Below are 57,671 nucleotides of genomic sequence, written 5' to 3'. Positions count from 1 at the left end.
GGGTGAACGCGAAGCTCACCACCTGGCGCAACCGGCCGTGGTCGGGCGGGTTGCTGTAGAGCATGGAGCTCGTGAACCCCCGGACCGAGGAGTGCGACCGCCACGACGGGAAGACGACGTCGTAGCTCCTGCCGTCCTGGACGCGCAGGGCCGGCTCCCGCAGCGCCCGGTCGCACGCGTCGTGGCCGACCACCACGAAGCGGCCGGGTTTCGTGGGGACCGCCTGCCCGTGCGCGCGGATCGCCTCGTAGAGGGGGTAGGGGTCCTGGCGGCCCCGCACCGTGCCCAGCGCGTCGAGCGCCTCGACCGGCGACATGACCGTGCCGGCCATACGCTCTCTCCTTGTCTGCCGTACCCCGCGCCGCGTTCGGCCGGGGCGGCGTGCGTCAGACCACGGACATCTGGATGATCGCGGAGGAACCCGCGGGGTGGACGGCGACGACCCGGAGCCCGGCCCGGCCCGCCAGCTCCGTGAACGCCTCGACGCCGCGTTCCTTGGCTCCGTAGACGCACAGCATGCGCAGGTCCATGCCGGTGTGCGGGGCGTCGCCCGCCGAACCGGTCGACTCGATCACGAACACCGATCCCGTCCGGCCCGCCGCCTCGGCGCAGCGCCGCAGGATCGCGACGGACGCCTCGTCGTCCCAGTCGTGCAGGACCAGGGAGAGCACGTAGGCGCCCGCGCCGGCGGGGAGAGGGTCGAAGAAGCTGCCCGTGACCGCGTTCGCCCGGTCGTCCAGTCCGGACGCCGCGAAGGACTCCTTGGCGCGCTGCACCGCGTCGGGCAGGTCCAGGACCGTGCCGCGCAGCGACGGGTAGGCGGTCAGCAGCGCGGTCAGCAGGGAGCCGTCGCCGCCTCCGAGGTCGATCACATGGCCGGTGGACGCCCAGTCGAAACCGGCCACGACGGCCGGAGCGCGGGTGGCGACGTCCTGGCCGAGCAGCCGGTTGAACGATTCCGCGCGCCGGGGGTCGTCCGCCAGATCTTCCCAGAAGGAACGGCCGTAGCGCAGCGGGAAGGCGGCCTTCCCGGTCCGTACGCTGTGCAGCAGGTCGACGAACGACAGCTCTCCGCGTCCCGCCCCCTCCATGTCGAACCAGGCCCGGACGCCCGCCGGGTGGTCCTCGCACAGCGGCCGGCCCAGGGGGGTCAGGGTGTACCGGCCGAGCTCGTCGCGATCCAGCAGGCCCCGGACGGCGAGGTAGCGCAGCAGCCGGTCGAGGGAGTCCTCGTGCACGGCGGCCGCCTCGGCGAGTTCGCGGGCGGTGTGCGCTCCGGCCGTGATGTGGTCGGCGATGCGCAGTGTCGCGGCGACGCGCACGGCCATCGGGGTACCCAGGTTCGCCATCGACCACAGTTCGGCGGCCTTGCCGTCCTCATCGCCCAACACGGCGTGTCCTTCCGGGGAATCGGCCTTCGGCCGGTGGGCCACCATCGTGACGCCAAGTCGCGGGCGTCCCATCTTCTGGATTGCGCAGTCGTACGGCGGGCGGCCCGGGGGAACCGGCCGCCCGCCGTACGGGTCTTCCCGGGCCGGTCTCAGCCCACGGGCTGGGACGTGCGGTCCTCACGGACGGGAGTCGGGCCCCCGGCCGCCTTCGACAGCGCGCCCGGCCACCAGAACCGGGGCCCCAGGTCGAGCGCCAGGGCCGGCAGGAGGATCGTCCGGACGAGGAAGGTGTCCAGCAGGATGCCCAGGCCGACCACGACGCCCATCTGCGCCATCGGGACCAGCGGCAGCGAGGCGATGACGGCGAACGTCGCGGCCAGGACCACACCGGCGCTGGTGATGACGCCGCCGGTGGTGGTCAGGCCGGTGAGCACGCCCTTGGCGTGGCCGTGCAGGGCGACTTCCTCCTTCACGCGGTGCATGAGGAAGATGTTGTAGTCGATTCCGAGGGCGACCAGGTACACGAACCCGAGGAGCGGCACCGACCAGTCGACGCCGGCGTGCCCCATCACGTGCTCGAAGAGCAGGTTGGACGCGCCCAGGGCCGCGAAGAACGACACGACCACGGTGCCGAGCATGATCAGCGGCCCGGCGACCGACCGCAGGAGCCAGATCAGGACGAGCAGGACCACGAGCAGGACCGCGGGGACGGTGACCCACAGGTCGCGGACCGAGGCGCGCTGGGTGTCCAGGCTCTGGGCGGTCGTTCCGCCCACGAGGGCGTCGGTGTTGTCGCGCAGGGCGTCGACGGTGTCCTTGGCCCCGGCGCTGTCGGGCACGTCCTTGAGCACCACGGACAGCAGGGTGAGCTCTCCGTCGGGAGTGGTGGGGCCGTCCTCGACGGACACCACGCCCTCGGTCCCCTCGGCGGCCCGCCGCACCTCGGCCGCGTCCGCGGTGGGCGTGACGACGGTGGCGGGGTCGGAGGAGCCGGACGGGTAGTGCGCGGAGATCCGCTCCTGGGCGACGACGGACTCGGGCTTCGTCTGGAGCAGTTCGCTCTGGGTGAGTCCCATGTCGAGGCCGAGGGAGCTGAGGGCGAGAAGCCCCGTCGCGGCCAGCGACAGCACCCAGGCGCGGCGTGGCCGGGCGGCCGTGACGGAACCGATGCGCTCCCAGCGGCTGTGGGACGCGGGGGCCTCGGGCGCGGCGGCGGCCTCAGCCGTCCAGCGGGGCACGAAGGGCCAGAACACCCAGCGGCCCAGGATGACCAGCAGCGCGGGCAGGATCGTGACCATGGCGAGGAAGGCGCAGACCACGCCGATCGCGCCGACCAGGCCCATGGACCGGGAGGAGTTGACGTCCGCGAGGACCAGGCAGACGAGGCCGATGGCGATGGTGCCGGCCGAGGCCAGGATGGCCGGACCCGACCGTCGCAGCGCGGTCTTCATGGCGATGTGCCGGTCCTGCTCGCGGCGCAGTTCCTCGCGGTAGCGGGCGATGAGCAGCAGGGCGTAGTCGGTGCCGACGCCGAACACGAGGACCATCAGGACGCCGGAGCTCTGCGGGTCGACCGGCAGCCCGGCGTACTTGGCGAGCATGTAGGTGCCGACCTGGGTCAGCACGGAGGCGAAGCCGACGGAGAGCAGGGGCAGCAGCCACAGGATGGGGGAGCGGTAGGTGATCAGCAGCAGGACCGCGACCACGAGACCGGTGACCATCATCAGCATGGAGTCGAGGGACTCGAAGGCGCCGGCGGCGTCGGTCGTCGAACCGGCGGGCCCGCCCACCTCGACGGCGACGCCCGGCGGGGCGTTGGCGTCGGCGATGTCGCGGACCTTCTTCGTCGTGGCGACGATGTCGGCGTCGCTGATCAGCGGAACGACGACCATGAGCGCCTGGCCGTCCTTCGACTCCAGGGGCGCCTCGACCTTCTCGCCCTCGGCTGCCAGTTCCTGGAAAGCGGCTATGTCCTTCTCGGCCTTGGCCCGCCCCTCGGCGGGCAGCGAGCCGTCGGCGCTGTAGACCACCACGGCGGGCATCAGCTCGTCGGCGCGGAACTTCTCCAGTTCCTTGTTCAGCTTCGCGGATTCCGAGCTGCGCGGAAGGAAGGCGTTGGCACTGGAGTCCTGGACGTCGGCGAGCTTGCCCGCCAAGGGGCCCAGCGCCATCGCGATGATGAGCCAGGCGGCCAGGACCAGCCACTTTCCACGTCTGTCACCGGGCACACCGCTGGTGCGCTTGAACCAGGCTTGCAAGGGGGGCTCCTTCGGGCACGTTCGGATTCCGCGGTGGCCGAGAGTGCCGGGAGGGCCGCACTGCACGGCCGTTCCGACGCGGCCGGCGGGGTCCTCCATCGTTCCCAACTCCCCCTGGAAGACGTCAACTTCCAGATTGCGGAGTTGGTCGAACAAGGTTTGGCGGGGTCCTTCGGCCGGCATGCGGAGCTCCGCACACAAGGAGAAGCGTCCCGTGCGCCACCGCCTCAAGATGGGCGTCGTGGCGAATGACGTGACTGTGACCGATCCGGACCGGGGGCTTCTGCCGGCCTCCGGATCTGCGGCGTTGCACCGGTACGCGGCCTACCACGTGGCCGGCGGACTCGACCTGGACGCCCTGCGAACGGCCTGGCGGGCGGTCGCCGGGGACGGTGCTCCCGTGGAGCCGGCGGCGGTCGGGCAGACCGCCGGCGAGGGGTTCGGGGACGAGGAACTCTGCGCCCGGTGGGCGGCCCGTCCCTTCGCCGAAGGCGACGCGCCGGCCCGGCTCCACCTCGCCCGCAGAGGCCCGCGCGAGCACCTGCTGCTCCTGGCCGCCTCCCACTCCGGGGCCTGGGAAGGACCGTCCGGGGCCCTGCCGGCCGCCCTGTCCGACGCGTACCGCGCCGTCGTGACCGGCGGTCGGCCCTCCGCCCCGCCCCTTCGGCCGGCGCCCGGGACACGTGGGGGCGAGGAGCCCTCGGCGACCGCCGCCGGTCTGGTCCTGCCCGCCGACCGGAACCGCCCGCACCTGCCCCCGCACGCGGGGGGCGCCGTCGCCTTCACCTGGAGCCCGGACCTCGGCTTCCGTACGGCCCGGCTGGCCGAGGCGGCAGGGGTCACGCCCGCGGCCGTGGTGCTGGCCGGATTCCGCGCCCTCGTCCACCGCTATGCCGGACAGGACGACGGCACGCTGTCCACCGCCTTCAGGGAGCTGCTGCGCACGGTGCCGGACCCGGCCTCGAAGCCCTGCCGTATCGAGGGGGCCGACGCCGTGTTCGTCCACCGGGAGCGGGCGGCCCTGCGGATACCGGGCGCCGAGGTGCGGCAGCTGTCCGTGCACAACGGCACGGCCGCCGCCGATCTGGCCCTGGTCCTCCAGGACACCGCGCCCTGCGTCGCCGGCTTCCTGGAGTACCGCGCCGCACTGTTCGAACCCGCCTCGGCCCGACGGCTGCTGGATCAGCTGGCCACCCTCCTGGCAGCCGCGACCGCCGATCCGGACGCGCCCGTGGGCGGACTCCCGCTGGACGACGAGCGCCACCGGGAACGCGCCCTGCGCGCCTCGGACCGCCGGGCGCCCCGCGGACACGTGACACCGCCGGTGCACGTCTCGGTGCGCGGCCACGCCGGACAGGACGGCACCGCCGTCTCGTTCGGCGGCGTAAGCACGGGCTACGCCGAACTGACGGCGCACGCGGCCCGCGTCGCCTCGGCCCTCACCGCGGCCGGCGTGGGGCCCGGCTCGCCGGTGGCGGTGCGGATGCGACCGGGCGCCCACCGGATCGCGGTGCTGCTGGGAGTCCTGGAAGCGGGCGCCCACCTGGCGTGGTTCGCGCCGGACGGCGGGGGCGAACGCCACCGGTCGATGCTCCGCGATCTGCGCCCGTCGTGCATGGTGCTCGACGGCGGTCCGCAGGAGGATCCGCTGGCGCTCTGGTACGCCGGTGAACCGGGCGCCCGTCTGCTGGACGCCTCCCAGGTGCTCGGCTCCCCCTCCGCCGCTCCCGGTGCGGACGCGGCGGCCGGGGCCCGGCCGGACCCGGAGGACCTCGCCTACGTGGCGTTCACCTCCGGTTCGACGGGGCGCCCCAAGGGGATCGTCCAGTCCCACGCCGCGCTGGCCCAGTTCGCCGGCTGGATGGGCGAGCAGTTCGCGATGGGGCCGGGCGCGCGGGTGGCCCAGTGGGTCTCCCCGGAGCACGACCCGGCGCTGGCCGAGGTCTTCGCGACGCTCGTGGCCGGCGGCACGCTCTGTCCGGTACCGGAGCGCGTCAGGGTCAACCCCGACAAGCTGGTGCCCTGGCTCGTCCAGGAGGGCATCACCCACATCCAGACCGTGCCCAGCTTCGCCCGGGACCTCCTCGGCGTGATCACCGGCTCCGGCCCCGACCGGCGGCCCGACGCCCTGAGCCACCTGCTCCTGATGGGGGAGGCGCTGCCGGGCGAACTGGTGGACGGGCTGCGCGCGGCCCTGCCCCGGACCCGCCTGATCAATCTGTACGGGCCCACCGAGACGATCGCCGCGACCTGGCACGAGATCACCGGACCGGTCGCGGGCCAGGTCCCGATCGGGCGCCCGCTCCCCGGCCGTCAGGTCCTCGTCGTGGACGAACACGACCGGCCGAGCCCGGCCGGCGTCACCGGCGAACTGGTGGTCCGCTCCCCGTACGTGACGCCGGGGTACCTCGCCGTCGAGGGCGGCCCGGACCACGGCGCGCTGTTCACACCCGTCGCCGGCTTCGCCCCGGACGGCGACCGGTGGTACCGGACCGGGGATCTGGCGCGGGTGCGGTTCGACGGCGCCCTGGAGTTCCGGGGCCGCAGCGACTTCCAGGTCAAGCTGTTCGGCAACCGCGTGGAACTCACCGAGATCGAGGCCGCGCTGAACCGCGACCCCTCGGTCCTGGAGTGCGCGGTCCTCCCCCACGTCAACGGCCAGGGCCTGGTGACCCGCCTCGCGGTGTACGTGGTGCCGCGGGGGGACGGCGAGGGGGACGTGAACGCGGACGTCCGGGCCTGGCGGTCCCATCTGCGCGGCCAGTTCGGCCCCCTCACGCTGCCCGCCGTCTTCACCCGCCTGTCCTCGCGCCTGCCGCGCAACGCCGCGGGGAAGGTGGACCGCTCCCAGCTCACCCGCTGAGCCGCCGCGCCTCACGAACCCACCCCCTGACCTGTCGTACACCGGCCTCGGCCGCTACCCATGGAGTGATGGCATTGACTCAAGTCGAGACCGAGATCGTCCCGGTTTCCATCGACGGCGAGACCCTGACCGTCGACGCCGTACGCCGCGTCGCGGAGGAGCGCGCGGCGGTCGACGTACCGGCCGAATCCATCGCGAAGGCCCAGAAGAGCCGGGAGATCTTCGAGGGGATCGCCGAGCAGAACATCCCCATCTACGGGGTGACCACGGGGTACGGCGAGATGATCTACATGCAGGTCGACAAGTCGAAGGAAGTCGAACTGCAGACCAACCTCGTCCGCAGCCACAGCGCGGGCGTCGGCCCCCTGTTCGCCGAGGACGAGGCGCGGGCGATCGTCGCCGCCCGGCTGAACACCCTGGCCAAGGGCCACTCCGCAGTACGCCCCGTGATCCTCGAACGCCTCGCGCAGTACCTGAACGAGGGCATCACCCCGGCCATACCCGAGATCGGGTCGCTGGGGGCGAGCGGCGACCTGGCGCCGCTCTCCCACGTCGCGAGCACCCTCATCGGCGAGGGCTACGTCCTGCGCGACGGGCAGCCGGTGAAGACCGCCCAGGTGCTGGCCGAGCGGGGCATCGAGCCGCTCGAACTGCGCTTCAAGGAGGGGCTCGCGCTGATCAACGGCACCTCCGGGATGACCGGTCTGGGCTCGCTGGTCGTCGGACGCGCCCTGGAGCAGGCCCAGCAGGCCGAGATCGTCACGGCGCTGCTCATCGAGGCAGTACGCGGCTCGACCAGCCCCTTCCTCGCGGAGGGGCACGACATAGCCCGGCCGCACGAGGGCCAGATCGACACGGCGGCCAACATGCGGGCCCTGATGCGGGGCAGCGGGCTGACGGTCGAGCACGCCGACCTGCGCCGCGAGCTGCAGAAGGACAAGGAGGCCGGCAAGGACGTCCAGCGCTCGGAGATCTACCTGCAGAAGGCGTACTCGCTGCGGGCCATCCCGCAGGTCGTCGGCGCGGTGCGCGACACCTTGTACCACGCGCGGCACAAGCTGCACATCGAGCTCAACTCGGCCAACGACAACCCGCTCTTCTTCGAAGGCAAGGAGATCTTCCACGGGGCGAACTTCCACGGTCAGCCGATCGCGTTCGCGATGGACTTCGTGACCATCGCCCTCACCCAGCTCGGCGTCCTGGCCGAGCGGCAGATCAACCGGGTCCTCAACCGTCACCTCAGCTACGGCCTCCCGGAGTTCCTCGTCTCCGGGGATCCGGGGCTGCACAGCGGATTCGCCGGCGCCCAGTACCCGGCCACCGCGCTGGTCGCCGAGAACCGGACGATCGGCCCGGCCAGCACCCAGAGCGTCCCGTCCAACGGGGACAACCAGGACGTGGTGAGCATGGGCCTGATCGCGGCCCGCAACGCCCGCCGGGTCCTGTCGAACAACAACAAGATCCTCGCGGTGGAGTACCTGGCCGCCGCCCAGGCGGTCGACATCTCCGGCCGGTTCGACGGCCTGAGCCCGGCCGCGAAGGCCACGTACGAGGCGGTGCGCGCGCTGGTTCCGACGCTGGGCGTCGACCGGTACATGGCCGACGACATCGAGCTGGTGGCCGACGCGCTGTCCCGCGCCGAGTTCCTCCGGGCGATCACCCGCGAGACGGACGTCCAGCTGCACTGACCGCACCCCGGCACCACATGGCTGAGGCGGTTCACCCGGTGCCGGGTGAACCGCCTCAGCCATGTGGTGCCGGGCGCCGCGGGGAGACGGCGCCCGGCGCGTCTCACCCCGTCCCGGAGCCGTCGGTCCCCGCGGCCTCGGCCGTGCGGACGACCGCCGCGATGAAGGTCGGCAGATCCGGGTCGTCGAAGAGGACGCCGATGTCGACCCAGAGGTCCAGCTCCTCCTGGATGCGCGTGGCGATGCGCACGGCGGAGACCGACTGCCCGCCGAGCTCGATGAACGTCGCGCCTTCCTCACCGGACGTGCCGAGAACACCCGTCCAGATCCGGGTCACCTTCTCCTCCAGCGAGGATCCGGCCGTTGTGTCGGAAACGGTGGACACTGGCTTTCCTTTCTTCGGGCGGGTTCGCCGCTGCCGGAGCTGGGTCAGGAGGTGAAGGGGGCGTCCGGCCGGGCCACCGACTTCTCCAGCAGGTCGAGGTAGTCGGCCAGGAAGGCCGCCATCGTCTCGTCCTTGAAGCGGTTGGTGTTGTACCCGAGGCTGCCGGCCATGGAGCCCGAGGGGTCGATGTGGATCGACCAGAGCACCCCGTCGGGGATGTCGGAGCCCTCCGACTGCGAGAGCTGCCGCTCCCAGATCTTCGAGTACGTCAGGTCCCCGGCCTGCTCGGGCCCGTCGGACGCGGGCGCGTGCACCGCCTGGAAGACCGAGATCTGGTGGTCGTCGGAGGCCGCCGACGCCATCAGCTCCGGCACCTCGGGGATCAGCCGGGAGAACGGCAGCTCGTGGGTGAACGCCTCTCCGCAGGTGGTGCGGGTGCGCAGCACGACGTCGCGGAAGGAGGAGCACCCGGAGAGGTCGGTGCGCAGCGGCAGGAAGTTGATGAAGGACCCCACGGTGTCCTCGAACCGGGAGTTGTTGCGGCCCCCGGAGAAGGTCGGCACGGTGATGTCCAGCTCACCCGTCCTGCGGTGCAGCAGCACCTGGTAGGCGGCGAACATGGTCATGAACGGGGAGCACTTGGCCGCCCGCGAGAACTCCACGACGGAGTCGGCCAGCTCCCCGCGCACGGCGAACCGCTGCCACGCGGTGCCCTTGGGCAGCCCCGCCGAGCGCGGCATGTCCGTCTCGAGCCCGATGATCCGCGCCCCCTGGAGGCGCTTGCGCCAGAACTCCTTCGAAACCGCGACCCGCGGCGCCTCCGCCGCCTCGCGCTCCCAACGGGCGAACTCCGCGTGCTGGGTCGGCTCGGGCAGCGCGGGAACCGGGTTCCCGCGCCTGGCGGCGTACAGGTGGAGCAGGTCGCGGGCGATGACGTGCATGGCCCAGGCGTCCGCCGCGGTGTGGTGGGCTATGAGGACCAGCACCGAGTCCTTCTGGTCGAAGCGCCCGAGGACGGCGCGCAGCAGGGGCAGTTCCCGCACGCTCAGACCGGTCGACTCGACCTCGTTGAGCAGTTCCTCACCGCGCCGCACCCGCTCCGACTCGTCGACGCCGCCGAGGTCGCGCACCTCCAGCGAGGCGGGCCCCGCGGGCAGGACCTCCGGACGGTGCGTGCCGCCCTCGCGGACCAGCGAGGTGCGCAGGGCCTCGTGGCGCACGACGACGTCGCCCAGCGCCTCGCGCAGCGTCTCCTCGTCGATCCCGCCGGTCAGCCGCCAGGCTCCGACGATGTGGTACATGGGGCCGAACGGGCCCACGTCGGCGCCGTCGTTCCCGCTGTCGAACATGCACAGGAACTCCTGGTGGAAGGAGAGCGGCGGCGCCGTACCGTCCTGGGACCGGTCGGTGGTGTCGGACGTCGTCATGGTGTCAACCTCTCATCGGGAACGTCGCCGGCGCTCGGTGCCGGACGGGGTGACGGAACAGCGGACGGTCACCCGACGGGGCGGGCGACGGCGGGTTCGGGCACCGGGTCGCCGCCCGGGGCCGGCTGGGCACGGAAGAGCCGTCGCTCCCACAGGGTGGCCGGCCAGACGAGCAGGACCGCGGCCATTACGGCGGCGATGAACCAGCCCGAGGCGCCCCGGTCGTCGGAGTAGGCGGCCAGCAGCGGCCCCGCTCCGCCGAGGAGCGCGGTGGTCGAGGCGTGCGGCAGGCCGATGCCCAGGCCGCGTATCTGCGGAGGGAAGATCCTGGAGAGCATCTTGGGCAGCACCATGGTGACACAGCCGAGGAAGATCACTCCGGTGCTGTAGGTGAACGCCAGGCTCGCGAAGGAGTCCTGGACGGTGAGGTAGGCGTACGAGCCCACGGCGGCGAAGACGACGCTGGAGACGATCAGGAACCTGCCCGGCTCCACCCGGTCGGCGAGCAGCCCCAGGGGGACCTGCAGCAGGATGACCGAGCCGGTCACGCAGACCACCACCCAGAACATCGTCTGCGATCCGATCAGGCGGTGGCCCATCGCCGGGACCGCGGTCGACCACGTTCCCCCGATGACGCCGAGCCCGGCCACGAACATCACGGCCAGCACCACCTGGCGGCGGTGAGCGCCTATCAGTTGGCGCAGTGAGCCGCGCCGGGCCCGGGGGCGCACCTCGCGGCGGAAGACCTCGGTCTCGGTGAGCCGGCGGCGCAGGACCAGCAGGATCACGCCGAAGACGCCGCCGAGGAGGAACGGCACCCGCCAGCCCCATGCCTCCATCGTCGCGGTCCCCAGCCACACGCCGAGACCGGCGCCGAGCAGCGAGGCGACGAAGGGGCCCGCCATGGTCGTCACGGAGAAGAGGCTGCTGTAGAGGCACCGGCGGTTCTTCGGCGCGATCTCCATCAGGTAGGTGGCCGCCGCCGTCCACTCCCCGCCCGAGGAGACGCCCTGGGCGAGCCGGGCGAGCAGGAGCAGCAGCGGGGCGATGATCCCGATGTGCTCGTAGGTGGGGACGACGGCGATCAGCGTCGAGCCGCCGGTCATCAGTCCGATCGCCAGCATCAGGGCGGGCCGGCGGCCGCGCCGGTCGGCGAGGCGGCCCAACAGGATTCCGCCGATCGGCCGGAACAGCATGCCCGTGCCGAAGACCGCGAACGCGCCGAGCAGGGAGGTGAACTGGTTGGACGAGGGGAAGAACTGGGCTGCGAAGAGGGGAGCGAAGAGCCCGTAGGCGAGCCAGTCGAACGACTCCACGAAGTTGCCCACCACCGTCGCCACGACGGAGCGTCGGTGCGATTGACCTGGCTGCACCGATCCATTGACAGCGGGCATCGAGCCTCCGTGCGTAAACGTGTGCGAAGTCCTTGACACCGCAGATCGTCGCACCGGGTTCCGGGCCTCAGCTTCTTCCAGAATGCGCGACTTGTTCTGGCCGTGAAGTGACTGGCGTGGGGCGCAACGCAGGAGATGCCCGGCGGCGGGGCCGACTGCCAGCGTCGGGCCCAGGCAGGTCTGACGGCCGTGCCGAAACCGCCATCCAACGGACGGGAACCGAGATATGACCAGCACCGACTCGACCACCTCCGCTCCGAACGCGGCCCTGGCCGCGGTAGCCGCCCTGCCGGGGCGCATCGTGGCCGCGTGGGCCGACCACGACGCCGACCGGTTCGCCGACGTCTTCGCCGAGGACGGGACGATGATCCTCCCGGGCCTCTACCGGAAGGGCCGTGAGAACATCCGCACCCACATGGCGGCCGCGTTCGCGGGCCCGTACAAGGGCACGCGCGTCATCGGCAGCCCCATCGACGCGCGTCTGCTCGGCGACGGGGTCGCTCTGCTGATCACCGAGGGCGGCATCCTGGCCCCGGGTGAGACCGAGGCGAGCGGCGACGGCGCCGTCCGGGCCTCGTGGCTGGCCGTCGAGCAGGACGGGCAGTGGCGTCTGGCCGCCTACCAGAACAGCCCGCGCGGCAACGACTGACGAAATCGCCGTCCCTTTTCCGCCACACGGAGCACTGAGCATTCCTGAAGATGCGAGCCGCGCCTGAGGACACGACAATGTCCGGAAGGTCCGGGCACGCCGTCGTGCAGCGGCCGGCGTGCCCTCCGGACCCCTCAATTCCGGCAGGACCGACTACTTTCCCGCCGGACGCCGGTCTCTATTGTCGGCAGCACGCCCCACAACGTGATCTGAGGGAAAGCATGTCTTCAACCCGCGAGAAAGCAGCCAAGGTGGAATCGACGACGGTATCGGCCGACGGCACCACGATCGCCTTCGACAAGTCGGGCGAGGGGCCGGCGGTGATCCTGGTGGCCTCCGCCCTGGCCGACCGCTCCGACGCCAAGAGGCTCGCCGCTCTCCTCGCCGAGCACTTCACGGTGGTCAACTACGACCGGCGGGGCCGCGGCGCCAGCGCCGACGGTTCGGCGTACGCGGTCGAGCGCGAGATCGAGGACATCGCGGCGCTGATCGACCAGGTCGGCGGTTCGGCGTCCCTGTTCGGCAGCTCGTCCGGCGCGGTGCTCGCCCTGCGAGCCGCCGCCGCCGGCCTGAAAGTGAACAAGCTCGCAGTCTACGAGCCGCCGTTCTCCGTCGCCCCGGACGGCTTCGGCCCGCCCGCCGGCTTCGCCGGGCAGATCGACGCCCTGCTGGCGGAGGACCGGCGCAGCGACGCGGTCAAGGCCTTCATGGTCAAGGCGCAGGGCATGCCCTCGTTCATGGTCGGCGCGATGCGCCTGATGCCCGGTGTCTGGTCCAACCTCAAGGGTCTGGCCAACACGCTGCCCTACGACATCGCGGTCATGGGCGACACCCAGCAGGGCAAGCCGCTCCCCGCCGAGCCGTGGTCGGCGGCCTCGGCTCCGACCCTGGTGCTGACCGGTTCCAAGAGCCCCGAGGGCTTCCAGCGTGCCGCGAAGGAACTCACCGGAGTGCTCCCCGACGCGAGCCACCGCACGCTGAACGGGCTCAACCACGGCGCCGTGGCCATGGCGCCCAAGAAGCTCGCCCCCGAGCTCATCGAGTTCCTGCGCGGCTGAGTCCCCCTCCTCACCCGACGGCGTACGTGAAGCGGCCCCCGGACATCTCGTCCGGGGGCCGCGGTACGTCGTCGGCGGGGGCGGCTACCGTCCTCCGAGCAGGTCACGGGAGGCGGAGCGCAGGTCCGGGAACGACTCCAGGTCGGGAGCGGTCCAGCCGTCCAGGTCGTACTCGTCCATGCAGGCCTGGGCGAAGTCCTTGTAGGAGTCCAGTTTGCCGCTCGCCGTCTGCGAGAGCAGCAGTTCGATCCGGGTGTTCTCGTGGTTGCCGGAGTAGTTCCGCTCGTAGAGTTCGTGGCGGCCGCCGAAGTCGGAGCCCACCGCGTCCCACAGCAGCTTCATCACCTTGACCCGCTCGTCGGCGCCGGCGCCGTCACTGCCTCGGAGGTACTTCTCCAGGTAGGGGCCGGTCTCGGGGTTGCGGAAGTCCTCGGTGGAGGAGTTGACGTACATCAGTCCACTGGCCACGTCCTGCTGGACGATCTCCAGCACCCTCGGATAGCCGATCTGCATGAACCAGCGGTAGGCCATGCCCGCCTGGGGGTTGGGCAGGAGCGTGCCGTTCTTCCAGGGGACGGGGTTGCGGGCCGCCGCGTCCGACAGCGACCAGAAGAGGTTGCGCCAGGCCAGGACCTCGCCCAGCCGGGTCTGCACGCCGCGGAAGTCCTTCGCCCCGGTGATGTCCAGCGCCTTGGCCAGCAGTCCGGCGATGAACTCCAGCTTCACGGCGAGCCGCGTGCACCCGTGGAAGGTGGCCCGCTCGATCATCCCGGACTGCCCGGCGAGGAGGTGCACCTTGCCCAGGTTGCCGTAGACGAACACGTTCTCCCACGGGATCAGCACCTGGTCCAGGACGAGGATGGCGTCGTTCTCGTCGAGCCGTGAGGAGAGCGGGTTGTCGAACGGGCTGCCCGTCATCGCCGCGGTCGCGGAGTAGGAGGGCCGGCAGATCACCTTGAGTCCGTCCGCGTCCATCGGCACGGTGGCCACCAGGGCGAACTTCCGGTCCTTGATGGGAAGTCCCCAGTGCGAGATGAACGCCGCGTGGGTGAGGGCCGAGCCGGTCGCGACGACCTTGGCCCCGCTCACCACCAGACCCGCGTCGGTCTCCCGCTCGACGTGGATGAAGACGTCGCCCACCTCGTCGGCCGGCAGCGACCGGTCCACCGGGGGGTGGAGGAAGGCGTGGTTCCAGTACAGCACCTTCTCCTGCGACTCCCGGTACCAGCGCCGGGCGTTGTCCGCGAAGGGCTCGTAGAAGTCGGCGTTGGCCCCCAGCGTGCCGAGGAACGACGCCTTGTAGTCGGGGCTGCGCCCCATCCAGCCGTAACTCTTGCGCGCCCAGGACGCGATGGCGGCCTGGTCCTTGACCAGGTCGTCGACACTGCGCGGCGCGGTGAAGAAGCGGTGGGTGAACCCGTCTCCGGAATCGGTGGGCGCCGTCAGGACCGCCTTCTGGTCGGGGTCGTGAAGGCTGTCGTACAGCCGGGCCGTCATCCGGGCCGGGTTGTGGAACGCGGGATGCGCGGTGACGTCCTTGACGCGGTTGCCGTCGAGGTACACCTCCCGCGCGTCCCGCAGACTCTCCAGGTACTCCTCGCCGGTCAGCGGCCGGGTGCCGGAACTCTCATCGGCCGGGCTCGTTTCGCGCTCTGCACCGTGGGACACCGGTCTCCCTTTCGTCTGACCCGGCGAGCCGGGGGATGGGTTCAGGCCACGAGGCTGTCGTCGTGCCCCCGGTAGTAGTCGAACTCCACGGCCTGGCCGTCCAGGGCGATGCGGAGTTCCGCGCGGGCCGCCCTGACCGCGGCGAGCACGGCCGGGACCGTGCAACTGCGCTCCAGCACGCCCAGGCTCCGGTAGCTCCCCAGGAGCTGCTCCACCTGCTCAGGCCTGAGGGGCGAGTTCGCGCTCGTCATGAAGTCGTGCCGCCTTCCACTTCGATCGGGGGAGGCTGCCCGCGGGGGTCAGCTCCACCTGGGGCCGTATGCCTATCTCACGCTTGAACTCCTCGGTGATGCGGCCGCACAGGCTCTCGCCCGCCTCGCCCGAGATGTCCCCCGCCTCGACCTTGACGTGGATCGTGTCGAGTCCGCGGACGGTCCTGATGGACGAGTGGAACTCGTTCACCTCGTCGAATCCGCGCAGCACGTCCTCGATCATCACCGGGGTGATCGAGACCCCGCGTATCTTGCGCATGTCGTCCACCCGCCGCAGGATGCCGCCGTCGTAGAAGTCCCACGTCCGGCCGCAGCCGCACTCGGTGTGGGGCCGCTTGACCACGACGTCCTCGGTCCAGTGCCGGAAGAGCTGCATCCCCTCGCGGTTCAGCCCGGTGGTGACCCGGACGCCCTCCTCGCCGTAGCCGACGGGCTGTTCGGTCACCGGGTCGAGCACCTCCTCGATGCACGAGGGCTCGATGATGTGGCAGGCCTCGCGTCGGGCGGTGCACTCGAACATGAACACCCCGCCGAACTCGGTGGTGCCCGCGGCGTTGAAGACCCGGGCGCCGAAAGCCTCCTCGATGGTGCGGGTGGTGAAGGCGGAGCGCGGCTCCGCCCCGGCCAGGATGATCTGGACGTTCGCCTCGCGGGCGAGGTCGACGCCCATCTCCCGGGCCGTCTCGATCAGCCGCATCGCGTAGCTCGGTGTGAGGCCGAGCACCTCGATCTGGTAGTCGACCAGCAGCCGTACCCGGGAGCGGGAGTCGAGGCCGCCGGCCGGGATGACCGTGGCTCCCATGCGCTCGAGGCCGTAGTGCATGCCCCAGAAGCCGGCGAACAGCCCGTACCCGAACGCCACCAGGCCCTTGTGGTGCGGGCGCACGCCCATGCTGTGGAGCGCCGTGCAGAACGTGTCCACGCACCAGGCCCAGTCGCGTTCGGTGTCGAACGTCCGGATGGGGGGGTTGCCGCTGGTCCCGCTGGTCTGGTGGTGGCGCACCCCGAGCGCCGGATCGAGCGAGGGCCAGGTTCCGTACGGGGGAGACGTGGCTTCCGCGGCGAGGAGATCGGCCTTGCGCAGGAGCGGAACCCGCGCCGCGTAGTCCTCCATGGAGGTGATGTTCTCGGGGAGACGTTCTCGCCAGAAGGGGGAGAGCCTTCGGGCGTGGTCCATCGCGGCCTGAAGCCTGCGCCACTTCCACTGTTCAAGTTCCTGGCGGGGCATGGTCTCCGCCGTGCTGTTCCAGTACTCCACTACGCCTCCGTTGCCGTGCACGTGCACCCCAGAAGGTGATCCTCATGCCTCGACGGCGGCCCGTGCATCTCCGGAAATGCGCTCATGTGGCTGGTTGCGCGTCGTTCTCGGCCGGCTCCTCGCCGTGCCCGTGGTCCATCGCGGAGATGTCCCGCAGCCGGGTGCCGATCAGGACGGCCAGGGCGACGGAGAACACGGCGCAGACGGCGGCGACGGACTGCACGCCGCTGGTGAAGGCCGCGCGTGCGGAGTCCAGCAGGGCGCCGGCGCTGTCCGGTCCCAACTGCCCGGCCGTGTGCAGGGCGCCGGCGATACTCTCCTGCGCGGCGTCGCCGGCGGCGGGCCCGGCCTCGTCCGGCACCTCGACCCGGGCGCTGTACACCACGGTGCTCAGACTGCCCAGACCCGCGATGCCGAGGGCGACGCCGAACTCGCCGCCGGTGGCGGACAGCGACGAGGCGGCGCCGGCCTTCTCCGGAGGCGCGGCCCCCATGATCGCGCCCGTGGTGATCGGCCCCACCGGGGAGGCGCCGAAGTAGATCAGGGTGGTGGCCGTGATGAGGAGGACGGTGTCGTCGCCGTCCACCCGGGTGATCAGGAGCTGCCCGACGGCCGCGATCAGCAGGCCGCCCAGCAGGACCCGGGACGGGGGCATCCGCTGGGCCAGCAGGTTCGACACCTGCACGCCCACCACGAGCACGCAGGCCGGGATCAGGAGCCACAGTCCGGCGGCCAGCGGGGAGTGGCCGGCGATCGTCTGGAGGTACAGGGCGACCATGAGGCCGGTCCCGCCCATGATGACGGCGTTGACCATACTGACCGTCAGTCCGGCCCGCAGCGTGCGGTCGGCGAAGAGGCCCAGGTCCAGCATGGGGTCGGCCAGCCGCCGCTGGCGCTGGACGAACAGCGCGCCGAAGACCACGCCGAGCACCACCGCACCGGCGGCGAGCGGATCCCACCCGCTCCGGGCGAGCTCCTTCAGCCCGTAGATCACCGGCAGCACGGTCGCGAGGGAGAGCACCGCGCTCAGCAGGTCCAGCCGCCCGGCGTCCGGGTCGCGGGACTCGGTCAGCAGCACCGGTCCGGTGACCACCACCAGCAGCATCACCGGCACGGCGATGAGGAACACCGATCCCCACCAGAACGCGGCGAGGACCAGACCGCCCACCGCGGGCCCGAGGGCGACCCCGGCCATCATCGCGCTCGCCCACATGGCGATGGCGGTGCCCCGCTCCTTGGGGTCCTGGAACATGTTGCTGATGAGCGCGAGCGTGGAGGGCATCACCGTGGCCCCGGCGACGCCGAGCACGGCGCGGCTGACGACGAGCATCTCCGCGCTGTCGGAGAACGCGGCGACGGCGGACACGACCGCGAACACGGCCGCGCCGCCGAGCAGCAGTCTGCGGCGGCCGATCCGGTCGCCGAGGGTGCCCATCGTCACCAGGAATCCGGCGATCGCGAATCCGTAGATGTCGGTGATCCACAGCTGTTGCGTACTGCTCGCGCCGAGGTCCTCGCTCAGTTGCGGCAGGGCCAGCATCAGGACGTTGATGTCCAGCATCAACAGCATGGTGGGCAGGGAGAGGACGGCGAGAGCGATCCACTCCCGCCGTCCGGCGCGGGGCGTCGGCTCCTTGACGGCTGTCACGGAGGTGGCTCCTTTCCTGGGGGGTGCTGAGCAGTGCGTGCCGTCAGCCGACGGCGTCCAGGAGGCCGGCCGCGGCCTTCAGCGGCTGCCACCACGGGCGGTTCTCGTGGTACCACTTCACCGTCGCGGCCAAGCCGTCCTCGAAGGCGACCAGGGGCTCGTAGCCCAGTTCCTGGTGGATCTTGGTGATGTCGAGCGAGTAGCGGCGGTCGTGCCCCTGCCGGTCGGCAACCCGGTCCACGCAGGACCAGTCGGCGCCGCACGCGGTGAGCAGCAGGTCGGTGAGCTCCTCGTTGGAGAGTTCGGTGCCGCCCCCGATGTGGTAGACCTCCCCGGCCCGGCCGGAGTTCATGACCATCTGGATCGCCCGGCAGTGGTCGGACACGTGCAGCCAGTCCCGGCGGTGGGCGCCGTCCCCGTACAGGGGCACCCGCATGCCGTCGAGGATGTTGGTGACGAAGAGCGGGATCACCTTCTCGGGGTACTGGTAGGGCCCGTAGTTGTTGGTGCACCGGGTGACGACGACGTCCAGGCCCCGGGTGCGGTGCCAGGCCAGCGCCATCAGGTCCGAGCCGGCCTTCGACGCCGCGTAGGGGACGTTGGGGGCGAGCGGGGTGTCCTCGGTCCACGAGCCGGAGGCGATCGAACCGTAGACCTCGTCGGTGGACACGTGGACGAACCGGCCGACGCCGTGCCGCAGAGCCGCCTCCAGCAGCGTCTGGGTGCCGAGCACGTTGGTCGTGACGAACCGGGTGGCGGTGTCGATCGAACGGTCCACGTGCGACTCGGCCGCGAAGTGGACGACGACGTCGTGGCCCGCCACCACCTCGTCGACCACGCGCGGGTCGACGGTGTCGCCCTGGACGAAGCTGTAGCGCGGATGGGCCGCGACGGAGATGAGGTTGGCCGGGTTGCCGGAGTACGTCAGCTTGTCCAGGACCGTCACATGGGCGTCCTCGGTACCCGGCAACTCGCCGCGCAGCGTGGCCCGTACGAACTGCGAGCCGATGAAACCGGCTCCGCCCGTCACCAGCATCCTCATCGGGTCGCCTCCTCGTCATGGCGATGACGCTTCGTCAGTTCTACCAGGAGGGGCACGAGTTCGACCGGGCTGGGGGCCGAGTTCCGGTCTTCCCGGATCCTCTGCGCGCCTTCGCGGAAGGAGGGTTCGGTGAGCACCCTGCGTAGTGCCTCACGGATCTGTCCGGCGGACTGCTTCTGGTGGTCGATGCGCACTCCCGCCCCGTAGTCGGTGACGACGCGGGAGGTGAGCGTCGCGGTGAGCTGCTTCTGGCAGGTGAAGTCCCACGCGATACCGCCCGGGGTGTCCTCGCCGAACAGCAGCAGGGGCTCGTCGGTGTCGCAGACCACCTGGGGCAGCCCGGCGGCGCTCGCCGCGGCGAAGGTGCCCGTCGATCCGTGGTGGATGACGGCCGAGCAGGTCGGCAGCAGCTGGTCGAGCGGTACGTAGTCGAGGGTGTGGACGTTGTCCGGCAGGGGCCCGCTCTCCGCCAGTTGGTTGTCGTTGAGCGTGGCGATCACCTCGATGTCCAGCTCCGCGACCGCTTCCAGCAGCTTGGCGGTGCGCCCCCAGTCGCCCTTGAGGAACGCCCGCGCCGACACCCCGAGCGACAGCGCCACCCGCGGCCGCGACGGCCGGGCGTACAGCCACGTGGGCATGACGCTGGCGCCGGTGTAGGGCACGTAGCGCACCGGGACGTTCGTAAGCCGGGTCGGCGGGTTCATCGGCGCCGGGAACGGATTGACCGTCCACTGCCCGAGCAGGAGGTCGTCGTCGACCTCCACCCCGTACCGCTCCGCCAGCGGCCGCATCGTCTCGGCCAGGGGATTGGCGACCCTCGCCGCGGGCCCCGCGGCGGCGAACCGCTCGGTGACCCAGCCGGTGTAGTCGGGGGCGACGAGCACCCGCGCGTGCGCCGCGCCGGTGACCCGTGCCGCGACGGCGCCGGAGGGGAACCAGGCGTCCCACAGCACCAGATCGGGCTGCCAGACCCGGGCGAACTCGATCACCTGGTCCACGTCCTGCCGCGGCCGGGGCGGGTGGTAGTCGCGGATCGCCAGCAGGGTGAAGTGGTAGAAGACGTCCCAGGTGGGGCGCTCCTCGTCGCTGATTCCGAGCGCGCGCACGAAGCTCTCGGACTCTGCCGCGGTCGGCAGCATCGCCGCGTAGCCGGGGTCGTCGCGGTCGTGGACCGCCAGCGGCTGAGGCTGCCCGCAGGTCACCGACTTCAGGCCGGCCGCGGTGACGGCCTCGTGGAAGTCGGGGTCGGCCACACCGGTGGGATAGCCCGGGGGCGCCACGACGCACACCTCGTGGCCGGCGCTCTGCAGGGCCCAGGCGTAGGGCACCAGGGGCAGGAAGTGCGCCCGCGCCGGGAAAACCGTGATCATCACCCGCATGTCGGCTCCAGCCCCCGGCGGCCGGCCCGGACGGCCCGCGCGGTCATACGGCCGCCCCCGACTGCTTGGCCGAGGAGTTCCGCATGACCCGCATGGCGAGGCCGGGCCGCATCAGGGCCTGCGGGGGGTCCACCAGTCCGGCCACCCGGAAGAACGCCCCGGTCACCTCGCCGTCGACGGCCGCCGCCGCGTGCAGGCGGGCCATGTAGGCGTTGGCCATCTTCACCTTCATGGTCCGGGGGCCCTCCACCCCGGGGAAGTTCAGGTCCGCTCCGGCGGCGATGTCCCACGGGACGTCGATGACCGTGGAGATGCGCCGGAAGAAACGCAGCGCGTCGGGGACCGGGGCGTCCCGCAGGTGGTCGCGCAGCGCCACGGCCTCCAGCGCGGCGACCGTCATGCCCTGGCCGTAGACGGGGTTGAAGCTGCACACGCCGTCGCCCATGACGAGGAACCCTCCGGGGAAGCGGCGCAGCCGCTCGTAGCGGCGGCGGACGCTCGCCGGGAAGCGGAAGGTGACCGGTTCGTCGAGGGGCTCGGCGTCGCGGACGGCCCGGTAGATCTCCGGCGCGGCCAGCGACTTGGCGAAGGCCAGGAAGCCCTCGCCGTCGGTGGGCGGGTGGTCGCCGAGGATTCCGGTCAGGGAGAGCTGGGAGCTGCCGTCGGCGAGCCGGGGGAAGAACGCGCCGCGGGGGTTGCTCGGCGACGCCACCGGGTTGATCGACAGGTCCGTGCCGTACGGGTCTTCCTTGAGCTTGAAGTGGCGCGTGGTGTAGGCCAGGTCGATCTTGAAGCGGTCCTCCGCGGGCCGCTCGTACCCGAACTCCTCCAGCCAGGCGGGGGTTCGCGAGCCGCGCCCCGTGACGTCGACGACGAGGTCGGCCTCCAGGTGCGCGGGAGTGTCCGTGCCCGACTCGTCGACCACCTCGACGCCGGTGACGCGGCTGCGGTCGGCCGAGGCGGTCAGGCCGCGGATGACGCACCCGTCCATGATCGTCACCTGCGGCAGCGCGGCGACCCGGTCGCGCACGTGGGACTCCAGCTCGGGCCGCGTGGCCGAGACGCTGATCAACCCGGTGTTCGAGGGCTGGAGCCGGCGGCCGTTGAAGTACCACCGCAGGTTGCCCGCGATGTCCCCGGCGGGGATCCCGGCCGAGGTGAGTTCGGTGTCGAGACCGGGGAAGAGCTCGTTGAGGATCTGCTGCCCCTTGGCCAGCAGGGCATGGGCGTGGCGGCCGTGCGGGACACCGCGGCGCTGCTCCTTGCCGCCCAACCGGTCCCGGTCGATCACCAGCACTTCCTTGTACGTCTCGGACAGGACGCGCGCGGCGAGCAGCCCCGCCATCCCTGCACCGAGGACTACCGCGCGGTCACGGGCGTGCTTGGTCATCTGCGGTCCGCCTCCGTTGGCTCCGATGGCTCCGATGGCTCCGATGGCTCCTGTGGGCCGTCGTCCGGGCAACCGGGCCTCGGACCGTTGCATCGTCACGTCGCGTGTCACCGACCTGCATCTCCCGGTGTGCTGAGCTGGGACGGCCGGGCGCCGCACGCCCCTGTCCGCCGCGCCGCCCGCCTAGACTGCGGCGTTTCGACGGGCCCGGCGGACCCTTCGGCCGCCTCCCGCGAGTCGTCGAGAGAAGGGACGAGCGATGAAGCCGATCGGGATCTCGGGAGCGTGGACGGACGAGAAGAAGATCTTCCGCGACGAACGGGGCTCGTTCCGCGAGTGGTTCCAGGACGAGCCCTTCCGCCGCACCGTCGGCCACCCCTTCGATCTGCGGCAGGCGAACTGCGCGATCTCCTCCCGGGGAGTGCTGCGCGGCATCCACTTCGCCGGAGGCGTACCCGGCCAGGCCAAGTACTTCAGCTGCCTGCGCGGCAGGGTGCTCGGCGCCGTCGTCGACATCCGGGTGGGGTCGCCCACGTTCGGGGACTGGCGGACCGTCGAACTCGACGAGGCCACGGGGCGGGCGCTGTACGTCTCCGCGGGCCTGGGCTTCGGTTTCCTCACGCTGAGCGACGAGGCGGTGATCGCCTACCTGTGCTCGGCGGCCTACGACCCCCGGCTCGAACATGGCTTGAATCCGCTGGATCCGGAGGTGGGCATCGGCTGGCCGCCGGAGGTCACTCCGATCCTCTCGGAACGGGACTCCTCGGCCCCCGGTCTGACCGAGGCGGGGCGGCTGGGGTGGCTGCCTTCCCACTCCGGCCGAAATAAGTCGTCCTGAGCACCGGAACAGCACGATTGGAGATGCGGCTCACACGCCGCAGACCTGACTATTTCGGGAAGTCAACGAGCAAGTGCCAAGGGAAAGGGGACTGTTCCATGGGGGACGTCCTTCGCGACACAGGTGGCGCAAAAAGTAAGCGAATACCGAAGTTCGAGGGACTGCGAGGTGTCCTCGCACTGGGTGTGGTCGTCTACCACGTCGCGTTCCAGGCCGGAGTGGGCAGCTTCGTCGGTGAGCCGGGCAAACCGTTCTGGGGCGTCCTCGCGGACGGTCTGGGGGTCTGCCTTCCCCCCTTCTTCGCTCTGTCCGGAATGATGCTGTACAAGCCCTACGCCCGCGTCACCATCAGCGGGACGAAGCGCCCCGCCACCGGACGGTTCCTCAAGCGCCGGGCCCTGCGCATCCTGCCCGCCTACTACCTGTTGCTCGTCTTCGCGATCCCCGGCTACAACTGGTTCGAGATCGACAGCGTCAGCGACGTCCTGCGGCCCGTGCTCCTCATGCACTTCTACCTGCCCGAGGGGCAGCCGATGCACGGCATCGAGCCCACCTGGACGGTCCCCGCCGAGTTCACGTTCTACCTGGCCCTGCCGCTGATCGCCTGGATCGGCCACCGGCTCGCGCGGGGCGGAAGCACCCCCGCCCAGAAGGCCCGCCGCCTGCTGCTGCCCCTGGCCGCGCTGGAAGTCATGGCCATCGGCTGGGTCACGTACACCAACCTCCCCTCCACCGGCGCGACGATGCAGTGGTACTGGCCGCCCTACTACGCCGGCTGCTTCGCCGCGGGCATGGCGCTGGCCATCTACGCCGCGTACGCCGAGGCGCTTCCCGGGACCCCGGGCTTCTACCGGTTCGTGATCCGGCGTCCGCTGGTCTGCTGGGCGCCGCTCATCCCCCTGTACCTCCTCTACGCCACCAAGCCCATCGGCATCCCGGGCCTGGGCGACAACGCGGCCCTGGCCCAGGAGCTCGTCGACCACTTCATCCTGACCGCCTTCACCCTGCTGCTCCTGGCGCCGATGACGGTCCCCGGGGCAGAGTCCCGGTTCTCGGACGCGCTCTTCACCAGCAAGCCGATCCTCTTCCTCGGCCAGATCTCCCTCGGCGTCTACCTCTGGCACGAGATCGTGATCAACCTCTGGCTCAGGAACGGCAGCATCTTCGGCAAGTCCCCCGTGCCAACGCCCGAATTCCGAGGTGACATGGGGTTCTGGGAACTGTTCCTCTTCACGATCTCGATCAGCGTCGTGCTGGCGACCATCAGCTTCTATCTCGTGGAGAAGCCTCTCATCAAGTTCGGCGAACGCGGCGGGCCACCGCGGGGAAACCTTCCTCCCGCCCCCGCCGAGCCGGCTCTGCGGATCCCGGACCAGCGTCGGCCCGACAGTCCCGCGGAGCCGACCGCCGAGCGCACCTGACTCCCCAAGGAGGCCCCCGTGAGCGCACAACTCAAGATCCTCGCGATCAACGGTTCGGAACGTGACGGCAACACCGCCGACGTACTGCGGCATGCGGCACGCGTCGCCGAGAACCGCGGCGTCGACTTCGAGACCGTCGACCTGCGCTCGATCAGGATGGAGCGGTGCGGGCCGTGCGGCGACTGCAACGACAGGCCCGTGGCCTGCACCCTGGCCGACGGGGTGCCCGAGGTCGTGGCGAAGATGGTCGCGGCGGACGGGATCATCTTCGCGGCGCCCGTGCACGGCTTCGGCACCGCCAGCCTCATGCAGACCTTCATCGAGCGCGCCGGCGTCGGATATCTGCGCTTCGACCGGCCGCTGAGCAACAAGGTCGCCGGGATCATCTCGGTCGCCCGGCGCTACAGCGCCGGTGAGGTGTGGGCCCAGCTGACCGTCAACGCCCTGCTCAACCGGATGATCCTGGTGGGCAGCGGTTTCCCGGCGACGGTGCACGCCCTGCACCGGGGCGACGCGCTCAAGGACGAGGAGGGCCTCACCAACGTCTCGCGCCTGGTCGAGAGGATGACGGACATGATGGAGCTGCTCGACGAACACCGCCGGCTCTCCGGCCGTTCGGACGCGCTGGCCTCCGGCGAGGTCAACGAGCGGGTCGGCCTCGCTCTCAACGAACTCCAGGCGCAGCCGTGAGAGACGACCGGCGGCCCGGTCCCGCCCGGACCGGGCCGCTGGGCGCCGAAGCGGACGACGGCTTCTGGTCCGCCTACGGGCAGGTGAGCGACGCGTTCTACCGCGGAGACCTCACCGCCGCCGACCGCGAGCGCTGGGAGAGCGAACGGCTGACGGCCGTACTGCGCCACGTCACCCGGCGCTCGCCGTTCTACCGCCGCCACCTGGCCGGCGTGGACGTCGAGGCGGTCACCCCCGCGAACCTGGCGGAACTGCCCTTCACCACCAAGGACGACCTGCGGCGGGAGATGCACGACGTCCTGTCGGGTCCGCTGCACGAAGCGCGCATCTACTACGAGACCACCGGAACCACCGGCGCCGCCACCCCGTGCCCGCGCGGCGAGAAGGACATCGCGACCAGCAACATCGCCGTCCGGGAGTCCTGGCGCCGCATGCTGGAGGCCCGGTTCGGGGACCGGATGCCCGTCGTGGGCCTGATGGGGCCGTCGGAACTGTACGCGTTCGGGGACGTGTTCACCGCGGTGGCGGGGGAGCTGGGAGCCTGCCACGTCAAGATCTGGCCCGAGTCCCCCAGGGTGGGGTTCCGCAAGGCGCTGCGGCTGATCGAGGAGCTGGAGGTCGAGGTCGTCGTCTGTGCTCCGGCCCTGTGCCTGAGCCTGGCCAAGGCGGCCCTGCACTACGGCTACGACCTGGCCGACCTGCCGGTGAAGCTCTTCCTCACGCTGGGGGAGATCTGCACCCCTCAGTTCGCCGACAACGTGGCGACCCTGTGGCCGCAGGCCGTCGTGCGGCCCACGCTCTACGGCTCCCAGGAAGCCCTGTGCATCGCCACCGGCGCGGACACCGGAGCGCTCCACCTCGCCCAGCCCAACTACCTGGTCGAACTCGTCGAACCGGACACCGGCGCCGTGGTCGGCGACACCGGTGAGGGCGAACTCGTCCTCACCATGCTGGTGGACGGCATCAAACCGCTGATCCGCTACCGTACCGGGGACCTGGTCCGCATCCTTCCGGCGAGCCCCGGAGACCCGCTGCCGGGCCCGCGGATCCAGGTCATCGGCCGGGTCTCGGACCGCATCCCCCTGGGCGATGTGACCCTCCAGCCCGCCGAGCTGGAAGCCGCGATCCTCGACGGGGTCGGCGGCTGCCTCGGCTACCAGGTCGTCATCGACCGGCAGGACGACGGCAGCGACGCCGTCACCGTGCGCATGGACCTGCTGGCCGGCGCCGACGGGGAACGGCAGGGCATCGGCGAGGCCGTCGCCGCCAGGCTCCGGGAGCGGACCGGGGCGCACGCCGGCATCGTCGTGGACACCGACCTCGACCCCGTGACCCACACCGGCTCCTTCGTCAGTTGGAAGGCCGCGCGCGTCGTCGACAACCGCTCCGGCCCCGACCGGGCGGTACTGACCGCCCGTCAGGTGGCACACCGCTACGCCATCACCACGTGATCCGGAGGACCCAGGATGACCGACCAGTGCATGGTCTCGGCCCCGGTGCGGGTGCGGACACGACGCCTCGATGTGAAGGAGACGGGCTCCCTGCCCGCCTACCGCGCGCTGGCCGAGCACTTCGGCCCCGACGAGGTCTACCTCCTGGAGTCCGCGGCCGGCCCGAGCCGCGACCGCAGGCACCAGTTCGTCGGCTTCGGCGCGCTGCTCTCGCTCTCGGTCACCGACCGGGCGGTGCGCGTCGAGGGCGTACCCGCCCTGCAGGGCCTGCTCCTGGAGCGGGCCGGCGCGCTGCTGGAGGACGGCCCCCAGGGGCTGCGGCTGCGTACCGCGGCCGGGTTGTGGTCGCTGCTGCGGGCCATGCGGGACATGTTCGACGCCGAGGGGTCCGCGTCCGGCTTCCGCTTCGGGTTCCTCGGCTTCTTCGGGTACGACACGGCCCGCTACATCGAGGAGCTGCCCCACCTCATCGAGACCCGGCCGGACCTGCCCGACGTACGCATGGTCCTGCACCAGGGCAGCGTGGTCACCGATCTCGCCACCGGCCGGAGCGAACTGCTGCTCCACGAGTCCCCGTACTGGCCCGCCCTCGCGGCGGAGACCGTCACCGGGCTCCTCGCCGACGCCGAGCGGTCCTGGCCCGACCCGTCCGTCGACGGATTCCCCGCCTCGGCGGTCACCGACGACAGCGCCCCCGAGGTGTTCGCGAACGACGTCGAGCGGTGTTTGAAGCACATCGCCGTCGGCGACGTCTACCAGGTGCAGATCGGCCACGAGCTCTCCATCCGCTCGGCGGCCGACCCCGCGGACGTCTACCAGCGCCTGCGCCGGCGGAACGCCTCCCCGTACATGTACCTGGCGGGCATCGACGGGCACCGCCTGATCGGCGCCAGCCCCGAGCTGTTCGTACGCATCGAGGACGGCGAGGTCACGATGCGGCCGATCGCGGGCACGGTGCCGCGGTCCGGCCCGGACGGCGGCACCGCCGCGGGAGTCCGGCTGCGGTCCGATCCCAAGGAGATCGCCGAACACACCATGCTGGTGGACCTCTGCCGCAACGACATCGGACGGATCGCCCGGCCGAACACGCTCGACGTACCCGACCAGTTGGACGTGGAGGGCTACTCCCACGTGATGCACCTGGTCTCCACGGTGGTCGGCCGGGCGCGGGCGGACACCGACGCCTTCGACAGCATCGCCGCCCTGTTCCCCGCCGGCACCATGACGGGCGCACCCAAGATCCGCGCCATGGAGATCATCGAGTCCGTCGAGCGCAGCCGCCGCGGCCTGTACGCGGGGGCGCTCGGCCTCCTCGACGTGGGCGGATACACCAACCTCGCCCTGTGCATCCGCACCCTGTTCCACCACGAGGGCGTCTACCGCACCCGGGCCTCGGCCGGAATCGTCGCCGATTCCGAACCGGGGGCGGAGTGGACCGAGACGCTGGCCAAGATGAGCGCCACGCACTGGGCGGTCACCGGAGAGGAGTTGCTGTGAGCTTGCGGTCTCCCGACGGATCGGGGGGAGGCGCCGACGCCCCGCGGGTCCTGGTGGTCGACGCGTTCGACAGCTTCGTCGACATCCTGCGCCAGTACCTGATGTCCGCCGGCGCGGAGCCGGTCATGGTGCGGTCGCACCGCATGACCCCGGACGAGATGGGGCTGATGCGGCCCGACGCGGTCCTGCTGGGACCGGGCCCCGGCCACCCCGACACCTCCGGGCACGTCGAGATCGTCCAGGCGTTCGCCGGCCGGGTTCCGCTGCTCGGGGTGTGCCTGGGCCATCAGGCCGTCGCCCGCGCCTACGGCGCCGCCACCGTCCCCGCCCGGCATCTCATGCACGGAAAGACGAGCCGGATCACGCACGACGGGCGCGGAGTGTTCACCGGGCTGCCCGCAGGGTTCTCCGCGACCCGCTACCACTCGCTGATCGTGCCGGAGGGCACGGTCCCGCCGTCCCTGGAGGTCACCGCGCACTCCACGGACGACGGCTACGTGATGGGCCTGCGCCACCGTTCGCTGCCGGTGGAGTCCGTCCAGTTCCATCCGGAGAGCTTCCGCACCGAACACGGCATGCCGATGATCCGCAACTTCCTGGCCTCCATGCGGTCCTTCACCGCACGGGACTGCGCGGCCGCACCGGCCGAAGCAGCCTGAGCACGGTCCCCGATCACGGCGGGACGGCCGCTTCGCGCCGCCCGCTCCCACAATCACGAGGGTGGATTCACTGTGCGTCCCTTCCGTATCGAGATCGCCCAGTCCGACATCGACGACCTGCACCGCCGGATCGACGCGACCCGGTGGCCGTCGGAGATACCCGGATCCGGATGGGACCGCGGAGTACCGCTGTCCTACCTCAAGGAGCTCACCGAGCACTGGCGCCACGGTTACGACTGGCGGGCCGCGGAGACCGAGCTGAACGCGTTCCCCCAGTTCGTCACCACCATCGACGGCGCCGACGTGCACTTCCTGCACGTGCGCTCGCCCGAGCCGGACGCGGTCCCGCTGATCCTCACCCACGGCTGGCCCGGCTCGGTGGCCGAGTTCCTCGACGTCATCGGCCCCCTGAGCGACCCGCGCGCACACGGCGGCGACCCGGCGGACGCGTTCCACGTGGTCGTCCCCTCCATGCCGGGCTACGGGTTCTCCGGCCCGACGACCGAGCCGGGCTGGGACGTGCGGCGCATCGCACGCGCCTGGGCTGAGCTGATGAACCGGCTCGGCTACGAGCGCTACGTCGCCCAGGGCGGCGACTGGGGCAAGGTCGTCTCGCTGGAGCTGGGGCTGGCCGACCCCGAGCACGTGGCCGGCGTCCACCTGAACATGCTGGTGACCTTCCCGCCGCAGGACGACCCGGAGGCCATCGGGCGCCTGGACGAGAGCGACCTGGGCAAGCTGGCGCACGGCGGGGAGTTCGCCGACACCGGCATCGGCTGGCAGCGCATCCAGGCCACCCGACCGCAGACCCTGGCCTACGGGCTCACCGACTCGCCGGTCGGCCAACTCGCCTGGATACTCGACAAGTTCCAGGAGTGGAGCGGCGGCAAGAACGTGGAGGAGGCCATCCCGCGCGACCGGCTGCTCACCCACGTGATGATCTACTGGCTGACCGCGACCGCCGGGTCCAGCGCCCAGCTGTACTACGAGTCGGCTCGCGGCATGGCGGACTTCGCCCGCACCTGGGGCGGACCCTGGCCCCTGAGCGCCCCTGTCGGCGTCGCGGTGTTCCCGGACGACGCCACCCGGCCGATCCGGTCGTTCGCCGAGGGCATCCTGCCGACCCTGACGCGGTGGACCGAGTTCGACCGCGGCGGGCACTTCGCCGCCATGGAGCAGCCGCAGCTCCTCGTCGAGGACGTCCGGGCGTTCACCCGTCCGCTGCGCTGAAGCACTAGGGCACACACGAAGTGGAGCGCCCGTCGGCCGGAACTCTAGATTGACGTCCCCGGACCGACGGGCCCGATGCGTCGGCTTTCGCCGTCAGGAGACTTCATGCTGGAGAAATGCAGGCGGGACGAGACCTGCCGTGTATGCGGTGCGGACGACTGGACCGAGGTCATCTCGTTCGGTTCGCTACCGCTCGCCAACGGTTTCGTCGACCCGGCCGACGCCGACGAGGCGCAGGACGTCTTCCCGCTCGACGTCATCGTGTGCCGGTCGTGCCGGCTGATGACGCTGCGGCATGTCGTCGACCCCGAGGCGCTGTTCAAGCACTACGTCTACGTCTCCTCCGACTCCGACCAGATCCGCGAGCACATGGCGCACATCGTCGAGCTGGCCACCCGCCGGGCGGGCCTCGCCTCCGGCGACCTGGTCGTGGAGCTGGGCAGCAACGTCGGCACCCAGCTCGCGATGTTCCAGGAGGCGGGCATGCGGGTGGCCGGGGTCGACCCGGCGGCCAACCTCGCCGAGATCGCCAACGCGCGGGGCGTCCCCACCGACCCGGACTTCTTCGGCCCCGGCCCCGCGGGCCGCATCGCCTCCGAGCAGGGCCGGGCCAAAGCCGTCATCGGCCGCCAGTGCTTCGCGCACATCGACGACGTACACCGCATCCTGGACGGCGTCGACGCGGTGCTCGACGACGACGGCGTCCTGGTCATCGAGGTGCCGTACCTGCTGAACCTGCTCGACGAGAACCAGTTCGACACGATCTACCACGAGCACCTGTCGTACTTCTCCCTGCACACGCTGCGCCACCTCTTCGGCATGCACGGCCTGCGGATCATCGACGTGGAGCGGGTCGCCGTCCACGGCGGTTCGATCGCCGTCGTCGCCGCACGCGAGTCGGCCGCGCGGACCCCGGAGCCGTCGGTCGCCGCGCTGCTCGGCCTGGAGGAGGAGCGCGGACTGCTGACAGAGGCCCCCTACCGGGCCTTCGCCGAGCGGGTGACGCACGTGACCGAGGCGGTGCGCACGCTCGTCCGCGGCCTGGCGGCGGACGGCCACCGCGTGGCCGGCTACGGGGCGCCGTCCAAGGGCACCCAGCTGCTGATGGCCTGCGGCCTGACCGCCGACGACATCACCGTCTGCGGCGACACCACGCCCCTCAAGCACGGCAAGCTGCTGCCGGGAAACCGCATCCCCGTCCTTCCGCCGGACGAGGTCGCCGCCACCGAACCGGACTACTACCTCCTCCTCGCGTGGAACTACACCGAAGAGGTCGTCCGCAAGGAGCGCCGCTTCCTCGAGGCGGGAGGGAAGTTCATCGTTCCCATCCCGGAGCCCAGGATCATCTCCGCCCAGTCAGCGAAGGAGCTCGTCTGATGGAGTACGGCCCCGAGCACGCGAAGTTCTACGACCTCGTGTTCCGCAGCCGCGGCAAGGACTTCGACCTGGAGGCCCGCGGGCTCACCGAGCTGATCCTCGCCGACCGCCCCGACGCCGTATCGCTCCTGGACGTCGCCTGCGGCACCGGCGCCCACCTGGAGACGCTCGCCACGCTCTTCGGCCACGTGGAGGGCCTGGAGTACGCGCCCGCGATGCTGGAGCAGGCGGCCGGCCGGCTGCCCGGCGTCCCGCTGCACGCCGGCGACATGCGCTCCTTCGACCTGGGCCGCACCTTCGACGCGATCACCTGCATGGGCAACGCGCTCGGCGAGATGGGGTCCGTCACCGAGCTCAAGGCCGCGGTGTCGGCCATGGCCCAGCACCTGAACCCCGGCGGTGTCCTGGTCGCCGAGCCCTGGTACTTCCCCGAGAACTTCCTCGACGGGCATGTCGGCGGCCATCTGCACCGTGAGGAGGGCCGCGTCATCACGCGGATGACGCACTCCGTGCGCCAGGGCGACAAGTCGCGTCTGGAGGTCCGGTTCCGGGTCGCGGACGCCTCCGGGTTCAGCGAGTTCTCCGAGGTCCTGACCTCCAGCCTGTTCACCCGCGAGCAGTACGCCGACGCCTTCGAGTCGGCGGGCCTCTCGGTGAGGTTCGTGCCGGGCTTCCGGCTGGCCGACGGCCGGCCCAACAGCCCCGGCCTCTTCGTCGGCGTGCGCACGGCATGAGCGGCGGCCCGGTGCGTCTCGAGTCCCTGCCCACGCCCTACTTCAGCGAACCGCTGCACGTCGGACGCCCGAACGTGGGCTCCCGCGACCGGTTGATCGAACGGATCGACGGAGCGCTGGAGCGGCTGTGGTTCACCAACGACGGCCCTCTGGTCCGGGAGTTCGAGGCCCGCGTGGCCGAGCTCACCGAGGTCAGGCACTGCGTCGCCGTGTCGAACGCCACCACCGGCATCCAGGTCGCCGCGAAGGCCCTGGGCATCGGCCCGGGGGATGAGGTGATCGTCCCCTCCTTCACCTGGGTCGCCACCGCCCACGCGCTGGACTGGATCGGTGCGGTGCCCGTCTTCTGCGAACTGGACGAGGAGACCGGCACCGCCGACGTGGCGCACGTGGAGCGGCTGATCGGCCCGCGCACCCGCGCCATCCTGGACGTGCACGTCTTCGGCAGGCCCGCCCGGATCGACGAGCTGACCAAGCTGGCCGAGGAGCACGGGCTCCCGCTGCTCTTCGACGCCGCCCACGCCTTCGGCTGCACCTACCGGTCCAAGCCGATCGGCGGATTCGGCACGGCGGAGATCTTCAGCTTCCAGGCGACGAAGTTCGTGAACAGCTTCGAGGGCGGTGCGATCGTCACCGACGACGACGCGCTGGCCGACCGGCTCCGGGCCATGCGCCACCAGGGCCTCAACGCCGCGCACGAGATCACCGGCAGCGGAACGGTCGCCCGGATGCACGAGATCAGTGCGGCCATGGGCCTCACCTCCCTGGAGTCGGCCGACCACTTCACCGAGGTCAACCGGCGCAACTACCGGCTGTACGAGGAGTACCTGGACGACCTGCCCGGCGTCCGGGTCCGCCCGCAGGAGCAGGGCGAGCTGTCGAACTGCCAGTACGTCGTCATCGAGGTGGACGCCGACCGGGCCGGACTGCACCGCGACGAGCTCCAGGAGGTGCTCAAGCGGCACAACGTGCTGGCCCGCGCCTACTTCAGCCCCGGCTGCCACAGCTGCGAGCCCTACCGGTCCGACCCCGCGCGCCACGCGCCCGATCCGCTCCCGAAGGTGGAGGCGCTCACCGAGCGGGTGCTGTCACTGCCCACCGGCACGGCCGTGGGGCCGAAGGAGGTACGGGGAGTCTGCCGTATCGTCCGCGCGGCCGTCGACGGGAGCACGGTGCCCCAGGGGAATGACAGCACAGAAGAAGATGCAGGCGGCAGCCATTCGAGGTGATCCTTTCAGGGAGTGATCAACCCCCTCCTCGAAATGGAGTATCCGCATGTCGTTACGTCACATGTCCCGCCGTGCCTCCAGGTTCGGCGTCGTGGCTGTCGCGTCCATCGGGCTGGCCGCCGCCGCGCAGTCCGTGGCCTTCGCCGCGCCCTCCTTCTCGGCCAGCCCCGCCTCGGGCCTGAGCGACGGGCAGAGCGTCTCGGTGTCGGTCAGCGGTGCGGCCGCGGGTGAGACCTACTACATCGCGCAGTGTGCGCCGGTCGGCGGCCAGGAGGCGTGCAACCCGGCGACCGCCACCTCCTTCACCACGGACGCGTCCGGAGCGGCGTCGTTCAGCTTCGTCGTGCGCAAGACGTACGCGGGCAGCACGCCCACCGGCACGCCGGTCGGCAACGTCGACTGCGCGACCGACGCGTGCAACCTCGGCGCCGGCAACTCCGGTCTCGACCTCGGCCACGTGGCTCTGACCTTCGGCTGATCGAACCGTGGCCCCCGGTTCCGCGGACCGGGGACCTGTGTGCTGCCGGGGCGGGTCGCACCCGTCCCGGCAGCGCCCTTCGCGGCCTGACGCCCCTGCCGGACCTCCCCCCGGGGTCCCGGCAGGCGGGCGTCAGGCCGCGATCTCGATCTGTACGTGGTCGCCGACGACCAGGCGGTGCCGGGCCTCGCCCCGGGCCCCCGGCCCGACCCGGGCGCCCCGCCCGATCAGCGAGCCGTGCAGTCCGGCCACCGCGAGGATCGAGGCGTCGTCCAGGACGATGGAGTCGGAGAGCCGGGAGGCCCGCACCGTGCAGTGCCGGCCGATGGAGGCGTACGGTCCGATCTGGCTGTCCTCGACGACCGTCCCCGCACCGATCACCGCGGGCCCCACGATCCGCGAACGTGTCACGCGCGCGCCCTCCTCGACGACCACACCGCCCAGCAGTTCGCTCTCCGGGCCCACCTCGCCCGACACCCGGCGGGCCAGCCGGCCGAGCATCCGGCGGTTGCACTCCACGACGTCCTCGACCCGGCCGGTGTCCTTCCAGTAGTCGGTGTAGCGGCCGGCCTCGACCCGCGAGCCGTGCTCCAGGAGCCACTGGATCGCGTCGGTGATCTCCAGCTCCCCGCGGGCGCTCGGCCGGATCGCGTCGACGGCGCGGTGCACGTCGGCGGTGAAGAAGTACACGCCGACCGCCGCCAGGTCGCTGCGCGGTTCCCGGGGCTTCTCCACCAGGCGCAGCACCTGTCCCTGGGCGTCCAGCTCGATCACGCCGAAGGCCCGGGGGTCGGGCACCTGGCGCACGACGATCCGCGCGGCGGGGCGGGCCCGGAGGAACTCCCGGGCCTGCGCCGGCAGGTCCCCGTCGAGCATGATGTCGCCCAGGTACAGGACGAAGTCGTCCTCGTCGAGGAACTCGCGGGCCAGTTTCACGCAGTGCGCGATGCCCAGGGGTTGGTCCTGGCGTATGTAGGTGATGCGCAGACCGAAACGGCTGCCGTCCCCGATCGCCTCAATGATTTCCTGAGCCCAGTCGCCGACGACAATACCGACCTCTTTGATATCGAGGTCGCGAATATTCTCCAGAACGTATTCCAGGACCGGCTTCCCGGCGATCGGAACAAGCTGCTTCGGCATGGCGTAACTGATCGGGCGCAGGCGGGTTCCCGAACCGCCCGACAGTACAAGTGCCTTCATTGTGTTCCGCCCTTCAGCGCAATCACTGAAATTCCACGTCACTGTAGACCGGACCGCGCGGTACGCGCTTCTCGCAGAATGCCCACGACTTCGCAATCCCGGAGATGCGGCGCCCCCGCGGCGGGCCGGAGGATTCCAGCGAATGTGAGACGCCGCTTCCCGACGCGCGAGAAGGAGACTCCGTGGACGTGTCAGCGCAGTACGACGTCATCGTGGTGGGCGGTGGCCCGGCGGGCTCGACCGTGTCCACGCTGGTCCGCAAGAGGGGTCACCGGGTGCTCCAGTTGGAGAAGGAGACCTTCCCGCGCTACCAGATCGGTGAGTCCCTCCTCCCCGCCACCGTCCACGGCATCGCGCATCTCCTCGACGTCTCCGACGAGCTGAAGAAGGCCTCTTTCACGATCAAGCACGGCGGGACGTTCAAGTGGGGCGCCAACCCCGAGCCCTGGACGTTCGACTTCGCCGTCTCGCGCCGGATGCCCGGTGCGACGGGGTACGCCTACCAGGTCGAACGCATGAAGTTCGACAAGATCCTCCTCGACAACGCTCGCAAGCACGGGGTGGAGGTACGGGAGAACAGCGACGTCCTCGACGTGCTCAAGGCCGAGGACGGCCGGGTCCGGGGGGTGCGCTACCGGGACGCCGAGGGGCGTGAGCACGAGGTGAGCGCCCGCTTCGTCGTGGACGCCTCCGGCAACACCGGCGGGCTGTACAAGAAGTCCGGCTCCAAGCGCGAGTACTCGCCCTTCTTCCGCAACCTCGCCCTGTTCGGCTACTTCAACGGCGGCAAGCGGCTGCCCAAGCCGAACTCCGGGAACATCTTCACCTGCGCCTTCGAGCACGGCTGGTTCTGGTACATCCCCCTGACCCCCGACCTGACCAGCGTCGGCGCGGTGGTGAACCGGGACTCGGCGAGCCTGGTGCAGGGCGACCCCGAGAAGGCGATGGAGTCGTTCATCGCGGCCTGCCCGCTGATCGCGGAGAAGCTCTCCGAGGCCACCCGGGTGACCGAGGGCCCCTACGGCGAGCTGCGGGTCCGCAAGGACTGGTCGTACAGCAACACGAAGTTCTGGGCGCCGGGCATGGCCCTGATCGGGGACGCCGCGTGCTTCGTCGACCCGGTGTTCTCCTCCGGGGTCCACCTCGCCACCTACAGCGGGCTGCTGGCCGCGCGCTCGCTCAACTCCTGCCTGGACGGGACGGTCGACGAGACCACCGCGTTCGAGGAGTTCGAGGCGCGCTACCGGCTGGAGTACAGCCGCTTCTACGAGTTCCTCGTCGGCTTCTACGACATGCACCATTCGGAGGACTCCTACTTCTGGCAGGCCCGGAAGATCTCCAACACCGCGGACTCCGACCTGGAGTCGTTCGTCGAGCTGATCGGCGGGGTCTCCTCCGACGAGTTCGCCGACGCGGCGCGGGCCAGGCAGCGGTTCGCCGAGGCGTCGGACGAGATGGCCGGCATGACGCACACCGCCGCGGACGACACCGGCGGGCCGCACGGCGCCGTGCCGGGGAAGGTGGTGGGCCGTCTCATGGAGCAGGGCGCCGCCCTGCAGGCGCGGGCGCTGCTCGGCGACGAGGCGGGGGCCGAGCGACCGGTCAGGCAGGGGGGCCTGGCCGCGTCGACGGACGGACTGGGCTGGGTTCCCCATGCACGGTCCTGACGTGGCGGCGCTCGCCGCCGCCACGTCGCCGCTGGGCGGGGAGCCGCTGACCGTCTTCCTGCTCCAGGTCGGCGTACTCCTCGTCTGCGCCTACGGTCTGGGGCGGCTGGGCGCCCGGGTCGGCCTGCCGCCCCTGGTGGGGGAACTGACCGCGGGGGTGCTGCTGGGGCCGACGCTGCTGGGGCAGATCGCACCGGGGCTCTCCGGCCGGCTGTTCCCCGCGGACATGTCGCAGGCGCACCTGCTCGACGCGTTCTGCCAGTTCGGCATCCTGCTGCTGGTGGCCATCGCCGGGGCTCAGTTCGACCCCCTGATCCTGCGCAGGCGCGGGGGGCTGGCTGCCCGGGTGAGCCTGGCCGGTCTCCTGGTGCCTCTGGGGCTGGGTATCGCCACCGGGTACCTGGTGCCGGCCTCGCTGCTGACGGACTCCGGAGAACGGGGCGTCTTCGCGCTGTTCCTCGGGGTCGCCATGTGCGTCACCGCGCTCCCGGTGATCGCCAAGACGCTCGCGGACCTGAACCTCACGCACCGCAACGTCGGCCAGTTGCTCATCGCGGCTGCCGTGTTCGACGATGCGGTGGGCTGGCTGCTGCTCGCCCTGGTGACGGCGTTGGCCAGCGGGGGGGCCGGCGGGCCCGTGGTCCTGACCACGATGGCCTGGACCGCCGTGTTCATCGCCGCGGCGTGCGCGGTGGGCGGCCCGATCGGCAGGCGGATGTCCCGTACCGGGGGCGGCCGGGTTCCGGTGTCGGCCATCACCGTCGGCGTGGCCGTCGTCGTCCTGTACGGGGCGCTGACCGCGGCGGCCGGGATGGAGGCGCTGTTCGGGGCGTTCGTGGCCGGGGCCACCCTGCTCCGGCACATCGACCCGGCGCGGCTGGCTCCGCTGCGCACCCTGGTCATGGCCGTGTTCGCCCCGGTGTTCCTGGGCAGTGTGGGGCTGCGCATGGACCTGACGGCGCTCGCGGAGCCGTCGGTCCTCCTCACCGGTGTCGTCGTCCTCTTCGTGGCCACGCTCGGCAAGTTCGCCGGTGCGTACGTCGCCGCCCGCAGCGGCGGGATGAGCCGGTACGAGGGGCTGGCGCTCGGGGCGGGGATGAACTCGCGCGGGATGATCGAGGTGGTGATCGCCCTGGTCGGGCTGCGCATCGGCGTACTGGACACCGTCACCTTCACGATCATCGTGCTGATCGCCCTCATCACCTCGGTGTCGGCGCCGCCGCTCCTGCGCTGGGCGAGCAGCCGGATCGCTTTCGAGAGCGACGAGCAGGAGCGGGAGGAGCGGCTGGCCGGCTGGAGCACCGAGCCCGCCTTCTCGGGCGGGCCGCCGCCCAAGTCAGCACGGCAGGAGAAGACCGCGGACACCTCCTGAGTGCAGGCTAGGTGGTTACCGTTCCGCCGGTCCGTCCGGCGGAACGGTGACTCATGTACGGAACCAGGAGGAGAACTCTGTGAGCGTCACCGACCCCACCCCCGGCGCGGACACCGCATCCGGTCCGGGAGACGGCATCCGTATCGCGGGCGCGCGGATCCACAATCTCAAGGATGTCTCGCTGACGATCCCCCGCAACCAGATCACGGTCTTCACGGGGGTCTCGGGATCGGGCAAGTCGTCGATCGTCTTCGACACGGTGGCCGTGGAGGCCCAGCGGCAGCTGAACTCCACCTTCAGCTGGTACATCCGCAACCAGCTCCCGAAGTACGAACGTCCGCAGGCCGAGGCGATCGAGAACCTCACCACCCCGGTGATCGTCGACCAGAAGCCGGTGGGGGGCAACGCCCGGTCCACGGTGGGCACCATGACCGACGTGCAGCCCATGATCCGGGCCCTGTTCGCCCGGTTCGGCACGACGACGGACAAGAAGCCGTCCTCGCTCGGCGTCTCCGCGTTCTCGTTCAACGACCCCCAGGGCATGTGCCCGGACTGCGACGGTCTCGGCCAGAGCATCGCCCTCGACCTGGACAAGATGCTGGACCGCTCGAAGTCCCTGGACGACGGGGCGGTTCTCTTCCCCGAGTACAAGGTGGGCAGCCCCGACTGGCAGATCTGGGCGAAGTCAGGCCGTCTGGATCCGGCCAAGCCGATCGCCGAGTACAGCGCCGAGGAATTGGACACCCTGCTGCGCGGCACCGGCGGGAAGGTGACGCTGAAGACCAAGAGCACCGAGTTCCAGACGAACTACGAAGGACTGGCCGACCGGTTCGAGCGGCTCAACCTCAAGCGCGACCTCAGCGCCCTGAGTGATCGTAAGCGCGAGGTCATCGAACGCTTCGTCACCGACGGCGTCTGCCCCTCCTGCCGGGGGGCGCGGCTCAACGCCGCCGCGCTCGACGTGCGGATCGACGGCAAGAACATCGCCGACTACTCGAGCATGGAGGTCCGCGACCTCACGGAGGTGCTCACCGGCGTCACAGAGCCGACCGCGGCTCCCCTCGCGAAGGCCGCGCGCACGGCCCTGGAGCGGATCGTGTCCATCGGGCTCGGCTACCTGACCCTGGACCGGCCCACGGCCGACCTCTCCGGGGGCGAGGGGCAGCGGCTGAAGATGGTCCGCCACCTCGGCAGTGGTCTGGCCGGGCTCACCTACATCTTCGACGAGCCCAGCATCGGCCTGCACCCGCGCGACGTGGGACGGCTCAACGAGCTGCTGCGCGCGCTGCGCGACAAGGGGAACACCGTGCTGGTCGTCGAGCACGACCCCGATGTGATCGAGATCGCCGACCACATCGTCGACGTCGGCCCCGGGGCAGGGGTGCACGGTGGCGAAATCGTGTTCGAGGGGTCCTTCGCGGAGCTGCGGAAGGCGAAGACCCGGACCGGGGAGGCACTGCGACGTGGGGCACGCGTGAAGGAGGAGGTCCGCCCGCCCACGGGGGAGCTGACCGTGGAGAACGCGGATCTGCACAACCTGAAGCAGGTCTCCGTGGCCGTACCCACCGGCGTGCTGACCGCGGTGACCGGGGTGGCGGGTTCCGGCAAGAGCAGCCTGATCTCCGGGGCCTTCATGGAGGCGCACCCCGACGCCGTGTTCGTCGACCAGTCCGCGATCGCCGCCTCCTCGCGCTCCACACCGGTGTCCTACCTCGGTCTGATGGACCCGCTGCGCAAACTGTTCGCGAAGGAGACCGGCGCGAACGCCTCGCTGTTCAGCTTCAACTCGAAGGGCTCGTGCGAGGAGTGCCAGGGCCGCGGGGTCATCATCACCGAGCTGGCCTTCATGGACCCCGTGACCACCCACTGCGGTGTCTGTGAGGGGCGCCGCTTCAAGCCCGAGGTCCTGGAGCACAAGCTTCGCGACAAGTCCATCGCGGACGTCCTGGAGCTGCCCGCCGACGAGGCCGTCGAGTTCTTCACCGAGAAGGCGCTGCTGCCCAAGCTGCGCGCCCTCGTGGACGTCGGCCTCGGGTACCTCAGCCTGGGTCAGCCGCTCTCCAGCCTCTCCGGTGGTGAGCTGCAGCGCATCAAGCTCGCCGACCAGCTGCACCGCACGGGCACGGTCTACGTCCTGGACGAGCCCACCACCGGGCTGCACATGTCGGACGTGGACACCCTGCTGGCGCTCCTGGACGGTCTCGTCGAGGCGGGCAACACCGTCGTGGTCATCGAGCACAACCTCGATGTGGTGCAGCAGGCCGACTGGATCATCGACCTTGGCCCCGACGGCGGACGGGAAGGCGGGGAGATCGTCTTCACCGGTACGCCGAAGGACCTGCTCGCCGCGGATTCCTCCCTCACCGGCGAGTACCTGCGCCGCCACCTGAAGGCCCAGGCCGGCTGACCGGACGTCTGGCAGTCGTCCGAGGGGTCCGTGCTCTTCGGACGACCGTCCGTGGTTGTGGCCGCTCCCCGAGGGGGGAGCGGCCACAACCACGGACAGACTCACGGCCACCGGCGGAAGCCGTTTCCGCCCCGGGGCTTCAGACGGCCGAGGGCGTCCCGGACCCGGACCGCGCATTGTAGGCGTCAAGCAGTTGCTGGGCCGCCACGCCGGCCTCGGCGAAGGCCTTCGCGGGGTCCGCTCCGTTGCGCAGGACCTCGTCCATCGCTCCGGTGACGACCTCGTTGACGGCCGCGAAGTCGCCGAGGAGCGCACCGAGCGCCGCCGGTGAACGGTCGGACGCCTCCAACTGCTCCCCGGCCACCCTCTGCTGCGGCCGGCGGTCGAACCATCCCGTCGCCTCCAGCAGTTCCCGGGCTGCGCCGGTCACCGGTACGAAACCGTTGGTGCGGTGCCAGTCCGCGGCGTTGGCCGGGCTGATCAGGTACTGGGTGAGGGCGAGCAGCCCGTCCTGCGTGGCCTCGTCGAGTCCCGCGGCCAGCCACAGGGAGTCCCCCGAGACGGGTTGGCCCGCGACAGGGGCCTTGGCGTTTTTCGGCAACGGGAACACCGCGACCTCGAAGCCCGCCTGCGCGCCGGCCTGGATGAGTTCGCGGGCGGCCTTGGAGGAGTCGAAGGTGAAGGCGACCTTCTGCTGGACGAAGGCCTCGAACGCCCCGCCCCAGTCCGAGGGCCCGCCCGTGTAGAGGTAGTGGCCGCGCTCGTGGAGGTGAGTCCACCAGCGGACCCAGTCGAGCATTTCGTCCGATGTGATGTTCACAGTCCCGGCGGGGGCGGACCGGCCGTTGTCCTGATCGGTGAGCAGCCCGTTCTGCAGGGCGACGGCCTGCTGGAACACCCAGCCGTCGTTGGCCCAGGTGATCCCGTGACCGGGACCGCCCTCGAGGCGGGCCACGGCCTCGCAGGCCGCTTCGGTCTCGTCCCAGGTACGGGGCGGCTCCGGGACTCCTGCCCGCTCCAGGAGGGAGGCGTTGGCGTAGCAGAGCATGGTGGTGACCGTGAACGGCAGCGAGATCAACTCGCCCCCGAACGAATAGGAATCGCGCACCGTGGGGTCGAGGTCGTCCACGACCACCGGGTGGCCCAGTATCTCCGTACGGCCGGCCAGGGCGGCCTCGACCGAGGTGAACACCGGCGACCCGTCGGGGTTGCGGGCGTCGCGCGCAAGCTGGCTGTCGGTGGCGTAGTAGCCCGCGATGTGCGGGGGCCTGCCCTCGGCTGCGGCGCGGGCCACCTTTTCGGGCATGGTCCAGAAGTCGTGGCCGGTGATGTCGACCCGGTATCGGGGATGGGTACGCTCGAACTCGGCCGCCCGCTCGCGCAGCGGAGCGAGGAAGTCACGCCCGTCATAGGTGGGGAACGGGTAGTCCGCCAGCCACACGTCCAGGATGATCCGCTCCTCCTGCGGCTGCTCCGGGGTCTGGCCGTTCTTCGGTTCTGGAGCCTGCAAGGTCTGCCTCCTGAGGATCAGCGGACGCCGGATAGGGGTCGGGGGACATCGTCGATTCCCGGTCGCTGTCGGGGCATCTCCTGCTATGCGCAATCCGGCCCCTTCCGGCAGAGCCTCCACAAGCCCCCCTGAGGCCCCGGAGCAGCCCCATGGGGGGAAACGTCAACAGGAGGGCAAAAGGGCCGTAGAGCGGCTTCTGGGGGGCTTGTGGAGGGTGCACTCCGATCACGAGGGAAGCCGACTCACCCCCCTCCCACGGGATGCCCCCGCGGGAGGGGGGTGCACCGTCGCCCGGTCTCCCCGCAGGGACTTGGTCCCTCTTCGGTCCCTGTGTTTAGTCCCTGGGTATCACCGCAGGTCAGAGGGGGTATGACCCCCCGAAAAGGGACTGAAGGGACTCAACTTCCTAATTATGAGCTCACTACGTACGCGCGTGTATGCAGGCGCGCATATCGTCATACTGCTTTCTTCTACTCAGCTCATAATGGGGAAGTTGAGTCCCTTCAGTCCCTTTTTCACCCCCCAAACCTGCCCTGACCTGCGGTGATACCCAGGGACTAAACACAGGGACCAAAAGTCTCTCCGCCCCTTCAGACCCTCTTCCTGCTCTGTTCAGACCCTGAGTCCCTCCACCGGAGACGCTCAACCGCCTCCCGCTGCCCCGCTTCGGGTCGGTCCCTTGGGTCCCTGCCCCGATCGGGGCAGGGACCCAAGGGACCGACCCGAACAGATCCCCGTCGCTGGGGAGTCGAGACATGCCTCTCCGGCAGAACCCCCTACACTCATTCCGAAAGACAGTCCCTTCAGTCCCTCACTGAGGATCCTGAAAGATGCTTGACCAGCAGCTTTCGTCTCATTCAGGGCCAGAAGGCCGAAGCCAGACGCAAGCTGACGGACGAGGACCACGACGTGCCGCGCCACGGAGAGACGAGCCCTCCCGCCCGTACCGGGCGGCTTGTGCGCTCGTTCGAGCCGTCCGACCCCCCCTGCCCGGCCTTCCCTCCGGCTGCCACGAGCCCCCGCTCATGCCCCTCCGCCGGTCCTCGCCTGAAACAGGCCGCCTCCCCCATGCACATGCCCTGCCCCTGGCAATCTGCCCGCAACGAGAAGATCATTCATGCCGGTCTCGCGCCAGGTGCCGCCCGACCGCTCCATCTCGAAGGACGTCCATGAGCAGCAGCGCCGAGAGCCCGCGCTTTGACGCAACTGCTGCCGCTCAGCAGATGCTCGCCCTCGAAACCGCCCAGGCCCCGGCCCCTCTCTTTCCCGTCCAGGCCGCTCCCGAGTCCCCCGCCGCCCAGCCCGGCTGGGCGACGGGCGAGATCCCCATGAGCCTGACCGACCGGGGCAACGCCAAGCTCTTCGTCCGTCTCTACCGTGATCAGTTCCGGCACGTGGAGGGCCTGGGCTGGTACTCCTGGGACGGCTACCGGTGGAAGCGGGCCGGAGGCGAGAAAGCAGCCCTGTGGGCGGCCGGCGAGATGGCCGAGGAGATTCCCGACACCGATCCCCGAGGGCTGTTCACCGACCGGGAACTGCACCACCACAAGCGCCGCACCCTGTCGACGACCGGCATGAAGGCGCTCCTCACTCAGGCCAAGGCGTCCCCCGACCTCTCCCTCGACCCCGACACCCTCGACGGCGACCCCTACGCGCTGTGCACCCCGGACGGAGTGGTCGACCTCCGCAACGGCCGCATGCGCAAACCCGATCCGACCCGCGACTTCCACTCCCGTGCCACCAGCGCATCCCCCCAGGACATCCCCACCCCCCGGTGGCACAGGTTCCTCGAAGACACCTTCGGCAGCGACGCCGAAGGCCGGGAGATGATCGACTTCCTCCACCTGCTCCTCGGGTACTCCATCACCGGTGACGTCGGGGCACAGGTGCTGCCCTTCCTCCACGGACAGGGCAAAAACGGCAAATCAGTTCTCCTCGACGTGATGATCCAGATCCTCGGGGACTACGCCGACGCGGCCCCGCCGGGCTTCCTCATGGACCGTGGCGCCTACTCCGAACACTCCACCGAACTCACCGAACTGCACGGCCGCCGCCTGATCGTGTGCAGCGAGCTCAAGCCCAACGACCGTTTCGACGAGGCCCGGGTGCGCCTGCTGACCGGCGGAGACAAGATCAAGGCCCGCCGCATGCGGCAGGACTACTTCTCCTTCACCCCCACGCACAAGCTGTGGCTGCTGGGCAACCACCGCCCCGAGGTCTCCACCGGCGGCTTCGCCTTCTGGCGCCGGATCCGCCTCCTGCCCTTCGAACGGATCGTCCCCGACGAACGCAAGATCGACAACCTGGCCGTCGAACTGGTTCAGGACGAGGGCCCGGGGATCCTGCACTGGCTCACCGAGGGGGCTCGCCGCTACCTCGCCACCCGGGACACCCTCGCAGGCCCCGACCGGGTTCGCATCGCCACCACCGCCTACGCCAACACCGAGGACCACATCGGCCGCTTCCTCGCCGAGTGCTGCCTCCACGACCCCGAGAACAGCGACCTGCGGGTCGAGCAGGGCCTGCTCTACGCCTCGTACAGCAACTGGTGCGCGACCAGCGAAGGCATCCGGCCCGGAACCGCCCGCGCCTTCGCCACCCGTGTCCGCCAGGAAGTGGGCCTCGCATCGCCCGCCGACATGATCAAATCCAACGGCCGCAAGTTCTACCCCCACCTCGCTCTGGCGGCCGACGAATGAACGTCCCCGAACCGGAGGCACTGCCGCGCGAAAGCGGGCCCCCTCTACGATATGAGTGCCCCCTGGACGTACCGGGCCGCGCCCTCCGCCGGGAACCGGCGCCACAGGCGGCCCGCACCACTACGGCACCACATCGCAGATGAACACACGCACCACGCAGGCACCGCCCCACCCGGTGCACGCCGATGAAGGAGAGGTCGCCGCCATGAGCTCGCTACTGACCGACAGCGATCTCGTCCACGAGGCGAACGTCGTGTGGCTCGAAGATCCCGAGGGCCTCGACTACGTCCGCCAGGCCCTGGACAAGACCCCCCGGCGCAAGAACAAACCGCGCTACGCCCGCGACGGCCGCATGATCGGCTACATCGAACTCGGGGCCGACGCCGAGGCGGACCCTGACAGCGGCCTGTACCGGCGCCGGGTCTTCTTCCTGCTCCCGCACGACCGGGACTCCGATCCCGAAGGCGTCTACCGCCAAGGCGCCCCCGGAGAGGCCGTCGACCCCCGCACCATCGAGCCCAACCGCGTCGGCGAGAAAACCCCCCGCTCCCAGCTGGGCACCTCCTCCGCCGTGGCCACGACCGGATCCTAGAACCCCGCCGGCTCTCTCCCCCGCCCTACACCACCACGTCCCGCCGCGCGGCAGTTTCGCCTGAACTTCCCCTGCACACACGGCAATCAGGGCTTTCCGGTGATCCGGACCCCGACCTCTTCCTATTCTTCCGACCATGACCATCGCCACTGAGCCGATCGGCAGCCTTCCGCGTTCCGCGACCCTCATGCACGCCCTCACCGCACACGCCCAGGGAACCCTGGACGACAGGGACCTCGCCAAACAGCAGGAGCAGGCCGTCGCGGACACCCTGGCCCAGCTGGAACGAGTCGGCAGCCCTGTCCTCGTGGACGGCGAACAGTCCAAGCCGAGCTTCGCCACCTACCCCGTGACCGGCCTCGACACCCTCTCCCCGGACGGTGCCGTCATCCCCTTCGCCGACGGGCACACCCGACAGCTCCCCAGCATCACGCAAGGGCCCTTCCGCTACCAGGTGCGGGCCGAGACCTATCTCCGCGCAGCACGGCAGTTCACGGACCGCCCCCTGAAGCAGGCGGTCATCGCACCCTCCGCCCTCAGCCTCCTCTACCCCGCCACACCCATCGAGGGCTACCCCCGCGAGGAGTTCCTGCGCGACCTCGCCGACGAGGCCGAGGCCGACATCCGCGGCTGCCTGGACGCGGGCGCACACGTCGTCCAGCTCGACTTCACCGAAGGACGGCTCTCCCTCAAGCTCGACCCCAGCGGCGGCGTCCTCGACGACTTCATCGCCCTCAACAACGAGGTCCTGGGACGCTTCAGCGCCCAGGACCGCGCCCGTATCGGCGTACACACCTGCCCCGGGGGTGACCAGGACTCCACGCACAGCCTCGACATCGACTACGCCGAACTGCTGCCCAAGCTCTTCCAGCTCAAGGTGGGCAACTTCTACCTCGAACTGGCCGGCGAGGCGGACCCGGAGCGGGTCCTGAGCATCGTCCGCGACCACCTTCCCCCCACCGCCCGCGTCTTCGTCGGGGTGACCGACCCGATCGACCCCGTGGTCGAGACCCCTGAGCAGGTACGCGACCGGGTCCTGCTCGCCGCCCGCTACATCCCCGTCGAGCAGCTGGGAACCTGCGACGACTGCGGCTTCTCCCCGTTCGCCGACGACGCCTCCACCACGCGCGAACTGGCCTTTGCCAAGATCGAGGCCCGCGTACGGGGCACCGCCCTGGCCGAAGAGGCGCTCGGCCTCTGACCCCGGCCTTCCGGCGGCCCGGCCCGACCGCCACCGTGCCGGGTCGCCGGGCGACCTGCCTAGAAAGGGCTGGAGGGCGGCGAAGACAGCTCACAGGGGCGGGTGCTTGGGCAGACTGCGAGGACGAGGAACTCCCACCACTAAGAGGAGAGGCATTCCCATGCCGCGGATTCCCGTCCACACCATCGACACCGCACCCGCAGCCGGCGGAGAGATTCTGCGCCGGCTGGAGAAGCGATTCGGGCGAGTGCTCAACATCCACGGGGGAATGGCCCATTCCCCCGTGGTCCTGGAGACCTACGCCGCGATCACCGGAGCCGTCGCCGAACACGGAACCTTCGACGCCCGCACACGTGAGGCGATCGCCCTCGCCGTGGGCGCGGTCGACGCATGCGCGTACTGCCAGGCGGCGCACACGGTGTCGGCGAAGGTGGCGGGCTTCACCCTGGAAGAGACCGTGGCGATACGCCGGGGGACGCCCGGGGACGACGCGAAGCTCGAAGCCCTGGTCCAGGTCGCCCGGGAGATCGCCGGCGAGGTGGGCGAGGCGTCGGACGCCTCGTGGGACGCGGCCGTGGCCCAGGGATGGACGGACACCGAGCTCGCCGAGGTCTTCGTCCACGTGGCCGTGAACCTCTACACCAACTACTTCAACCACTACGCCCGCACCGAGATCGACGTCCCCGCCGTTCCCGGCATCGACAGCTGACGCTCCCGCCCCCACGGCCCCGGACAGGCTCCGGCGGGCCATGCGGCCGCCCCTGCCGGCGACCCGCCCCTTTCCAGCTCGGGGGGGCGGCTCACCGACAGGGGCTTCGCCGTCCGGTGCCTTCGGGTATCGTCGGCGCCACGATCGTGCACGACCCTGTCCCGGCATCGTGTTCCGGCCCGATCCCTGTACGGATAAGCCGAGTTGATGCCCAGTCAGGGAACTTCCAGTCAGCGAAGACACCGACGGGGAGCGCACGACGGGGCGCCCCTGAGTCAGCGGGGAGGCTTCATGGGCAAGACGGGTGCGCGCCCCAGGGTGCTGGTCGTGGGGGCGGGCCTGGCCGGCACGGCCACCGCGATACGGCTGCTCCATTTCGCGAGAAGACCCCTGGAAGTCATCCTCCTGGAGCGGCGTGCCGACTACCGCTCGGCGGGCGTCGCGTATCACCGTGACGGCAATCCCTGGGACCACGTCTTCAACATCCAGGCCGGCCGGATGTCGGTGTTCCGCGAAGACGTGCTCGACTTCATCAACTGGGCCAACCAGGAGGCAGACCGCCGGGACTGGCCCCAGCGCTGGGCCTCCTGGAAGTTCACCGAGCAGGGCCCCGCCCCCCGCCGCATCTTCCAGGACTATCTCGACGACCGGCTGATCGAGGCCGCCCGGGAATCCTGCCCCGGAGTCGTCCTCGTGGAAGCGGACGGCGAGGCGCTCGACACCAGGCCATGCGACCGCGGCTTCGAGGTGACCGTCAGGGGCCTCGGCCCGTACACGACCGAAGGGCTGCGCCCCGGCCCGCTCCCGGACACGCAGATCCTCGACGCGGACCACGTCGTCCTCGCCACCGGCCTGGAACTCAAGGAGCCGCCTTTCGCCGCCGGCGTCGCCAGGCATCCCTCCTTCGTCCGCAACCCGTACTCCGCCCCCGGGCTCCGCGCGCTTACCCGTCTCCCGCCCGATGCCTCCGTGGCCATCGTCGGATCGGTTCTGAGCGCCTACGATTCGGCGGGCCTGCTGCTGCGCAACGGACACGTCGGCCGTATCCACCTGATCTCCAGGTCAGGGACGATCTTCCGCACCTACCCCGACACCCACGAACACGGAGTGGTGCGGCTGCCGCGCCCCGACCTCCTGATGGAGCCCTACCGCGACCGCGAGGAATTCCTCGCCCGTGTCAGGGCCGCCTGGCAGGCCGCCTGCGCGACCGTCAGGGACCAGCACCCCGAGATCGACTCCGTGATCGTCTCCGAACGGGTCGCCAAAGCCTGGGAGCCGTACATCCCGGAGGTCATCGACCGCATCCCGACCGACGACCTGCGCCGACTGCTCGACGAGTTCGCCACCAGCCTCGCGGCCCTGCGCGTCGGGGCCGTGGAGTACACGATGGAGATCATCGAGCGAGCGATGCGTCCCCAGGACGGCCGGGTGGAACTGGTCGTCGGCCGGGTGCAGGAGATCACCCCGGCGGAGTCCGGACGGCTGACGGTCTCCGTCGCCGCACAGCACGAGCGGCACAGCGTCGAAGCCGACCTCGTGGTGTCCAACTTCGGCAGGGAATTCGACTACACCAAGGTGGAGCAGCCGCTCTGGCGCAACCTCCTCCGCAAGGGCATCGCGGTCCCCCACGAGCGCACCGGGCGCGGCGTGGAGGTCGACGAATGCGGAACGCTGCTGAGCTCCGACGGCACACCGGTCGGGCCGATCTCCACCGTCGGCGTGCCGAGAGAGGGCGACGAGATCGTCAGGCACGGCCGGACCGGCGCCTTCGCGTTCAACCTCGCAGCCATCAAGAACCACTCCGTCGCCGTCGCCGCCCACGTCGTCGAACGGCTTGAACTGCGACAGGACGGCTTCGACGACCTCGCCGCCCGGCATTCCCACTACCGCAGCTATGTCAGCAACCCGGAGGAAGCGGTCCGCGAGGCACTGGAGGAGTCTGTGGGACTGGAAGTGCGGAGGCTGGCCACCCGCGAACGAAGGAGCAGGGAAGCACTGGAATCCCGCCTGAACGCCCGTATTCGCTCCCTGGGCAGCCTCCCCGTACTTCCCACGGGCGTCCCCCGTGACGAACGCCTGATGAGGGCGATCGTCAACCGGGTGGCCGTGGAACGGCTCAACGACGTCTCCGTGACACCACGGCAGCTGCGTCGGCAACTGGGGTTGGAGAACGCCGAACATCCGGAGGACTAGTTGAACGGGAACGGGCGACGGATTCTGGGATCTCTCCTGGCCGGCGGCACCGAGAGTGTGCTTCAGGGCACCTGCAACCGAACGCGAAGTCCGCGCGAAGGAACCATCCTCATCGCCCCTTCCCTGGAAGCGGGGCTGTACGACGCCATCGTGGCCGCACGGGCCGTGGTGTGCGGCTCCGGTGGACTCACCGGTCACATGCAGTCCCTGTGCCGCGGCAGGGGGATTCCGGTACTGCGCGTCGAGGAGGCGGACCTCGCCGATCTCGTCGGCGAGGTGACGCTCTACCTGGAGAGCGCCTCCATCGTCGTCGGGCCCCGCCCAGCCCCGGCTCCCGGGGGCGGCAACCCCGTACTGGACGCCATCGGCTCGGCGTGTGCGGTCATCGCGGACCTCCAGGACATCACGACGATCAACTCCTGCGGACCCGAAGCCGCCCGCGTCGAGTCCTTCTTCATCCGTGAGGAATTCCTCTGCCTGGCCCTGGGGCTGAGCCCGCTCGACGCCATGGCCGGCGACACCGCAGGCATCACCGCTTACGGACAGGCCGTCGGAGAGCGGCTGTGCGGCTTCGTCGAAGCGCTTCTGCCCGGTCAGCGACTCGTCCTGCGCATGCTCGACCTGCGCTCCGACCACGCGGCCGAAGTCACCCAGGCCGCCCCCGTCGCCATCGAGCCCAACCCCGAGATGGGCATGCACGGCGCACGCTGGCTCCTGGGCTCCACCGGCTACCGCGAGGCCCTGCACGCCGTACTGGCGACCCTGCGCAAACGCCTCGGCGACGAGGCGGACCGGGTGGGGCTCTCGGTGCCGTTCGTCAGCGACGAGACGGAGTTCGCACAACTCAGAGCCCATCTCGACTTACCCGACGGCACCCCCCTGTCCGCCTTCGTCGAGACGCCCTCCGCCGTCCACGCCACCACCGCGCTGTGCGCCGCCGGGGCCAGTGAACTCTTCGTCGGCCTCAAGGACCTGGTGCAGTTCTATCTCGCCGCGGACCGGGGCAACCACCTGGTCGCCGACTCCTACCGCACCCGCCACCCCGCCGTCCTGGACGGCGTACGCAGCGTCGTCGAATCCGCCCGCGCCGCGGGCACCCCGGTACGGGTCTTCTCCCTGGCATCGGACCTCGACCACTACCTCGCACACCTGCCGGCCCCCGACGGCTACATGATGTGCACCGCCGAACTCCAGCAGCTTCTCCTGGCTCCCAGCTCCCCTCCCACCGGCTGAAAGAGCGGTGCCTTCAGTCCCGGAGCGCTTTGGTCCCGTCTCAGTCCCGCCAGAGAAAGCGCAGGTCAGATGGGTTCTCCACAGAAAGCACGGGACTGACGGGACTCGGCCCGGTAGTTATCACCTCGCCAGGCGTCTCCGACATGCGCGCGCGCATGGGGAAGCAGCGGTAGCCGTGAGCAGCTGATAACTGCACGGTCGAGTCCCGTCAGTCCCGTTGTTCTGGAGGGAAACTCTCTGACCTGGTCTTTTGCTGTGCGGGACTGAAGCGCCCACGGTCCCGCGGGACTGAGTCCTCCTGGGACTCGCCGGCTGCGGGACTGACGGGATCCTGATCCGCCGACACGTCCCGGGGCTTCTCCGCCGCTGCAACCCCGTGGGCTACGCTCGTCTGGCAAACCCGATGCTTCAGTCCCGTCAGGCCCGTTGGTTCTGCCGGAGAACGGCATGAACCGCGACAAGGACGATGTGTTGACCCGCCACCCCTCGACCCCACCGGAGCCACCGGGCGAGGCCGTGCACGGAAACACGATCGCCCGGTGGTGCGCCCGGGCAGGATGGCCGGTCCATCCCCTCGCACCTCGGCAGAAGGTTCCTCCGGCCAACTGCCAGGCGTGCAAGGAGGACCGGCACCCGCCCAGGCTCTGCCCCTGCAAACAGGCAGGACGCTGGTGCCACGGCTTCCACGCCGCGACCACCGACCCCGAGCTCATCGACGCCTGGTGGCACGCCGGCTCCCGCTTCGGAGTCGGCGTCTCCTGCGGCCCCGCGAACCTGGTCGTCCTCGACGTGGACGCCCACGCCGCACACGTACCCGACCGCTCCCGCCTCCTGCCGGGCATCCCCATCGCCCCCCAGGTCAACCTCTCCGGCCTGGCCACAGGCTTCGACACCCTGGCCCTGCTCGCCGCCCTCCGCGGCGAGCAGAGCCCGGCCGCGGACACCGACACGCTGAGAGTGCGGACCCCCTCCGGGGGACTGCACATCTGGTACCGAAACCCCCACCCCGAGACCCGCTACCGCTCCTCGACCGGCTCCAGCCCGAGAACAGCACTCGCCTGGCAGGTCGACGTGCGCTCCGACAACGGCTACATCGTGGCCCCCGCGACCACGACCACCGCGGGCAGCTACCGCCCGCTGGGAACAACCCGCATCCCGGCGCCGCTGCCCCGCTGGCTGGCAGCGGAACTCGTACGCACCCACCACGTACGGGCCCAGACCCCCCGCCCCACCGCGATCGCGGACCGCCCCCGCCGACGCCGCTCGGCGAAAGGAGCCGAGCGGCTCCTGAACCCGCTCCTGGACGAGGTGTCCGGATGCGCGGCGACCCCGCAAGGGGCGAGCTTCACGGAGAAACTCAACCGCGCCGCCTACACCGCCGGGGGACTCGTCCAAGGAGGCCACCTCCCCGAGGAAGAAGCGCGCACCCTGCTTCTGGAAGCGGCCCGCACCGCACGCCCCGCCCAGGAGAGCCGCAGCCTCACGATCATCGAGACAGCTCTGTCTGCGGGTGCTCAGCGCCCACTCCACCCCCGAGGACGTTCATGAGCGCCGAGTCCACACGCTTCGACGCGGAAAGGGCCGCAACACAGATCCAGCAGCAGACCCTTGCCTGGGATCCGCCCGAGACGCACGCGAACCTGCCCGCTCAGCAGACCGACGCCCGGCAACAGCCCGTCCCCGAACCGCACGGACTGCTGCCCAACTCGCTGACGGACCGGGGGAACGCCAAACTGTTCGCCCGCCTCTACCGCGACCAGTTCCGTTATGTGATCGGCATGGGATGGCATTCCTGGGACGAGTACCGGTGGAAACTGACCGGCGGCGACGAGGCAGCGGTCTGGGCTGCCGGGGAGATGGCCGAGCAGATCGCCGATCACGACCCCCAGGGAAGATTCACCCCCCGCCAGTTGGCCGCGCACCGACGGCACTCCGAATCCACCTCAGGACTCAAAGCCCTGCTCTACCAGGCGCAGGCCGCCCCCGGACTCCGCCTGGACCCCGACGTCCTGGACGGCGACATCTACGCCCTGTGCACCCCGGCCGGCGTCGTCGACCTCAGAACCGGAACGCTGCGCAAGCCCGACCCGCTCACGGACATGCACTCGCGGGCCACCTTCGTGGCGCCCCGCCCCATGCCCATCCCGCGCTGGAACAGCTTCCTGCGCGACACCTTCGGCGACGACGCCAAAGGCGGGGAAACCACCCGCTTCCTGCACCTGCTCCTCGGCTACTCCATCACCGGCGACGTCGGCGCCCAGGTGCTGCCCTTCCTCTACGGTTCCGGAGCCAACGGCAAGTCCGTGCTGCTGGAGGTGATGATGCAGATCCTGGGCGACTACGCCAACGCGGCCCCGCCCGGCTTCCTCATGGAGAAGGGCAAGTTCACCGAGCACTCCACCGAACTGACCGAACTCCACGGCCGACGCATCGTGGTGTGCAGCGAGCTCAAGCCCAACGACAGGTTCAACGAGTCCCGCGTCAAGCTCCTCACCGGTGGCGACACCATCACCGCCCGCCGCATGCGACAGAACTTCTTCACCTTCACCCCCACGCACAAGTTGTGGCTCCTGGGCAACCACCGTCCCGAAGTGGGCACCGGCGGCTACGCCTTCTGGCGCCGCATGAGGATCATCCCCTTCGAGCGGAGCGTCCCCGACGAACGGAAAATCGACAATCTGGCCGCCGAACTCGTCCACGAGGAGGGCCCGGGTATCCTCCACTGGCTGATCGAGGGAGCCGGACGCTATTTGACGACCCGCGACCCGCTCACTGGGCCAGCCTCCGTGCGGCTGGCGACCGCCGCCTACGAGACGACCGAAGACCACGTGGGCCGCTTCATCACCGAATGCTGCACCAAGGGCGAGAACGGACGCCCTAACCCGGAACTGCGCGTCGAACAGAAACTGCTGTACGAGACCTACGGCCGGTGGTGCTCGGAGGAAGGCATCCGGCCCTCCACCAGCCGCGCCTTCGCCAGCCGCATCCGCCAGGAACTCGGCCTGACCTCACCCGCAGAAATGATCAAGAACAACGTCAAGAAGCTCTATCCCGGCCTCGCCCTGCTCCACAACGGGAACACCGATGGCGCAAGCGGGACGCCATGAGGGCCTTCCGCACCAGGGAAGGGCGCACGGCCCGACCGTACGATGGACGGGGCCGGCCGCCCCACCGCGCCGCGCGAGCCGGGAAGACGAACAGCATGAAAGCCCCGACCCCAGGCCGGTGCCCGGCCGCCGAGACCCAGGAGGCCTGATGAGCGCGATTCCGCAGGAAGGCGATCTCGTCCAGGAAGCCGAGGTCGTCTGGCTGGAGGACACCGAAGACCTCGACTACGTCCGCCAAGCCCTGGACAAGGTCGGCACCCGCAGAGGCAAACCCCGATACGAGCGCGACGGCCGGATGATCGGCTACACCAACCTGGGGCCCACCGCGCCGCGCAGCGCCGACAGCGGCCTCTTCGCCCGTCGTACGTTCTACTTGCTGCCGCATGACCGCCCCAACCAGCCCGACGACCCCGAGTGCCCCTACCGGGTGGGCTCGCCTCTGGAAGCAGTCGACCCTCGAACCGTCGCGGCGGGCGAGGTCGGAGCCAAGACCCCTCGCTCACAGGCTTCGGGGGAGATAGTGTCCGCCCGCTCGTAGAAGGGCGCCCACGCGGGAGTGCCGCGGGCCGGGACGGGCGACGCCAGTGAGCCGACTACTTTTTAACTTGTTGTAAAGTTATATGGAAGGGTGGTAACTTGGTGACAAGTTGAACAGTTCAGCCTCCAGGAGGTGGGCAGGTGTTGCAGATCCAGATCGGCCCCGAGCGCGAGGCGGACCCCGATGACAGGCTCGGGCGATCCACCATCGGATGGCGCCCCGGCATGAGCGAGGACGAAGTCTGGGAGACCGGCCGCGGCATCTGGAAGTTCAACGCCGACCGCGCGCTCTCCCAGGACGAGGTACAGATCATCAACACCGAGGGCACGGTCCTGGCCGTCGCGAAGATCACCGGGATCTCCAAACACGGCGACCGCTACGCCCTCGAAGGAGAACTGCAACGCGGCGACGACCGCGTCGGCCGCGCCACCCAGGTCCCGCACCTCTCCCGCAACCCCGTCACCTACATCTGAAGGGAGCGTTCCGGTGAGCGACTTCGACGCGATCGACTCCCTCCTCCACTCCGTCACCCCCCAGGCCGACCTCCCGGAACCCGAAGCCCGCCGCGCCCTGCGCGAGCAGGCTCAGCTGTCCAAGGCACAGGTGGCCCGCGCCCTCGGGGTGAGCCCGTCCACGGTCAGCGCCTGGGAGGCCGGCCGGGATCCGGCCGGCGAGGTACGCGCCAAGTACGCCTACCTCCTGGACGGATTGAGCGCCAAGCTCCTCACCGACACCACGCCCGAAACCGAGTCGGCGGTGGAGTCCACCGCTGTTCGCTCCGTTGATGCGGACGCTACGGCTGAGGCCGGGCCCGCTTCTTTCGCGTTCGAGGACGGGGACGAAGTCGAGGTACTCATGGCCCCGGAGCCGTGTGTGCTGTGCGGGCGTCCGGCCCGACAGCGAGTGGAGGGCTTCGCTCAGCACCTGGACCCCGCCGAATGCCAGGGCGGCACAGTCGGGACGCCGCCGGCCCCGGCCGCCGACCGGCCCGCCCCGGCTGCCCCGAAGCCCCCCAAGCGTGCCAAGAGCCCGGCCCGCCGGGCGTTCCAGGAACCGTCGGGCCCCGGGGACTTGATCCACGCGGCCGTCGAGGGAGCACTCGCCGAGTACCAGGGCGACGTGGAAACGGCCACCGCGGCGCTGTTGAAGAAGGCGATCCCGGACGCCATGCGCCTGCTGGACGAAACCCGCAAGGGCGCACGGTACGACGTGATCGCCCACCCCTGGATTCCCGACATCCTGAAGAAGCAGACCTCCCGGGGCGCGGACCAGATCTGGGAGGCCCGCCCCAAATGGACCCGCGCCGAACTGCCGCCCGGCGTTCATGAGGTGACGGCACTCGACGTCAACGGCGCTTATCTGTCCGCCCTCAAGACCCATCTGCCGCTCGGGCAGTTGGAGCACACCACCGGCATGCCGCACGACCGCCGCCGCGCCGGAGTCCACCTGATCACCCCACCGGTCTGGGAGCACGACGCCGTGCTGCCCAACCCGATCGGCGAGCGCGACGAGCCCGGTCCCCTCTGGGTCACCGAACCCACCCTGCGGCTCCTGCTGCGCCTGTCCAGCCCGAAGCACGGGCTGTGCGAGGTGCCGGAAATCCACGAGTCCTACACTTCAGGAGCCACGGAGAACCTGCTGGAGAAGTTCCGCAGCACGCTCAAGGACGCCCGTGACACCGCCATCGCCGACAGTGACCCGGTCACCCTGGAGTACGTGAAGGCGATGTACTCGAAATTCGTCTCCACCATGGGGGAGTCGAACTACAACCGGGAGCTGTACCGGCCGGACTGGATGCACATCATCCGCTCCCAGGCCTTCGCCAACCTCTGGATGAAAGCGCTCAAAGCCCACGACGAAGGACTCGCCGTCGTCCGCGCGATGGGCACCGACGAACTCCACGTCATCGGCGACTGGCGCCGTGTTTTTCCCGAAGGCCGAGGGGTGACCGAGGTCAAGGTCAAAGACCTCTACACCGCGGGCGCCGACACCGACACCATGGGGGAGGAGCAGTAGATGCCGGAGAGGAACAACGACTTCGGAAAGTTCGGCGCGAGCGGCGTCAAAGGAAGCGAACTCGTCGGGCGGAAGCTCGACGACCTCGCCGGCGGCATCATCACCCCCGTCACCGCGAAGCGCGGACTGATGGCACGCCTGAACTATCTGACGAGGTCCGACCATGCCCGCCAGGCCGCCAGGGAAGCCGGGCTGACGGTGACCGCCCGCACGCTGAAGGCGTGGCTGGAAGGCAAGCGCCGCCCCTCGAAGAAGAACCTGAAGAAGATCGACGACGCCTACCAGGCGGTGCGTCGGCAGAACGTGGCCCGGCACCTGCTCAAGCGCCTCAACGCGAACGGCGGCACCAGGGTCGAGATCCATCCTCTCAACCAGTCCGGCGTCGCCCGCCCCCTACAGCGCGACGTCCCCTTCCGGCACATGAATGTGCGCCGCTGGGACCGGATCGTCGGCGCGTGGGCGGCCGGAGACCACCACGGCCTGGACGCGGCCTGGACCGACGACGTCCTGCCCGATCTGGGATCCCAGTACGGAGCGTACGAGTACTGCACCAACGTCGGCTTCGCTGCATAACTCCAGGCCAGAGGCAGTCTACGGACCTCGGACCCACGACTCTGCCCCGCCACCAGCAGAGAGGGGCGAGAGCCGTGCGTCCGAAGGCCAGCGCACCCGGCTCCTGCTGTGCTGCTTCCGTGCCGCCGTCACCGACTGCGGTGGGCGCGGTCCCGGGTGCAGAGCCGACGCACACCGCACCCAGCGTGTGGTTCGGCCGTCGTCGACGGCGAATATGTCCACGCTGGGGTTACCAGCGTGATGGCAGACAGTGTCGGCGGCTACGCGGCGCTGACACTGTTCGACGAGGACTCCGAGGTTCTCACCGGGGGGCGCAAAATCAATCTCCTTGCACCTGCTGTGGGCGCCCGTCTCGAAGGGACCGGCGACGTCCTGAAGTCCGGACGTACCTTGACCATTTGTCAGTTGGAAGTCTGGGGCATCCAGAGTGACGGTGCCCGACGACTCGTGGCCCACGGCCGGCAGACGCTGGTCCGTGCGCGGGCCAAGCAGTGAACCTGCAGTCGCTATGGTCTTACTTTCCAACGCCGCTCACTTTTCGATGGCAATGATCAGAGCTTTCTGACACAAGTTATCGGATCGACGACCGGGTGGGCGATGTCAGGAATTTGTCTCGGTATTCGAGCATGGGTTCTCCGGTGTGAATGGATCGTTTCCGCTTCCCTGACGACTTGGTCCGCCGGAATTGATTCGGTGGGTCGCGGAAGCGGTGGGTTTTCAGATTTGGGAGTAGCGGAGAGGAGAATATCGCATCGAAATTCAGCGCTATCATATTGGTGAAGTGCGGTATTGTCCTCGTCACAGTTATAACGTAATATTTCGGAGGTGAGGATCCCGCGCGAAGGAAAATGGACCAGAAATCCACTGATGCCCTCCCTGCGTGATCGTGACCGTGTCACCAAGGCTTCGGGAGCTGTCCGTGATGCCGCGGGGGAAGGGCTCAGGAAAGTGGCCCGCACGCCGCTCCAAGAGCTTTTTCCATCTCTGATCTCCTCTATTGCCGGACCTTGAGAACGAGCTGGCGCTCGCTAGGGATTGCAGACGGTTTCGGAGGGGTTCTGAAAGAGCCGGCTCGGCAAGCGCCACCGGGACTATCTTATTCGATATGCATGGAATAGTAATTCTGGGAAAATGTGTAAAGCGTCCTCGGGGAGCCGAATAAAACGCTACGGGTTTTATTCGAAAGAAACCTGTGCACCCCTCCATTACCCAGCCAGCGCTTTCAGGAATTCGCGGAGCGGATTCCGTCAGGCCGGATCGCGGAGCGGCCCGAGCCCCGG

45 protein-coding genes and 1 pseudogene (1 of these 46 running past the window's edge) are annotated in these 57,671 nt (G+C 70.2%); 31 read left to right on the top strand and 15 right to left on the bottom strand.

Annotated elements, in window-relative coordinates; genetic code table 11:
- The 3 genes from ACZ6CZ_RS30405 to ACZ6CZ_RS30395 all read right to left on the bottom strand — a co-directional run.
- Positions 1-331, bottom strand: partial view of a cytochrome P450 gene (locus ACZ6CZ_RS30405; protein WP_468858570.1) — the 5' end (the start) only. The gene continues 932 nt to the left of window position 1, outside the view; 331 of the gene's 1,263 nt are visible here — the first part of the coding sequence; the start codon lies at positions 329-331; the stop codon falls past the left edge of the window.
- Positions 332-386: 55 nt separating this feature from the next.
- A complete protein-coding gene (locus ACZ6CZ_RS30400) occupies positions 387-1,391 on the bottom strand; it encodes a methyltransferase (RefSeq protein ID WP_398391139.1) in 1,005 nt (334 codons plus the stop codon).
- A 149-nt stretch (positions 1,392-1,540) separates the two neighbouring features.
- Positions 1,541-3,649 (bottom strand): MMPL family transporter, encoded by a 2,109-nt coding sequence (locus tag ACZ6CZ_RS30395; RefSeq protein WP_073771971.1) that lies wholly within the window; start codon positions 3,647-3,649, stop codon positions 1,541-1,543.
- A gap of 214 nt (positions 3,650-3,863) precedes the next feature.
- Between ACZ6CZ_RS30395 and ACZ6CZ_RS30390 the strand changes: the two genes are divergently transcribed.
- Positions 3,864-6,512, top strand: coding sequence for an amino acid adenylation domain-containing protein (locus ACZ6CZ_RS30390; RefSeq protein WP_468858565.1), 2,649 nt, complete (start codon positions 3,864-3,866; stop codon positions 6,510-6,512).
- A gap of 68 nt (positions 6,513-6,580) precedes the next feature.
- Entirely contained in the window at positions 6,581-8,200 is a 1,620-nt protein-coding gene (gene cmdF, locus ACZ6CZ_RS30385; RefSeq protein WP_107427486.1) for a tyrosine 2,3-aminomutase, read from the top strand.
- 103 nt (positions 8,201-8,303) lie between these two features.
- On the opposite strand, the gene ACZ6CZ_RS30380 is transcribed toward cmdF, so the two are convergent.
- The 3 genes from ACZ6CZ_RS30380 to ACZ6CZ_RS30370 form a co-directional block, all read right to left on the bottom strand.
- Positions 8,304-8,585, bottom strand: a complete 282-nt coding sequence (locus ACZ6CZ_RS30380) for a phosphopantetheine-binding protein (RefSeq protein ID WP_073771969.1) — start codon at positions 8,583-8,585, stop codon at positions 8,304-8,306.
- Positions 8,586-8,629: 44 nt separating this feature from the next.
- Entirely contained in the window at positions 8,630-10,012 is a 1,383-nt protein-coding gene (locus ACZ6CZ_RS30375) for a condensation domain-containing protein (RefSeq protein ID WP_073771968.1), read from the bottom strand.
- A gap of 68 nt (positions 10,013-10,080) precedes the next feature.
- Positions 10,081-11,352 carry an MFS transporter gene (locus tag ACZ6CZ_RS30370; RefSeq protein WP_073771967.1) on the bottom strand — a complete coding sequence of 424 codons (1,272 nt, stop codon included), beginning with the start codon at positions 11,350-11,352 and terminating at the stop codon, positions 10,081-10,083.
- A gap of 280 nt (positions 11,353-11,632) precedes the next feature.
- Between ACZ6CZ_RS30370 and ACZ6CZ_RS30365 the strand changes: the two genes are divergently transcribed.
- A complete protein-coding gene (locus tag ACZ6CZ_RS30365) occupies positions 11,633-12,055 on the top strand; it encodes an SgcJ/EcaC family oxidoreductase (RefSeq protein WP_073771966.1) in 423 nt (140 codons plus the stop codon).
- A 221-nt stretch (positions 12,056-12,276) separates the two neighbouring features.
- A complete protein-coding gene (locus tag ACZ6CZ_RS30360; RefSeq protein WP_073771965.1) occupies positions 12,277-13,113 on the top strand; it encodes an alpha/beta fold hydrolase in 837 nt (278 codons plus the stop codon).
- Between the two features lie 84 nt (positions 13,114-13,197).
- Here the strand turns inward: ACZ6CZ_RS30360 and ACZ6CZ_RS30355 are convergent, their stop codons facing one another.
- From ACZ6CZ_RS30355 to ACZ6CZ_RS30325, 7 genes are all read right to left on the bottom strand, one after another.
- On the bottom strand, positions 13,198-14,781 hold the full coding sequence (locus ACZ6CZ_RS30355) for a 4-hydroxyphenylacetate 3-hydroxylase family protein (RefSeq protein ID WP_073771964.1): 1,584 nt from the start codon (positions 14,779-14,781) through the stop codon (positions 13,198-13,200).
- Between the two features lie 41 nt (positions 14,782-14,822).
- A complete protein-coding gene (locus ACZ6CZ_RS30350; RefSeq protein WP_145800750.1) occupies positions 14,823-15,032 on the bottom strand; it encodes a DUF6052 family protein in 210 nt (69 codons plus the stop codon).
- Positions 15,001-16,311: a phenylacetate--CoA ligase family protein gene (locus ACZ6CZ_RS30345; protein ID WP_073771962.1), complete on the bottom strand. Its 1,311-nt coding sequence runs from the start codon at positions 16,309-16,311 to the stop codon at positions 15,001-15,003. Before ACZ6CZ_RS30345 ends, ACZ6CZ_RS30350 begins: the two co-directional genes overlap by 32 nt.
- Before the next feature lie 82 nt (positions 16,312-16,393).
- Complete coding sequence (locus ACZ6CZ_RS30340) at positions 16,394-17,959, bottom strand: MFS transporter (protein ID WP_073771961.1); 1,566 nt, start codon at positions 17,957-17,959, stop codon at positions 16,394-16,396.
- A 43-nt stretch (positions 17,960-18,002) separates the two neighbouring features.
- Positions 18,003-19,001: a dTDP-glucose 4,6-dehydratase gene (rfbB, locus tag ACZ6CZ_RS30335; protein WP_073771960.1), complete on the bottom strand. Its 999-nt coding sequence runs from the start codon at positions 18,999-19,001 to the stop codon at positions 18,003-18,005.
- Entirely contained in the window at positions 18,998-20,380 is a 1,383-nt protein-coding gene (locus tag ACZ6CZ_RS30330) for a nucleotide disphospho-sugar-binding domain-containing protein (RefSeq protein WP_468858556.1), read from the bottom strand. The genes rfbB and ACZ6CZ_RS30330 overlap by 4 nt, the downstream gene beginning before the upstream one ends.
- Before the next feature lie 43 nt (positions 20,381-20,423).
- A complete protein-coding gene (locus ACZ6CZ_RS30325) occupies positions 20,424-21,770 on the bottom strand; it encodes an FAD-dependent oxidoreductase (protein ID WP_468858554.1) in 1,347 nt (448 codons plus the stop codon).
- 259 nt (positions 21,771-22,029) lie between these two features.
- On the opposite strand from ACZ6CZ_RS30325, the gene ACZ6CZ_RS30320 reads away from it, so the two are divergent.
- The 11 genes from ACZ6CZ_RS30320 to ACZ6CZ_RS30270 all read left to right on the top strand — a co-directional run bounded on the left by ACZ6CZ_RS30320 (position 22,030) and on the right by ACZ6CZ_RS30270 (position 33,374).
- Positions 22,030-22,608 (top strand): dTDP-4-dehydrorhamnose 3,5-epimerase family protein, encoded by a 579-nt coding sequence (locus ACZ6CZ_RS30320; protein WP_073771957.1) that lies wholly within the window; start codon positions 22,030-22,032, stop codon positions 22,606-22,608.
- A 98-nt stretch (positions 22,609-22,706) separates the two neighbouring features.
- Positions 22,707-24,029 carry an acyltransferase family protein gene (locus tag ACZ6CZ_RS30315; RefSeq protein WP_073771956.1) on the top strand — a complete coding sequence of 441 codons (1,323 nt, stop codon included), beginning with the start codon at positions 22,707-22,709 and terminating at the stop codon, positions 24,027-24,029.
- A gap of 18 nt (positions 24,030-24,047) precedes the next feature.
- On the top strand, positions 24,048-24,719 hold the full coding sequence (gene sgcG, locus ACZ6CZ_RS30310; protein WP_073771955.1) for a 2-amino-4-deoxychorismate dehydrogenase SgcG: 672 nt from the start codon (positions 24,048-24,050) through the stop codon (positions 24,717-24,719).
- The gene (locus ACZ6CZ_RS30305) at positions 24,716-26,170 is read left to right on the top strand and encodes a phenylacetate--CoA ligase family protein (RefSeq protein ID WP_079190683.1); all 1,455 of its coding nucleotides are present in this window, start codon (positions 24,716-24,718) and stop codon (positions 26,168-26,170) included. Before sgcG ends, ACZ6CZ_RS30305 begins: the two co-directional genes overlap by 4 nt.
- Before the next feature lie 15 nt (positions 26,171-26,185).
- Positions 26,186-27,667, top strand: a complete 1,482-nt coding sequence (sgcD, locus tag ACZ6CZ_RS30300; RefSeq protein WP_331720955.1) for a 2-amino-4-deoxychorismate synthase SgcD — start codon at positions 26,186-26,188, stop codon at positions 27,665-27,667.
- Positions 27,664-28,326, top strand: a complete 663-nt coding sequence (locus ACZ6CZ_RS30295; RefSeq protein WP_073771953.1) for an anthranilate synthase component II — start codon at positions 27,664-27,666, stop codon at positions 28,324-28,326. The genes sgcD and ACZ6CZ_RS30295 overlap by 4 nt, the downstream gene beginning before the upstream one ends.
- A 72-nt stretch (positions 28,327-28,398) precedes the next feature.
- Entirely contained in the window at positions 28,399-29,556 is a 1,158-nt protein-coding gene (locus ACZ6CZ_RS30290) for an epoxide hydrolase family protein (RefSeq protein WP_468858546.1), read from the top strand.
- Positions 29,557-29,661: 105 nt separating this feature from the next.
- Positions 29,662-30,933: a class I SAM-dependent methyltransferase gene (locus ACZ6CZ_RS30285; protein ID WP_073771951.1), complete on the top strand. Its 1,272-nt coding sequence runs from the start codon at positions 29,662-29,664 to the stop codon at positions 30,931-30,933.
- Positions 30,933-31,667 carry a class I SAM-dependent methyltransferase gene (locus ACZ6CZ_RS30280; protein ID WP_073771950.1) on the top strand — a complete coding sequence of 245 codons (735 nt, stop codon included), beginning with the start codon at positions 30,933-30,935 and terminating at the stop codon, positions 31,665-31,667. Before ACZ6CZ_RS30285 ends, ACZ6CZ_RS30280 begins: the two co-directional genes overlap by 1 nt.
- A gap of 11 nt (positions 31,668-31,678) precedes the next feature.
- The gene (locus ACZ6CZ_RS30275) at positions 31,679-32,896 is read left to right on the top strand and encodes a DegT/DnrJ/EryC1/StrS family aminotransferase (protein WP_073771949.1); all 1,218 of its coding nucleotides are present in this window, start codon (positions 31,679-31,681) and stop codon (positions 32,894-32,896) included.
- A gap of 46 nt (positions 32,897-32,942) precedes the next feature.
- Entirely contained in the window at positions 32,943-33,374 is a 432-nt protein-coding gene (locus ACZ6CZ_RS30270; RefSeq protein WP_079190681.1) for an enediyne antibiotic chromoprotein, read from the top strand.
- 132 nt (positions 33,375-33,506) lie between these two features.
- Here ACZ6CZ_RS30270 and ACZ6CZ_RS30265 read toward each other — a convergent pair whose 3' ends face one another.
- Complete coding sequence (locus ACZ6CZ_RS30265; RefSeq protein WP_468858542.1) at positions 33,507-34,574, bottom strand: glucose-1-phosphate thymidylyltransferase; 1,068 nt, start codon at positions 34,572-34,574, stop codon at positions 33,507-33,509.
- 182 nt (positions 34,575-34,756) lie between these two features.
- Here ACZ6CZ_RS30265 and ACZ6CZ_RS30260 point away from each other — a divergent pair, with 182 nt between their 5' ends.
- From ACZ6CZ_RS30260 to ACZ6CZ_RS30250, 3 genes are all read left to right on the top strand, one after another.
- Positions 34,757-36,241 carry a tryptophan 7-halogenase gene (locus ACZ6CZ_RS30260; protein WP_199876532.1) on the top strand — a complete coding sequence of 495 codons (1,485 nt, stop codon included), beginning with the start codon at positions 34,757-34,759 and terminating at the stop codon, positions 36,239-36,241.
- Positions 36,228-37,613, top strand: a complete 1,386-nt coding sequence (locus ACZ6CZ_RS30255; RefSeq protein WP_073771947.1) for a cation:proton antiporter — start codon at positions 36,228-36,230, stop codon at positions 37,611-37,613. Before ACZ6CZ_RS30260 ends, ACZ6CZ_RS30255 begins: the two co-directional genes overlap by 14 nt.
- A gap of 79 nt (positions 37,614-37,692) precedes the next feature.
- Positions 37,693-40,020, top strand: a complete 2,328-nt coding sequence (locus ACZ6CZ_RS30250) for an ATP-binding cassette domain-containing protein (RefSeq protein ID WP_468858537.1) — start codon at positions 37,693-37,695, stop codon at positions 40,018-40,020.
- 139 nt (positions 40,021-40,159) lie between these two features.
- Here ACZ6CZ_RS30250 and ACZ6CZ_RS30245 read toward each other — a convergent pair whose 3' ends face one another.
- Positions 40,160-41,530, bottom strand: a complete 1,371-nt coding sequence (locus tag ACZ6CZ_RS30245) for an extracellular solute-binding protein (RefSeq protein ID WP_391770965.1) — start codon at positions 41,528-41,530, stop codon at positions 40,160-40,162.
- 1,169 nt (positions 41,531-42,699) lie between these two features.
- Here ACZ6CZ_RS30245 and ACZ6CZ_RS30240 point away from each other — a divergent pair.
- From ACZ6CZ_RS30240 to ACZ6CZ_RS30180, 13 genes and pseudogenes are all read left to right on the top strand, one after another.
- On the top strand, positions 42,700-44,229 hold the full coding sequence (locus tag ACZ6CZ_RS30240; RefSeq protein WP_468858534.1) for a DNA primase family protein: 1,530 nt from the start codon (positions 42,700-42,702) through the stop codon (positions 44,227-44,229).
- 205 nt (positions 44,230-44,434) lie between these two features.
- Positions 44,435-44,821 carry a DUF6009 family protein gene (locus ACZ6CZ_RS30235; protein WP_030592536.1) on the top strand — a complete coding sequence of 129 codons (387 nt, stop codon included), beginning with the start codon at positions 44,435-44,437 and terminating at the stop codon, positions 44,819-44,821.
- A gap of 136 nt (positions 44,822-44,957) precedes the next feature.
- On the top strand, positions 44,958-46,022 hold the full coding sequence (locus tag ACZ6CZ_RS30230) for a cobalamin-independent methionine synthase II family protein (RefSeq protein WP_073772392.1): 1,065 nt from the start codon (positions 44,958-44,960) through the stop codon (positions 46,020-46,022).
- A gap of 160 nt (positions 46,023-46,182) precedes the next feature.
- A complete protein-coding gene (locus ACZ6CZ_RS30225) occupies positions 46,183-46,731 on the top strand; it encodes a carboxymuconolactone decarboxylase family protein (RefSeq protein ID WP_073772391.1) in 549 nt (182 codons plus the stop codon).
- Between the two features lie 291 nt (positions 46,732-47,022).
- Positions 47,023-48,924 (top strand): FAD/NAD(P)-binding protein, encoded by a 1,902-nt coding sequence (locus ACZ6CZ_RS30220; RefSeq protein WP_468858530.1) that lies wholly within the window; start codon positions 47,023-47,025, stop codon positions 48,922-48,924.
- Positions 48,925-50,157: a putative PEP-binding protein gene (locus ACZ6CZ_RS30215; RefSeq protein WP_468858527.1), complete on the top strand. Its 1,233-nt coding sequence runs from the start codon at positions 48,925-48,927 to the stop codon at positions 50,155-50,157.
- Positions 50,158-50,604: 447 nt separating this feature from the next.
- On the top strand, positions 50,605-51,705 hold the full coding sequence (locus ACZ6CZ_RS30210) for a bifunctional DNA primase/polymerase (protein WP_468858525.1): 1,101 nt from the start codon (positions 50,605-50,607) through the stop codon (positions 51,703-51,705).
- A complete protein-coding gene (locus ACZ6CZ_RS30205; protein ID WP_468858522.1) occupies positions 51,702-53,264 on the top strand; it encodes a DNA primase family protein in 1,563 nt (520 codons plus the stop codon). The genes ACZ6CZ_RS30210 and ACZ6CZ_RS30205 overlap by 4 nt, the downstream gene beginning before the upstream one ends.
- A gap of 148 nt (positions 53,265-53,412) precedes the next feature.
- Positions 53,413-53,802: a DUF6009 family protein gene (locus ACZ6CZ_RS30200; RefSeq protein ID WP_073772387.1), complete on the top strand. Its 390-nt coding sequence runs from the start codon at positions 53,413-53,415 to the stop codon at positions 53,800-53,802.
- Between the two features lie 140 nt (positions 53,803-53,942).
- Positions 53,943-54,275 (top strand): hypothetical protein, encoded by a 333-nt coding sequence (locus tag ACZ6CZ_RS30195; protein ID WP_073772386.1) that lies wholly within the window; start codon positions 53,943-53,945, stop codon positions 54,273-54,275.
- Positions 54,276-54,288: 13 nt separating this feature from the next.
- On the top strand, positions 54,289-55,818 hold the full coding sequence (locus tag ACZ6CZ_RS30190) for a helix-turn-helix domain-containing protein (protein WP_468858518.1): 1,530 nt from the start codon (positions 54,289-54,291) through the stop codon (positions 55,816-55,818).
- Complete coding sequence (locus ACZ6CZ_RS30185; protein ID WP_468858515.1) at positions 55,819-56,391, top strand: helix-turn-helix domain-containing protein; 573 nt, start codon at positions 55,819-55,821, stop codon at positions 56,389-56,391.
- 213 nt (positions 56,392-56,604) lie between these two features.
- A pseudogene (locus ACZ6CZ_RS30180) lies at positions 56,605-56,886 on the top strand (PaaI family thioesterase); the annotation flags it as partial.
- Between the last annotated feature and the right edge of the window lie 785 nt (positions 56,887-57,671).

It is taken from the genome of Streptomyces sp. NPDC041135 (genome assembly GCF_055592085.1).
This window is presented reverse-complemented; position numbering and strand designations above follow the sequence as displayed.

Coding starts and splice junctions, on each gene's coding strand:
- ACZ6CZ_RS30315 (WP_073771956.1), top strand. CDS start 22,707: ATGGGGGACGTCCTTCGCGACACAGGTGGCGCAAAAAGTAAGCGAATA.
- ACZ6CZ_RS30240 (WP_468858534.1), top strand. CDS start 42,700: ATGAGCAGCAGCGCCGAGAGCCCGCGCTTTGACGCAACTGCTGCCGCT.
- ACZ6CZ_RS30255 (WP_073771947.1), top strand. CDS start 36,228: ATGCACGGTCCTGACGTGGCGGCGCTCGCCGCCGCCACGTCGCCGCTG.
- ACZ6CZ_RS30325 (WP_468858554.1), bottom strand. CDS start 21,770: ATGACCAAGCACGCCCGTGACCGCGCGGTAGTCCTCGGTGCAGGGATG.
- cmdF (WP_107427486.1), top strand. CDS start 6,581: ATGGCATTGACTCAAGTCGAGACCGAGATCGTCCCGGTTTCCATCGAC.
- ACZ6CZ_RS30210 (WP_468858525.1), top strand. CDS start 50,605: ATGAACCGCGACAAGGACGATGTGTTGACCCGCCACCCCTCGACCCCA.
- ACZ6CZ_RS30285 (WP_073771951.1), top strand. CDS start 29,662: ATGCTGGAGAAATGCAGGCGGGACGAGACCTGCCGTGTATGCGGTGCG.
- ACZ6CZ_RS30220 (WP_468858530.1), top strand. CDS start 47,023: ATGGGCAAGACGGGTGCGCGCCCCAGGGTGCTGGTCGTGGGGGCGGGC.
- ACZ6CZ_RS30265 (WP_468858542.1), bottom strand. CDS start 34,574: ATGAAGGCACTTGTACTGTCGGGCGGTTCGGGAACCCGCCTGCGCCCG.
- ACZ6CZ_RS30225 (WP_073772391.1), top strand. CDS start 46,183: ATGCCGCGGATTCCCGTCCACACCATCGACACCGCACCCGCAGCCGGC.
- ACZ6CZ_RS30365 (WP_073771966.1), top strand. CDS start 11,633: ATGACCAGCACCGACTCGACCACCTCCGCTCCGAACGCGGCCCTGGCC.
- ACZ6CZ_RS30200 (WP_073772387.1), top strand. CDS start 53,413: ATGAGCGCGATTCCGCAGGAAGGCGATCTCGTCCAGGAAGCCGAGGTC.
- ACZ6CZ_RS30230 (WP_073772392.1), top strand. CDS start 44,958: ATGACCATCGCCACTGAGCCGATCGGCAGCCTTCCGCGTTCCGCGACC.
- ACZ6CZ_RS30185 (WP_468858515.1), top strand. CDS start 55,819: ATGCCGGAGAGGAACAACGACTTCGGAAAGTTCGGCGCGAGCGGCGTC.
- ACZ6CZ_RS30330 (WP_468858556.1), bottom strand. CDS start 20,380: ATGCGGGTGATGATCACGGTTTTCCCGGCGCGGGCGCACTTCCTGCCC.
- ACZ6CZ_RS30280 (WP_073771950.1), top strand. CDS start 30,933: ATGGAGTACGGCCCCGAGCACGCGAAGTTCTACGACCTCGTGTTCCGC.
- ACZ6CZ_RS30205 (WP_468858522.1), top strand. CDS start 51,702: ATGAGCGCCGAGTCCACACGCTTCGACGCGGAAAGGGCCGCAACACAG.
- ACZ6CZ_RS30350 (WP_145800750.1), bottom strand. CDS start 15,032: ATGACGAGCGCGAACTCGCCCCTCAGGCCTGAGCAGGTGGAGCAGCTC.
- sgcD (WP_331720955.1), top strand. CDS start 26,186: ATGACCGACCAGTGCATGGTCTCGGCCCCGGTGCGGGTGCGGACACGA.
- ACZ6CZ_RS30320 (WP_073771957.1), top strand. CDS start 22,030: ATGAAGCCGATCGGGATCTCGGGAGCGTGGACGGACGAGAAGAAGATC.
- ACZ6CZ_RS30360 (WP_073771965.1), top strand. CDS start 12,277: ATGTCTTCAACCCGCGAGAAAGCAGCCAAGGTGGAATCGACGACGGTA.
- ACZ6CZ_RS30235 (WP_030592536.1), top strand. CDS start 44,435: ATGAGCTCGCTACTGACCGACAGCGATCTCGTCCACGAGGCGAACGTC.
- ACZ6CZ_RS30270 (WP_079190681.1), top strand. CDS start 32,943: ATGTCGTTACGTCACATGTCCCGCCGTGCCTCCAGGTTCGGCGTCGTG.
- ACZ6CZ_RS30375 (WP_073771968.1), bottom strand. CDS start 10,012: ATGACGACGTCCGACACCACCGACCGGTCCCAGGACGGTACGGCGCCG.
- rfbB (WP_073771960.1), bottom strand. CDS start 19,001: ATGAGGATGCTGGTGACGGGCGGAGCCGGTTTCATCGGCTCGCAGTTC.